At 58.2% G+C, this 57270-nt stretch carries 53 protein-coding genes and 1 other RNA gene (1 of these 54 only partly in view); 34 read left to right on the top strand and 20 right to left on the bottom strand.

What is annotated here, in order from left to right:
* The 3 genes in view from yajC to secF are tightly spaced (at most 24 nt apart) and all read left to right on the top strand, a layout consistent with a single transcriptional unit that may run on beyond the window.
* A protein-coding gene (gene yajC / locus HMPREF3138_RS04980) for a preprotein translocase subunit YajC (RefSeq protein ID WP_004940391.1) crosses the window boundary here: on the top strand, window positions 1-61 show its 3' end. Its footprint begins 272 nt before the window's first position; the window shows 61 of its 333 coding nt (coding positions 273-333); its start codon lies beyond the left edge, outside the window; the stop codon is at window positions 59-61.
* Window positions 62-85: 24 nt separating this feature from the next.
* Window positions 86-1933, top strand: coding sequence for a protein translocase subunit SecD (gene secD, locus HMPREF3138_RS04975; protein WP_071845295.1), 1848 nt, complete (start codon window positions 86-88; stop codon window positions 1931-1933).
* A gap of 10 nt (window positions 1934-1943) precedes the next feature.
* Window positions 1944-2912 carry a protein translocase subunit SecF gene (gene secF / locus HMPREF3138_RS04970; protein ID WP_033647318.1) on the top strand — a complete coding sequence of 323 codons (969 nt, stop codon included), beginning with the start codon at window positions 1944-1946 and terminating at the stop codon, window positions 2910-2912.
* Window positions 2913-2975: 63 nt separating this feature from the next.
* Here the strand turns inward: secF and HMPREF3138_RS04965 are convergent, their stop codons facing one another.
* Complete coding sequence (locus tag HMPREF3138_RS04965) at window positions 2976-3536, bottom strand: SadB/YajI family lipoprotein (RefSeq protein ID WP_038876151.1); 561 nt, start codon at window positions 3534-3536, stop codon at window positions 2976-2978.
* 175 nt (window positions 3537-3711) lie between these two features.
* Here HMPREF3138_RS04965 and nrdR point away from each other — a divergent pair, with 175 nt between their 5' ends.
* The 6 genes from nrdR (at window position 3712) to pgpA (ending at window position 7827) form a co-directional block, all read left to right on the top strand.
* Complete coding sequence (nrdR, locus tag HMPREF3138_RS04960) at window positions 3712-4161, top strand: transcriptional regulator NrdR (protein ID WP_004940387.1); 450 nt, start codon at window positions 3712-3714, stop codon at window positions 4159-4161.
* Between the two features lie 10 nt (window positions 4162-4171).
* Entirely contained in the window at window positions 4172-5281 is a 1110-nt protein-coding gene (gene ribD, locus HMPREF3138_RS04955) for a bifunctional diaminohydroxyphosphoribosylaminopyrimidine deaminase/5-amino-6-(5-phosphoribosylamino)uracil reductase RibD (protein ID WP_038876153.1), read from the top strand.
* A 107-nt stretch (window positions 5282-5388) separates the two neighbouring features.
* Window positions 5389-5859 (top strand): 6,7-dimethyl-8-ribityllumazine synthase, encoded by a 471-nt coding sequence (gene ribE / locus HMPREF3138_RS04950; RefSeq protein ID WP_004940385.1) that lies wholly within the window; start codon window positions 5389-5391, stop codon window positions 5857-5859.
* A gap of 20 nt (window positions 5860-5879) precedes the next feature.
* Window positions 5880-6296 carry a transcription antitermination factor NusB gene (nusB, locus tag HMPREF3138_RS04945; RefSeq protein WP_004940384.1) on the top strand — a complete coding sequence of 139 codons (417 nt, stop codon included), beginning with the start codon at window positions 5880-5882 and terminating at the stop codon, window positions 6294-6296.
* Window positions 6297-6347: 51 nt separating this feature from the next.
* Window positions 6348-7340 carry a thiamine-phosphate kinase gene (gene thiL, locus HMPREF3138_RS04940; RefSeq protein ID WP_038876155.1) on the top strand — a complete coding sequence of 331 codons (993 nt, stop codon included), beginning with the start codon at window positions 6348-6350 and terminating at the stop codon, window positions 7338-7340.
* Window positions 7333-7827 carry a phosphatidylglycerophosphatase A gene (gene pgpA / locus HMPREF3138_RS04935; protein ID WP_004940382.1) on the top strand — a complete coding sequence of 165 codons (495 nt, stop codon included), beginning with the start codon at window positions 7333-7335 and terminating at the stop codon, window positions 7825-7827. The genes thiL and pgpA overlap by 8 nt, the downstream gene beginning before the upstream one ends.
* A 32-nt stretch (window positions 7828-7859) precedes the next feature.
* Here the strand turns inward: pgpA and HMPREF3138_RS04930 are convergent, their stop codons facing one another.
* From HMPREF3138_RS04930 to xseB, 4 genes are all read right to left on the bottom strand, one after another.
* The gene (locus HMPREF3138_RS04930; protein WP_038876158.1) at window positions 7860-8834 is read right to left on the bottom strand and encodes an aldo/keto reductase; all 975 of its coding nucleotides are present in this window, start codon (window positions 8832-8834) and stop codon (window positions 7860-7862) included.
* 113 nt (window positions 8835-8947) lie between these two features.
* A complete protein-coding gene (dxs, locus tag HMPREF3138_RS04925; RefSeq protein ID WP_038876160.1) occupies window positions 8948-10813 on the bottom strand; it encodes a 1-deoxy-D-xylulose-5-phosphate synthase in 1866 nt (621 codons plus the stop codon).
* 34 nt (window positions 10814-10847) lie between these two features.
* Window positions 10848-11768: a (2E,6E)-farnesyl diphosphate synthase gene (gene ispA, locus HMPREF3138_RS04920; RefSeq protein WP_038876161.1), complete on the bottom strand. Its 921-nt coding sequence runs from the start codon at window positions 11766-11768 to the stop codon at window positions 10848-10850.
* 5 nt (window positions 11769-11773) lie between these two features.
* Window positions 11774-12037, bottom strand: a complete 264-nt coding sequence (gene xseB / locus HMPREF3138_RS04915) for an exodeoxyribonuclease VII small subunit (RefSeq protein WP_015376838.1) — start codon at window positions 12035-12037, stop codon at window positions 11774-11776.
* A gap of 160 nt (window positions 12038-12197) precedes the next feature.
* On the opposite strand from xseB, the gene thiI reads away from it, so the two are divergent.
* From thiI to HMPREF3138_RS04900, 3 genes are all read left to right on the top strand, one after another.
* Window positions 12198-13646, top strand: coding sequence for a tRNA uracil 4-sulfurtransferase ThiI (gene thiI, locus HMPREF3138_RS04910; RefSeq protein ID WP_038876163.1), 1449 nt, complete (start codon window positions 12198-12200; stop codon window positions 13644-13646).
* A 437-nt stretch (window positions 13647-14083) separates the two neighbouring features.
* The gene (locus tag HMPREF3138_RS04905; protein ID WP_083301461.1) at window positions 14084-15661 is read left to right on the top strand and encodes a filamentous hemagglutinin N-terminal domain-containing protein; all 1578 of its coding nucleotides are present in this window, start codon (window positions 14084-14086) and stop codon (window positions 15659-15661) included.
* Between the two features lie 122 nt (window positions 15662-15783).
* Window positions 15784-17322, top strand: a complete 1539-nt coding sequence (locus HMPREF3138_RS04900) for a ShlB/FhaC/HecB family hemolysin secretion/activation protein (RefSeq protein WP_160313043.1) — start codon at window positions 15784-15786, stop codon at window positions 17320-17322.
* A 46-nt stretch (window positions 17323-17368) separates the two neighbouring features.
* Here the strand turns inward: HMPREF3138_RS04900 and yajL are convergent, their stop codons facing one another.
* Window positions 17369-17971 (bottom strand): protein deglycase YajL, encoded by a 603-nt coding sequence (yajL, locus tag HMPREF3138_RS04895; protein WP_038876167.1) that lies wholly within the window; start codon window positions 17969-17971, stop codon window positions 17369-17371.
* Window positions 17934-18845: a 2-dehydropantoate 2-reductase gene (panE, locus tag HMPREF3138_RS04890; protein WP_038876169.1), complete on the bottom strand. Its 912-nt coding sequence runs from the start codon at window positions 18843-18845 to the stop codon at window positions 17934-17936. Before panE ends, yajL begins: the two co-directional genes overlap by 38 nt.
* Window positions 18846-19027: 182 nt before the next feature.
* Between panE and HMPREF3138_RS04885 the strand changes: the two genes are divergently transcribed.
* On the top strand, window positions 19028-19519 hold the full coding sequence (locus HMPREF3138_RS04885) for a YajQ family cyclic di-GMP-binding protein (RefSeq protein WP_025301759.1): 492 nt from the start codon (window positions 19028-19030) through the stop codon (window positions 19517-19519).
* Window positions 19520-19553: 34 nt separating this feature from the next.
* Here the strand turns inward: HMPREF3138_RS04885 and HMPREF3138_RS04880 are convergent, their stop codons facing one another.
* From HMPREF3138_RS04880 to HMPREF3138_RS04845, 8 genes are all read right to left on the bottom strand, one after another.
* Window positions 19554-20918, bottom strand: a complete 1365-nt coding sequence (locus HMPREF3138_RS04880; protein ID WP_038876173.1) for an MFS transporter — start codon at window positions 20916-20918, stop codon at window positions 19554-19556.
* Window positions 20919-21116: 198 nt separating this feature from the next.
* Window positions 21117-22007, bottom strand: a complete 891-nt coding sequence (cyoE, locus tag HMPREF3138_RS04875; RefSeq protein ID WP_038876175.1) for a heme o synthase — start codon at window positions 22005-22007, stop codon at window positions 21117-21119.
* Between the two features lie 17 nt (window positions 22008-22024).
* Window positions 22025-22363, bottom strand: coding sequence for a cytochrome o ubiquinol oxidase subunit IV (locus HMPREF3138_RS04870; RefSeq protein WP_019454195.1), 339 nt, complete (start codon window positions 22361-22363; stop codon window positions 22025-22027).
* Window positions 22363-22977, bottom strand: a complete 615-nt coding sequence (locus tag HMPREF3138_RS04865) for a cytochrome o ubiquinol oxidase subunit III (protein ID WP_004940367.1) — start codon at window positions 22975-22977, stop codon at window positions 22363-22365. Before HMPREF3138_RS04865 ends, HMPREF3138_RS04870 begins: the two co-directional genes overlap by 1 nt.
* Entirely contained in the window at window positions 22967-24958 is a 1992-nt protein-coding gene (cyoB, locus tag HMPREF3138_RS04860) for a cytochrome o ubiquinol oxidase subunit I (RefSeq protein WP_038876177.1), read from the bottom strand. The genes HMPREF3138_RS04865 and cyoB overlap by 11 nt, the downstream gene beginning before the upstream one ends.
* 3 nt (window positions 24959-24961) lie before the next feature.
* Window positions 24962-25912, bottom strand: coding sequence for a cytochrome o ubiquinol oxidase subunit II (gene cyoA, locus HMPREF3138_RS04855; protein ID WP_025301763.1), 951 nt, complete (start codon window positions 25910-25912; stop codon window positions 24962-24964).
* 439 nt (window positions 25913-26351) lie between these two features.
* Window positions 26352-27830, bottom strand: a complete 1479-nt coding sequence (gene ampG / locus HMPREF3138_RS04850; protein WP_038876179.1) for a muropeptide MFS transporter AmpG — start codon at window positions 27828-27830, stop codon at window positions 26352-26354.
* 51 nt (window positions 27831-27881) lie between these two features.
* Window positions 27882-28460 (bottom strand): lipoprotein, encoded by a 579-nt coding sequence (locus HMPREF3138_RS04845; protein ID WP_025160064.1) that lies wholly within the window; start codon window positions 28458-28460, stop codon window positions 27882-27884.
* A gap of 314 nt (window positions 28461-28774) precedes the next feature.
* Between HMPREF3138_RS04845 and bolA the strand changes: the two genes are divergently transcribed.
* The 9 genes from bolA (at window position 28775) to HMPREF3138_RS04800 (ending at window position 39427) form a co-directional block, all read left to right on the top strand.
* A complete protein-coding gene (bolA, locus tag HMPREF3138_RS04840; RefSeq protein ID WP_004940361.1) occupies window positions 28775-29089 on the top strand; it encodes a transcriptional regulator BolA in 315 nt (104 codons plus the stop codon).
* A gap of 367 nt (window positions 29090-29456) precedes the next feature.
* Window positions 29457-30761 carry a trigger factor gene (tig, locus tag HMPREF3138_RS04835; protein WP_004940358.1) on the top strand — a complete coding sequence of 435 codons (1305 nt, stop codon included), beginning with the start codon at window positions 29457-29459 and terminating at the stop codon, window positions 30759-30761.
* 438 nt (window positions 30762-31199) lie between these two features.
* Window positions 31200-31823: an ATP-dependent Clp endopeptidase proteolytic subunit ClpP gene (gene clpP / locus HMPREF3138_RS04830; RefSeq protein WP_016928858.1), complete on the top strand. Its 624-nt coding sequence runs from the start codon at window positions 31200-31202 to the stop codon at window positions 31821-31823.
* A 143-nt stretch (window positions 31824-31966) separates the two neighbouring features.
* Entirely contained in the window at window positions 31967-33238 is a 1272-nt protein-coding gene (gene clpX, locus HMPREF3138_RS04825; RefSeq protein ID WP_004940354.1) for an ATP-dependent protease ATP-binding subunit ClpX, read from the top strand.
* 194 nt (window positions 33239-33432) lie between these two features.
* On the top strand, window positions 33433-35787 hold the full coding sequence (lon, locus tag HMPREF3138_RS04820; protein WP_019454189.1) for an endopeptidase La: 2355 nt from the start codon (window positions 33433-33435) through the stop codon (window positions 35785-35787).
* A 216-nt stretch (window positions 35788-36003) separates the two neighbouring features.
* Entirely contained in the window at window positions 36004-36276 is a 273-nt protein-coding gene (gene hupB, locus HMPREF3138_RS04815; RefSeq protein ID WP_004940351.1) for a nucleoid-associated protein HU-beta, read from the top strand.
* A 177-nt stretch (window positions 36277-36453) separates the two neighbouring features.
* Window positions 36454-38337 (top strand): peptidylprolyl isomerase, encoded by a 1884-nt coding sequence (gene ppiD, locus HMPREF3138_RS04810; RefSeq protein WP_038876181.1) that lies wholly within the window; start codon window positions 36454-36456, stop codon window positions 38335-38337.
* 138 nt (window positions 38338-38475) lie between these two features.
* A complete protein-coding gene (locus HMPREF3138_RS04805; protein WP_038876183.1) occupies window positions 38476-38859 on the top strand; it encodes a ComEA family DNA-binding protein in 384 nt (127 codons plus the stop codon).
* A 154-nt stretch (window positions 38860-39013) separates the two neighbouring features.
* Window positions 39014-39427: an acyl-CoA thioesterase gene (locus tag HMPREF3138_RS04800; RefSeq protein ID WP_038876185.1), complete on the top strand. Its 414-nt coding sequence runs from the start codon at window positions 39014-39016 to the stop codon at window positions 39425-39427.
* Between the two features lie 35 nt (window positions 39428-39462).
* Here HMPREF3138_RS04800 and queC read toward each other — a convergent pair whose 3' ends face one another.
* Window positions 39463-40161, bottom strand: a complete 699-nt coding sequence (gene queC, locus HMPREF3138_RS04795) for a 7-cyano-7-deazaguanine synthase QueC (RefSeq protein ID WP_025301770.1) — start codon at window positions 40159-40161, stop codon at window positions 39463-39465.
* A gap of 115 nt (window positions 40162-40276) precedes the next feature.
* Complete coding sequence (locus tag HMPREF3138_RS04790) at window positions 40277-41992, bottom strand: SgrR family transcriptional regulator (RefSeq protein WP_038876187.1); 1716 nt, start codon at window positions 41990-41992, stop codon at window positions 40277-40279.
* A 104-nt stretch (window positions 41993-42096) separates the two neighbouring features.
* Here HMPREF3138_RS04790 and cof point away from each other — a divergent pair, with 104 nt between their 5' ends.
* On the top strand, window positions 42097-42921 hold the full coding sequence (cof, locus tag HMPREF3138_RS04785) for an HMP-PP phosphatase (RefSeq protein ID WP_038876189.1): 825 nt from the start codon (window positions 42097-42099) through the stop codon (window positions 42919-42921).
* A 60-nt stretch (window positions 42922-42981) separates the two neighbouring features.
* Here the strand turns inward: cof and HMPREF3138_RS04780 are convergent, their stop codons facing one another.
* The gene (locus tag HMPREF3138_RS04780; RefSeq protein WP_004940335.1) at window positions 42982-44022 is read right to left on the bottom strand and encodes a PLP-dependent cysteine synthase family protein; all 1041 of its coding nucleotides are present in this window, start codon (window positions 44020-44022) and stop codon (window positions 42982-42984) included.
* Window positions 44023-44144: 122 nt separating this feature from the next.
* Between HMPREF3138_RS04780 and HMPREF3138_RS04775 the strand changes: the two genes are divergently transcribed.
* The 5 genes from HMPREF3138_RS04775 to amtB all read left to right on the top strand — a co-directional run bounded on the left by HMPREF3138_RS04775 (window position 44145) and on the right by amtB (window position 50186).
* Window positions 44145-44606 (top strand): Lrp/AsnC family transcriptional regulator, encoded by a 462-nt coding sequence (locus tag HMPREF3138_RS04775; RefSeq protein ID WP_004940330.1) that lies wholly within the window; start codon window positions 44145-44147, stop codon window positions 44604-44606.
* Window positions 44607-44698: 92 nt separating this feature from the next.
* Window positions 44699-46474, top strand: coding sequence for a multidrug efflux ABC transporter permease/ATP-binding subunit SmdA (gene smdA, locus HMPREF3138_RS04770; protein ID WP_038876191.1), 1776 nt, complete (start codon window positions 44699-44701; stop codon window positions 46472-46474).
* The gene (smdB, locus tag HMPREF3138_RS04765; protein ID WP_038876193.1) at window positions 46467-48245 is read left to right on the top strand and encodes a multidrug efflux ABC transporter permease/ATP-binding subunit SmdB; all 1779 of its coding nucleotides are present in this window, start codon (window positions 46467-46469) and stop codon (window positions 48243-48245) included. Before smdA ends, smdB begins: the two co-directional genes overlap by 8 nt.
* 279 nt (window positions 48246-48524) lie before the next feature.
* On the top strand, window positions 48525-48863 hold the full coding sequence (gene glnK / locus HMPREF3138_RS04760; RefSeq protein WP_070558818.1) for a P-II family nitrogen regulator: 339 nt from the start codon (window positions 48525-48527) through the stop codon (window positions 48861-48863).
* A gap of 36 nt (window positions 48864-48899) precedes the next feature.
* Complete coding sequence (amtB, locus tag HMPREF3138_RS04755; RefSeq protein WP_038876195.1) at window positions 48900-50186, top strand: ammonium transporter AmtB; 1287 nt, start codon at window positions 48900-48902, stop codon at window positions 50184-50186.
* Between the two features lie 90 nt (window positions 50187-50276).
* Here the strand turns inward: amtB and tesB are convergent, their stop codons facing one another.
* Window positions 50277-51140 carry an acyl-CoA thioesterase II gene (tesB, locus tag HMPREF3138_RS04750; RefSeq protein ID WP_038876197.1) on the bottom strand — a complete coding sequence of 288 codons (864 nt, stop codon included), beginning with the start codon at window positions 51138-51140 and terminating at the stop codon, window positions 50277-50279.
* 231 nt (window positions 51141-51371) lie between these two features.
* On the opposite strand from tesB, the gene HMPREF3138_RS04745 reads away from it, so the two are divergent.
* Window positions 51372-51863 carry a YbaY family lipoprotein gene (locus HMPREF3138_RS04745; RefSeq protein WP_038876199.1) on the top strand — a complete coding sequence of 164 codons (492 nt, stop codon included), beginning with the start codon at window positions 51372-51374 and terminating at the stop codon, window positions 51861-51863.
* Window positions 51864-51927: 64 nt separating this feature from the next.
* Here the strand turns inward: HMPREF3138_RS04745 and HMPREF3138_RS04740 are convergent, their stop codons facing one another.
* Window positions 51928-52242 carry an MGMT family protein gene (locus tag HMPREF3138_RS04740; RefSeq protein ID WP_038876201.1) on the bottom strand — a complete coding sequence of 105 codons (315 nt, stop codon included), beginning with the start codon at window positions 52240-52242 and terminating at the stop codon, window positions 51928-51930.
* A gap of 156 nt (window positions 52243-52398) precedes the next feature.
* Here HMPREF3138_RS04740 and ffs point away from each other — a divergent pair.
* The 5 genes from ffs (at window position 52399) to HMPREF3138_RS04715 (ending at window position 57076) form a co-directional block, all read left to right on the top strand.
* An RNA gene (ffs, locus tag HMPREF3138_RS04735) (signal recognition particle sRNA small type) lies at window positions 52399-52495 on the top strand.
* Window positions 52496-52603: 108 nt separating this feature from the next.
* Complete coding sequence (locus HMPREF3138_RS04730; RefSeq protein WP_038876203.1) at window positions 52604-53692, top strand: site-specific integrase; 1089 nt, start codon at window positions 52604-52606, stop codon at window positions 53690-53692.
* Between the two features lie 183 nt (window positions 53693-53875).
* Entirely contained in the window at window positions 53876-54829 is a 954-nt protein-coding gene (locus tag HMPREF3138_RS25130) for a hypothetical protein (protein ID WP_071605391.1), read from the top strand.
* Window positions 54830-55295: 466 nt separating this feature from the next.
* Window positions 55296-55967, top strand: a complete 672-nt coding sequence (locus HMPREF3138_RS04720; RefSeq protein ID WP_038876207.1) for a hypothetical protein — start codon at window positions 55296-55298, stop codon at window positions 55965-55967.
* A complete protein-coding gene (locus HMPREF3138_RS04715; protein WP_017145378.1) occupies window positions 55964-57076 on the top strand; it encodes a helix-turn-helix domain-containing protein in 1113 nt (370 codons plus the stop codon). The genes HMPREF3138_RS04720 and HMPREF3138_RS04715 overlap by 4 nt, the downstream gene beginning before the upstream one ends.
* The last annotated feature ends 194 nt before the right edge of the window (window positions 57077-57270 follow it).

Genomic DNA, 57270 nt, shown 5'->3' with positions numbered 1-57270 from the left:
GATGATCAAGCGTGACTTCGTGGCGGCCGTTCTGCCGAAAGGTACCATGAAGGCCCTGTAATCTTTTTTCCCGAAGGGAATTGCCGTGCTAAACCGTTATCCTTTGTGGAAGTATCTGATGTTGATCGTCGTGATCCTCGTCGGTCTGCTTTATGCGCTTCCCAACATCTACGGTGAGGATCCGGCCGTACAAATCACTGGCGCGCGCGGCGTCGCCGCCAGTGAAACTACGCTGGACCAGGTCCGTACCGTATTAGAAAAAGACAACATCGCGAGCAAGTCGATTGCGCTGGAAAATGGCGCCATCCTGGCTCGCTTTAAAGATCCTGACGTTCAGCTGCGCGCCCGCGAAGCGCTGGTGACCGAGCTGGGTGACAAATTCGTCGTGGCGCTGAACCTGGCGCCGGCCACGCCGACCTGGCTGGCCATGCTGGGCGCAGAGCCGATGAAACTCGGCCTGGACCTGCGCGGCGGCGTGCACTTCCTGATGGAAGTGGACATGGACACCGCGCTGAGCAAGCTGCAGGAACAGACCATGGATACCCTGCGCAGCGAGCTGCGCGAGAAGGGCATTCCTTACGCGTCTATCCGCAAGCTGGACAACAACGGCGTGGAAGTTCGCTTCCGTGACGATGCGGCCCGCGATCAGGCCATCAGCTACATCGGCCCGCGTCAGCGCGATCTGGTGCTGTCCGCCAACGGCGCCAACACCATGAAAGCCAGCCTGACGGACGCCCGTCTGAGCGAAGCGCGCGAATACGCCGTCCAGCAGAACATCACTATCCTGCGTAACCGCGTCAACCAGCTCGGCGTCGCCGAACCGCTGGTGCAGCGCCAGGGCGCCGACCGCATCGTGGTCGAGCTACCGGGCATTCAGGACACCGCGCGTGCCAAAGAAATTCTGGGCGCCACCGCGACCCTGGAATTCCGTCTGGTGAACACCAATGCGGACGCCACTGCGGCGGCCAACGGCCGCGTGCCGGGTGACTCCGAGGTGAAATACACCCGTGACGGCCAGCCGATCGTGCTGTACAAGCGTGTGATCCTGACCGGTGACCACATCACCGACTCCACCTCGAGCACCGACGAATACAACCAGCCGCAGGTTAACATCTCGCTGGACAGCGCCGGCGGCACGTCCATGTCCAACTTCACCAAGGACAACATCGGCAAGCCGATGGCGACCCTGTTCGTGGAGTATAAGGACAGCGGCAAGAAAGACGCCAACGGCCGCGCGGTGCTGGTGAAACAGGAAGAAGTGATCAACGTGGCGAACATTCAGTCGCGTCTGGGCAACAGCTTCCGCATCACCGGTATCGGCAACCCGAACGAAGCGCGTCAGCTTTCGCTGCTGCTGCGTGCGGGCGCGCTGATCGCGCCGATTCAGATCGTCGAAGAGCGCACCATCGGTCCAACCCTGGGTCAGCAGAACATCACCCAAGGTCTGGAAGCCTGTCTGTGGGGCCTGGTGGCGTCCATCGTCTTCATGGTGGTCTGGTACCGTAAGTTCGGCGTGATCGCCACCACGGCGCTGGTTGCCAACCTGGTGCTGATCGTCGGCGTGATGTCCCTGTTGCCGGGGGCGACGCTGACCATGCCGGGCATTGCCGGGATCGTGTTGACGCTGGCGGTGGCGGTTGACGCCAACGTACTGATTAACGAACGTATCAAGGAAGAGCTGAAGAACGGCAGGTCCGTTCAGCAGGCGATCCATGAAGGCTATAAAGGCGCGTTCTCCAGTATCGTCGACGCCAACATCACCACGCTGATCACCGCGGTCATCCTGTACGCAGTCGGCACCGGTTCGATCAAAGGCTTTGCGATCACCACCGCTATCGGTGTGGCGACGTCCATGTTCACCGCGATTGTCGGTACCCGTGCCATCGTCAACCTGCTTTACGGCGGCAAACGCATTAACAAGCTGTCTATCTGAGGAGTGCGTTGTGGCACAGGATTATACTGTTGAGCAACTCAACTACGGCCGTAAAGTCTACGACTTTATGCGCTGGGACTATTTGGCCTTCGGCATCTCGTTGCTGCTGTTGGTCGCGTCGATCGCTACCATGTCGGTGCGCGGGTTTAACTGGGGTCTGGATTTCACCGGCGGTACGGTGATTGAAATCAACCTGGAGAAACCGGCTAACCTCGACCTGATGCGCGACACGCTGGAGAAGGCCGGGTTCCAGGATCCGATCATCCAGAACTTCGGCAGCAGCCGCGACGTGATGGTGCGCATGCCACCGGCGACCGGCACCGCAGGCCAGGAACTGGGCAACAAGGTGATCGGCGTGATCAACGACTCGGTGGATAAAAACGCCACCGTGAAACGCATCGAGTTCGTCGGCCCGAGCGTGGGCAGCGAGCTGGCGCAAACCGGCGGCATGGCGCTGCTGGTGGCGTTGATCTGTATCCTGATCTACGTCGGTTTCCGCTTCGAATGGCGCCTGGCGCTGGGGGCGGTTATCGCGCTGGCGCACGACGTGATCATCACGCTGGGCGTGCTGTCGCTGTTCCACATCGAGATTGACCTGACCATCGTCGCGTCCCTGATGTCGGTTATCGGTTACTCGCTGAACGACAGCATCGTGGTCTCTGACCGTATTCGTGAGAACTTCCGCAAGATCCGCCGCGGTACGCCTTACGAAATCATGAACGTGTCGTTGACCCAGACGCTGAGCCGTACGCTGATGACTTCCGGGACCACCCTGATGGTGGTGCTGATGCTGTACATCTTCGGTGGCGCGATGCTGCAAGGCTTCTCGCTGGCGATGCTGATCGGCGTGTCGATCGGTACCGTTTCCTCCATCTACGTCGCGTCTGCGCTGGCGTTGAAGCTGGGGATGAAACGCGAACACATGCTGCAGCAAAAAGTGGAAAAAGAGGGCGCAGATCAGCCTTCGATTCTGCCTTAATCGCCGCAGTATTCAGCGAAATGAGAAGGAGCGCCATGGCGCTCCTTTTTTTTGCTTCGGGTTTCAGTGCGGCTGTACCACCGCCGGTTGGGCGGTCGAAACCAGACTGTGCAGGCGGATATATCCCAGCTGTTCCGGCATCAGGCCGCTGAAGCGCAGCTCGAAGTCCTGGCCGGGTTTCGGCAGCAGCGAATCGGCGCTGGCGATCGGTTGCGACAGCGCTTCGGCGGTCAGCGGTCGGCCGGTGGCCTCATCCAGTTGACCCCATTCCACCACCGCGTTGAACGGCGGTAGCGTAGCCTGCGAGAGGATGCGCACATGCAGCTGCGCCTGCGTGCCGTTGGCTTCGCTCTTGATGTGGCTCAGCGAAACGCTCAGCTCGCCGAGGCTGCTCTGCAAACGGGCGGCGCTCCGGGCTGCCGGCAGCAGGTAGACGCCGTTGTCGGAGTGCTGATTGAGCAGATTCTGCCGCTCCAGCGCGGTGGTTTGATCGGTCAGCACGCTCACTTTCTGGTTCAGCGCGGCGACCTGATGGCGCAGCTGAGGCACGGCGGCGTTGTGCGCGCAGCCCGTCAGCAACACGGCGGCGGCGAGCAGGGCGATTTTGGGGTAACAGGTTGTCATGACGGCGATTTCCTATGCTGAATCTCCTGCTATCAGCTTAGTCCGCCCGGAGGGGAAAGTCATATTGGTGCCGCTTCCTGGCCGCGTGTCGCAACAAATGGCCGCCGCCCTTTGTTGTGGCTGCACTTCGGGGTAAACTGCATTTATCTATAAAAAACGTTTATCAGGACGTGTTATGCATTGCCCTTTCTGCGCCGCCGTTGATACCAAAGTCATTGATTCCCGCCTGGTGGGGGACGGTTCGCAAGTGCGCCGTCGCCGCCAGTGTCTGGTGTGCAATGAACGTTTCACCACCTTCGAGGTGGCCGAGCTGGTGATGCCGCGAGTGATTAAAAGCGATGAGGTGCGCGAGCCGTTCAACGAAGACAAACTGCGCCGCGGCATGCTGAAAGCGCTGGAAAAGCGCCCGGTTAGCTCGGACGACGTGGAAAACGCCCTTAATCACATCAAATCTCAACTGCGCGCCACCGGCGAACGCGAAGTGCCGACCAAACTGGTGGGCAATCTGGTGATGGACGCGCTGAAAAAGCTGGATAAGGTCGCCTACATTCGCTTCGCGTCGGTGTACCGCAGCTTCGAAGACGTGCGCGAGTTCGGCGAAGAGATTGCCCGCCTGCAAGACTAAAGGATCTTTCATGTATCACGACGAATTTTACATGGCGCGTGCCTTCGAACTGGCGCGGCTGGGGCGTTTTACCACCGCGCCCAATCCGAACGTCGGCTGCGTTATCGTGCGCGACGGCGAAATTGTCGGTGAAGGCTATCATCTGCGCGCCGGCGAGCCGCACGCGGAAGTGCACGCGCTGCGCATGGCGGGCGACAAGGCGCGCGGCGCCACCGCCTATGTCACGCTCGAGCCGTGCAGCCATCACGGCCGCACGCCGCCCTGTGCCGATGCGCTGGTGGCCGCCGGCGTGACGCGGGTGGTCGCGGCGATGCAAGATCCTAACCCGCAGGTGGCGGGGCGCGGGCTGTACAAGCTGCAGCAGGCCGGCGTCGAGGTGCGGCACGGCCTGATGCTGGCCGAGGCCGAAGCGGTCAATCTGGGCTTCCTCAAGCGCATGCGCACCGGCTTCCCTTACGTGCAGCTGAAGCTGGGCGCGTCGTTGGACGGCCGCACGGCGATGGCCTCCGGCGAGAGCCAGTGGATCACCTCACCCGAAGCGCGTCAGGACGTTCAGCGCCTGCGCGCGCAGAGCGCCGCCATCCTCAGCACCAGCGCCACCGTGCTGGCGGACGATCCGTCGCTGACGGTGCGTTGGGATGAATTGGACGCCGAGACGCAGCGCCTCTATCCGCGCGACAATCTACGCCAGCCGCTGCGCATCCTGCTCGACAGCCAAAACCGCATTACCCCGCAGCACCGCGTGGTGCAGCAGCCCGGCGCCACTTGGCTGGCGCGCCTGCAGGCGGATGCACAGACCTGGCCGCAAGACGTTGAGCAGTTTATCTGCCCGGCGCACGGCGGCGGCGTCGATCTGGTGGTGATGATGATGCTGTTGGCCAAGCGCCAGGTGAATTCAATCTGGGTGGAGGCGGGCGCATCGCTGGCCGGCGCGTTGCTGCAGGCCGGCCTGGTGGATGAGCTCATTTTGTACATCGCGCCGAAACTGTTGGGCGATAATGGCCGTGGCCTGTGCCACCTGCCGGGCCTGGAGCGATTGGCCGACGCGCCGGAATTCGTCTTTAGCGACGTGCGTCAGGTCGGCCCCGATCTGCGTTTGCGCCTGCGGGCGAAACACTGAATCTCGCGCCCGCGCGCCGGTTTTACAAAAGCGCCGCGCAGGCGATGAAAGAATATGATAGAATCCGCCCCCCTGCGGGGTATTGAACCCATTTTTAAGGAAAGCCCATGAAAGTTATCGAAGGTGTTGTTGCTACTCCAAATGCCCGTGTGGCGATCGCAATTGCACGTTTTAACAATTTCATCAACGACAGCCTGCTGGAAGGCGCCATCGACGCGCTGAAACGCATTGGTCAGGTTGCTGACGACAACATCACCGTTGTCTGGGTCCCGGGCGCTTACGAGCTGCCGCTGACGGCGAGCGTATTGGCCAAAACCGGCAAATACGACGCGGTTATCGCGCTGGGCACCGTTATCCGTGGGGGCACCGCGCACTTTGAATATGTGGCGGGCGAAGCCAGCTCCGGCATCGGCAACGTTGCAATGAATGCCGAAATCCCGGTTGCTTTTGGCGTGCTGACCACCGAAAGCATCGAGCAGGCGATCGAACGCGCCGGCACCAAAGCGGGTAACAAGGGCGCTGAAGCCGCGCTGACCGCACTTGAAATGATTAATGTTATCAAAGCTATTAAAGCCTGAATTTAGTTAAGGGGAATTCCGTGAAACCTGCTGCTCGTCGCCGCGCTCGTGAGTGCGCTGTTCAAGCGCTTTACTCTTGGCAGTTGTCTAAAAACGACCTTGCCGATGTTGAACACCAGTTCCTGACGGAGCAGGATGTCAAAGATGTTGACGTCGCCTATTTTCGCGAGTTGCTGTCCGGCGCGGCAGTGAATGCAGGTATGCTGGACGAACTGATGGCGCCTTACCTGTCGCGTCAGCTCGAAGAGCTGGGCCAGGTGGAGCGCGCGGTGCTGCGCGTCGCGCTGTTTGAACTGAAAATGCGCGAGGATGTCCCTTACAAGGTGGCAATCAACGAAGCGATCGAACTGGCGAAAACCTTCGGCGCGGAAGACAGCCACAAGTTTGTGAACGGGGTGCTGGATAAAGTGGCGCCAACCCTTCGCAAGAAAAAGTAAAACTTTAAGGCCGGCATTCCCGGCCTTAATTTCTTCTCGTGGAATATCGATATGGCATGCGGCGAATTTGACCTCATTGCCCGCTATTTTGACCGGTTTAAGCGCGTGCGCCGGGATGTACAGTTGGGCATTGGAGATGACTGCGCACTGCTGGCAGTGCCGGAAAAACAGCTGGTGGCTGTCAGTACCGATACGTTGGTCGCGGGCATTCACTTCCTGCCGGACATCGATCCGGCCGATCTCGGTTATAAGGCGCTGGCGGTCAATCTGAGCGATCTGGCGGCGATGGGCGCCGATCCGGCCTGGCTCTCGCTGGCACTGACCCTGCCGGAGGTGGACGAGCCCTGGCTGAAGGCCTTCAGCGATAGCCTGTTCGATCAGCTCAACTATTACGGCATGCAGCTGATCGGCGGCGATACCACGCGCGGCCCGCTGAGCATGACGTTGACCATTCAGGGGCTGATCCCGGCCGGCCGGGCGCTGACCCGCAGCGGTGCGCGCATCGGCGACTGGATCTATGTGACCGGCACGCTGGGCGACAGCGCCGCCGGTCTGGCGATCCTGCAGGATCGCCTGGCGGTGACGGATGCGGCGGCGCGTGATTATCTGGTCGCCCGCCATCTGCGGCCGCAGCCGCGGGTGCTGCAGGGGCAGGCGCTGCGAGATCTGGCCAGCTCGGCGATCGACATCTCTGACGGCCTGATTTCCGATCTGAAGCATATCCTGAAGGCCAGCGACTGTGGCGCGCGCATCGTGCTGGACGAGCTGCCGATGTCGCAGGCGCTGAGCAGCCACGCCGATGCCGAGCAGGCGCTGCGTTGGGCGCTGGCGGGCGGCGAAGATTATGAGCTGTGCTTCACCGTGCCGGAGATCAACCGCGGCGCGCTGGAAGTGGCGCTGAGCCACCTCGGGGCCGACTACACCTGCATCGGCCAAATTGGCCCGCTGTCTGAAGGCATCCGCTATTATCGCAACGACGAAGCGGTAGAGCTGGATTGGATTGGGTTCGATCATTTCAACGCGGAGCCGGGCACCCATGGATGAAGCCAAACGTCGGCTGCGGATGAGCAATCCGTGGCACCTGCTGGCCACCGGGTTTGGCAGCGGTTTGTCGCCGGTGATGCCGGGCACCATGGGATCGCTGGCGGCGATCCCGTTCTGGCTGCTGCTGATCCAGCTACCGTGGCAGCTTTACTCGCTGGCGGTGATGTTCAGCATCTGCATCGGCGTCTATATTTGCCACCGCACGGCAAAAGACATGAAGGTGCACGATCACGGCAGCATCGTCTGGGACGAGTTCGTCGGCATGTGGATCACGCTGATGGCGCTGCCGGTCAACGACTGGCGCTGGGTTGCCGCCGGTTTCGTCATCTTCCGCATTCTGGATATGTGGAAACCGTGGCCGATCCGCTGGTTCGACCGCAACGTGCATGGCGGCATGGGCATCATGGTCGACGATATCATCGCCGGGGTGCTGTCTGCCGGCATCATCTACCTGATTGGGCATCACTGGCCGATCGGGCTGTTCTGACAGACGGGCGCGCTGTTTCGCGCCCGTTTCTCTTATTCAAATCCCGTCACCCGATGCGGCACGTAAGCCGTCTCCAGCTCCGCCACCTCTTGCGGCGACAAACTCAAATCGACCGCGGCGATGGCGTCGTCCAGCTGTTCGCTGCGCGAAGCACCGACGATCGGCGCGCTGACCGCCGGCTTGTTCAGCAGCCAAGCCAGCGCGATCTGCGCGCGTGAAACGCCGCGTTCCTCGGCGAGGCTGGCGACGCGTTCGGCGATAATAGCGTCGATGCCTTCAGTTTCTTCGTACAGGCTCTTGCCGAACTGGTCGGAAACCAGCCGCGCGGTGGTTTCGCCCCAGGGGCGGGTCAGGCGGCCGCGCGCCAACGGGCTCCACGGCAGCACGGCGATACCTTCGGCGGCGCACAGCGGATGCATTTCGCGCTCTTCTTCGCGCTGAATCAGGTTGTATTGATCCTGCATGCTGACGAAGCGCGTCCAGCCGTGCAGATCGGCGGTATACAGCGCCTTGGCGAACTGCCAGGCGTACATCGAGGAGGCGCCGATGTAACGCGCCTTACCGGCTTTCACCACGTCGTGCAGCGCTTCCAGCGTCTCTTCCAGCGGCGTTTCGTAATCCCAGCGGTGGATCTGCAGCAAATCGACATAGTCGGTGCCCAGGCGCCGCAGGCTGTCGTCGATGGACTGCATGATGTTGGCGCGCGATAAACCGCGCTTCAGGTTACTCAGCGGGAAATACACCTTGGTGGCGACCACCACGTCTTCGCGGCGCGCATAGTCGTGCAGCGCCCGGCCGAGGATTTCCTCGCTGCTGCCGTCGGAATAGCTGTTGGCGGTGTCGAAAAAGTTGATGCCGGCTTCCAGCGCCTGTTTCAGCAGCGGGCGGCTGCTCTCTTCCGGCAGCGTCCAGGCGTGATTGCCGCGGTTCGGTTCGCCGTAGGTCATGCAACCCAGGCAGATGCGCGAGACGTTCAGATCGGTGTTGCCCAGTTTCAGGTACTTCATGCTTGCCTCCCATTCACAACTCAGACAGTAACTGTAGCGCGGATCTCGAGGAGAGGGGGCGGAAACAAAAACGCCCCCGAAGGCGGAGGCGTTTTGTCAGGCACGAGTGGCGATTACTGCGCCAGCCAGGTTTCGATTTGGCGCTGAATGCCGGCGGCATCCAACCCCAGATCGGCACGCAGTTCTTCCTGGGTGCCCTGCGAGACGAAGCTGTCCGGCAGGCCGAGGTTCAGCACCGGCACCGGACGGCGTTTGGCCATCAGCAGTTCGTTGACGCCGCTGCCGGCGCCGCCCATGATCGCGTTCTCTTCCAGCGTGACCAGCGTTTCATGGCTGGTGGCCAGTTCGAGCACCAGCTGCTCGTCCAGCGGTTTGACGAAGCGCATGTCGACCAGCGTGGCGTTGAGCGCTTCCGCCGCTTGCGCGGCCTCCGGCAGCAGGGTGCCGAAGTTGAGAATGGCGATCTTTTCCCCCTGGCGGCGCACCACCCCTTTGCCGATCGGCAGCAGGCTGAGCGGCTCCAGCGCCGCGCCGGTGCCGGTGCCGCGCGGATAGCGCACGGCGCTCGGGCCGGCATTGTAGTGATAGCCGGTGTACAGCATCTGGCGGCATTCGTTCTCGTCGCTCGGCGTCATGATCACCATGGTCGGGATGCAGCGCATGAACGACAGATCGAACGCCCCCTGGTGGGTCTGGCCGTCGGCGCCGACAATGCCGCCGCGATCGATGGCGAACATCACCGGCAGGTTCTGGATCGCCACGTCATGGATCAGCTGATCGTAGGCGCGCTGCAGGAAGGTGGAATAGATCGCCACCACCGGCTTGTAGCCGCCGATCGCCAGCCCGGCGGCGAAGGTGACCGCGTGCTGCTCGGCGATCGCCACGTCGAAATATTGCTGCGGGTAGTCGCGGGAGAACTGCACCATGCCGGAGCCTTCGCGCATTGCCGGCGTGATTGCCATCAGCGAGCTGTCTTTGGCGGCGGTTTCACACAGCCAGTCGCCGAAGATTTTCGAATAGGTCGGCAGGCCGCCGGCGCTTTTCGGCAGCGTACCGCTGGCAGGATCGAACTTCGGCACCGCGTGGAAGCTGATCGGATCCTTCTCCGCCGGCGCGTAACCGCGGCCTTTTTTGGTCATGATGTGCAACAGCTGCGGGCCTTTCAGATCGCGCATGTTTTTCAACGTGGCGACCAGCCCCTGTACGTCGTGCCCGTCTACCGGGCCGATATAGTTGAAGCCCAACTCTTCGAACAGCGTGCCCGGCACCACCATGCCTTTCAGGTGCTCTTCGGTGCGTTTCACCAGCTCCTTGATCGGCGGCACGCCGGCCAGCACTTTCTTGCCGCCTTCGCGCAGGGTGGAGTAAAGCTTGCCGGACAGCAGCTGCGCCAGATGGTTGTTCAGCGCGCCGACGTTTTCCGAGATCGACATCTCGTTGTCGTTCAGCACCACCAGCATGTCCGGATTGATATCGCCGGCGTGGTTCATCGCTTCGAACGCCATGCCGGCGGTGATGGCGCCGTCGCCGATCACGCACACCGTGCGGCGGCCCTTGCCTTCACGCTCCGCCGCCACCGCCATGCCGAGGCCGGCGCTGATCGAGGTCGACGAATGGCCGACCGACAGCACGTCGTATTCGCTTTCGGCGCGCCACGGGAAGGGGTGCAGGCCGTTCTTTTGACGGATAGTGGCAATCCGGTCGCGGCGGCCGGTCAGAATTTTGTGCGGGTAGGCCTGATGGCCGACGTCCCACACCAGATGATCGAACGGCGTGTTGTAGACGAAATGCAACGCCACCGTCAGTTCGACGGTACCCAGCCCGGAGGCAAAGTGGCCGCTGGAGCGACTGACGCTGTTCAGCAGATATTGCCGCAGCTCATCGCACAGCTTCGGCAAGCTCTCTTTGGGCAGTGAGCGGAGTTCCTCGGGGTTTTCCGCTAGCGCCAGGGTTGGGTATTTGGCTATATCAAGACTCATTCGATACTCATATCAGAGGAGTTAACGTCACACGTTAATTGTCGCGTTCAATAATGAAGCTGGCTAACGCTCGCAATGGCGCTGTGTTATAAGATTGCGCTGCCAAAGTGTCTAATGCAGCTAATGCTTCCTGATAGAGATCCCACGCTTTTGCTTTCGCGCTGTCAAGCCCGAGCAACGCCGGGTAGGTACTCTTTCCGTGTTGTTGGTCCGCTCCCTGGCGCTTGCCGATCTTTTCAGTCTCGCCGACAACGTCCAAAATGTCATCCTGCACCTGGAACGCCAGGCCGACCGCAGCGGCGTAACGATCCAGCTGCGGCAGCGCTGCTCGCCCGGCTTCGCCGGCGCTCAGCGCGCCCAGACGCACCGCGGCGCGGATCAGCGCGCCGGTTTTGTGGCGGTGGATCTGTTCCAGCGCCTGCAGATCGACGCGCTTGCCTTCGGCTTCCAGATCCAGCGATTGGCCGCCGCACATGCCGGCTACGCCGCTGGCTGCTGCCAGTTCGGAGACCATCGCCAGCCGATCGCGCAGCGCCACGTCAGGCATTTCGGCATCGGCCAGGATCGAAAACGCCAGCGTTTGCAGCGCATCGCCGGCCAGGATCGCGTTGGCTTCGCCGAATTTAATGTGACAGGTCGGCTGGCCACGGCGCAGATCGTCGTCGTCCATCGCCGGCAGATCGTCATGGATCAGCGAGTAGGCGTGGATGCATTCCACCGCCGCCGCCGGCGCGTCCAGGTTGCTCAGCGATACGCCGAACATCTGGCCGGTGGTGTACACCAGGAACGGACGCAGACGCTTGCCGCCCAGCAAGGCGCCGTGACGCATCGCCGCCACCATGTTGCCGTCGTTGAACGGCAGCGGGGCGATGAAGTCCAGCAGCGCGCGATCGGCGCGCTGGCGGAAAATCTGCAGTTGATCGGCAAAAGCGGCCGATGGGGCGATCTCAGACATGTCGGTTACTCGGCATCCGGTGTGAAAGGCGCCAGCGCCGCATCGTCGGCGCTGTCGTTAAGAAGTATCTGCACACGCTGTTCCGCCTGTTGCAGTTTCTGCTGGCCTTGGCGCGCCAGCTGCACGCCGCGTTCGAATTCGTTCAGCGCGTCTTCCAGCGGCAGTTCGCCTGACTCCAGACGCGTCACGATGCTTTCCAGCTCGCCGAGGGCGCTTTCAAAGCTGGCAGTTTGCTCTGTACTGGCTGATTGTGCTGGTTTTTTCGGCATAATTTTCTTTTTACGTCATCATGTGAACCGTGGCGCCAGAGCCTATCCTAGCGGATCTTGATTAGCAAATCATGGCGCTCATGTGTGGTTTTGTGCGCAGAGCACGGCGATATGGTGATATACTCCGCGCCGTAATTCTTATCTGACAACAAAGACCGCCATGAAGTTTATCATTAAATTGTTCCCGGAAATCACCATCAAGAGCCAATCTGTGCGCTTGCGCTTTATCAAGATTCTCTCGACCAATATTCGCAACGTCCTGAAGCAGTATGATGAAACGCTGGCGGTCGTCCGTCACTGGGATCATATCGAAGTTCGCGCCAAAGATGAAAACCAGCGGCCGATCATCGCCGACGCGCTGACGCGCATTCCCGGCATCCACCATATTCTGGAAGTGGAAGATCGCGCTTATACCGATATCCACCACATCTTCGAGCAGACGCTGGAAGCCTACCGCGCCCAGCTGGAAGGCAAAACCTTCTGCGTGCGCGTCAAGCGTCGCGGCAAGCAGGCGTTCAATTCGCAGGACGTGGAGCGTTACGTCGGCGGCGGCCTGAACCAGCATATCGAGAGCGCGCGCGTTAACCTGACCCGCCCGCAGGTCACGGTAAACCTGGAGATTGAAGACGACAAGCTGATGCTGGTCAAACGCCGTCTTGAAGGCATCGGCGGTTATCCGGTCGGCACCCAGGAAGACGTGATGTCGCTGATTTCCGGCGGTTTCGACTCGGGCGTGTCCAGCTATATGCTGATGCGTCGCGGTTGCCGCGTGCACTTCTGCTTCTTCAACCTGGGCGGCGCCGCGCACGAGATTGGCGTGAAGCAGGTGGCGCACTATCTGTGGAACCGTTTCGCCAGTTCGCACAAGGTGCGCTTCGTCGCCATCGACTTCGAGCCGGTGGTGGGGGAGATCCTGGAGAAAGTCGACGACGGCCAGATGGGCGTGGTGCTCAAGCGCATGATGGTGCGCGCCGCTTCGCAAGTGGCCGAACGCTACGGCGTGCAGGCGCTGGTGACCGGTGAAGCGCTGGGGCAGGTGTCCAGCCAGACGCTGACCAACCTGCGCCTGATCGATAACGCGTCCGACACCCTGATCCTGCGTCCGCTGATTTCGCACGATAAAGAGCACATCATCAAGCTGGCGCGTGAAATCGGCACCGAAGACTTCGCCAAAACCATGCCGGAATATTGCGGCGTGATTTCGAAGAGCCCGACGGTGAAAGCCGTCAAGGCCAAGATCGAAGAGGAAGAGAGCCACTTCGATTTCAGCATTCTCGATCGGGTGGTGAGAGAGGCCAAGAACGTCGATATCCGCTCTATCGCCGAGCAGGCGCAGGAGCAGGTGACCGAAGTGGAAACCGTCGCGGCCTTCGGCGCCGACGAGGTGATCCTGGATATCCGTTCCAACGACGAGCAGGAAGAGAAGCCGCTGCAGCTGGAACAGGTTGAAGTGAAAGCGTTGCCGTTCTACAAGCTGAGCACCCAGTTCGGCGATCTGGATCAGAGCAAAACCTATCTGCTGTACTGCGAGCGCGGCGTAATGAGCCGCCTGCAGGCGCTGTACCTGCTGGAGCAGGGCTTCAGCAACGTGAAGGTTTATCGCCCATAATTTCTCCGCCGGCGTCGCCAGACGCCGGCCTTTTTCGTACAATTCTTTATTCCCCGATTTAATAACCCTGTTCATTGCATTGTTTTATTAATGATAAAGCCAACTTGAGTTTTGTTTCTATTTAAATATCCTTAATCAATATATTAAATATCTATTGATTTTTTTATTTATTTTTATGGTTATTATTGCTGTCGAAATGCTGACAGACCTGTCGGTTTTTATCTGCCAACTCCCTATTGAAATTATGTTTCGGCATTTGATTGCGCATGTTTTTCTCTTACTGTGCAAATTTTATTTTTGCTGAGCATTGGCCATTAATATTTTATGGTTATCAGGGTAACGCACATTGCATAAGGATATATCCCTATGGCCATTAATGTTTTCGACATTAGTCTGAACATCAGTTAATGGTTGACTGGGATTAAGGAGAGCGATTAATGAAAATGAATAAGACGACATTGCTGTTGTCGGCAGCGGCGTTTCTGGTGCCCAGCGCGCCGCTGTTGGCGCAAATAGTACCTCAGACGGGTGGGGCATCAGTTGAGCATATCAATCAGGTGCCGGTGGTGAACATCAATCGTGCAGGTGCGGACGGTGTCTCTCATAACGTTTACACGCAGTTTGACATTGGCGTTCAGGGCGCTATTTTAAATAACAGCCTTTCGGGCGCTAATACGTCATTGGCCGGTGCTGTTGTGGGAAACGCTCAGTTAGAGGGGCGTGCAGCTAAGGTAATTCTGAATGAAGTGAACTCGGCGAATAAAAGTATTTTGAAGGGGATGGTAGAAGTCGCCGGGCAACGCGCCGATGTCGTTATTGCCAATAAATCCGGCATTACCTGTAACGGCTGTGGTTTTATCAACGCCCGTAATGGCGTATTAACTACCGCCGATTTGCAGTTCAAGGACGGCGCTTTTAACAGCTACCGGGTTAATCAAGGAAATATTCGCGTTGAGGGGGACGGGCTGAAGAAAGGCGATGTCGATTATACGGCGATCATTGCGCGTACGGCTGAAATCAGCGCTGCGGTTCATGCGGACGCGCTGTTAGTCTCGGCGGGGAAAAAAACGGTTTCAGCGGATTTATCCCGCCTCAATAGCGTTGAGGCTTCTAAAGATAAGCCTGAAGTGTTGATCGATGTCGCCGAGTTGGGCGGCATGTACGCCAACAAGATTAAGCTGGTTGCCAATGAAAACGGCGTCGGGGTCAATAGCGGCAATGCCAATGGGGCGGGCTCCAACGCCGGCTCCTCGTTGAACAATGTCAGTATCGTCAGTATCCAAACCGACTCGGGAAGTTATGAACGTGTGCAAATAGGCAACGGCGCTCAAAACGTATCCCGTGCTTCCGTTGGTATCGCCAACCGCGGGCAGATTCAGGCGAAAAATGGCGGCGCCGACATCAGTACCGACTCGCTGGTCAATCAAGGGAACATCGCTTCACAGGGGCAATTGAACATCAGCGCCACCCGGCGGCAAAATGAAAAGAGTGTGAGCGCGCGTTCGGCATCCATCACGGCCACACAGTTGGACAATACCGGCCGCATTGAAGGCGGGGCAATGCAGGTCAATGCGACCCTGCTGAACAATCGCGGCAGCGTCAAAACGCAAAACGGCGCGCTGACACTGCAAGCGACCCGCGTCGACAATACCGGCGGCATCCAATCCGCTCAGGCTTTGCAACTCAACGCCACCAGCTTGTTTAACGCTGACAATGGCGTGATCGAAGCCCAAAACGGCGCGGCGATCCAGGGGACGTCCATTACCAACCGCGGACATATCGTTTCCCGCACCTCCTCCGTCAGCTTGTCGGATACCAGCTTCAGCAACTACGGCAGGATTGAAGCGTTTGGCAATATCAGCCATCGCGGCGTCTCTTTCAACAACTCCGGCACGATGCGCTCCACGTCCGGCCTGGTCACCAACAACGGTCGGGACATCAACAAACCCGTGAATAACTGGGGTTGGGGATACGGCGGTTTCGGCTGGCCTTACGGTTGGTCTTATTGGATGTGATAGGCGTTTCCCCCACCCTTGGGTGGGGGAATGAGTGAGAGAGCATGAAAAGGGAATTTTTTATTCTTTGTCTAGCCGTGTTGTTCAACGGTTTCAGCCGTGCGGATTCTGTACCGGCTCCGGTGAAACAACTCGTCAGCCAGGAAAATCTCATCGGCGATATGCAGCGCAAACTGTTACCGTCTACCCCCTCTCTCTTGTCACCGCTGCCGGAACAAAACGCGCCAACGGATATTTTTGTCAACGAGTCCCCCTGTTGGGTGATCGGCTCTGTCGAAATGGCGATGGCGCCAGCAAGCCTTACTTCTTTCGAACGGTTGGCGCACGCTGCCCGCGGGCGCTGTATGGGGGAGCAAGGGTTGGCGAAGTTGCACAAGAAGCTGCAAAATGAGCTGATTGCACAAGGCTATATCACTTCGCGGGTGCAGTTTGACGTGCAAGCGGTACCGGCAGGAATACTGAAGGTGCGCGTGCATTATGGCCGTATCGGTCAGTTGAGAATGCAGGCGGGCAGCAGCACCTATTTTCGCCCCGATACGCTTTTTCCCATTGCTGCCGGTGATGTGCTGAATTTGCGCCGTATCGAGCAAGGGCTGGAGAACATGGGGGGGATACCGGGCGTTATCAGCGATATTCGCATTGTTCCCGCCGAGCGACCTGGCGAAAGCGATATCGAGATTTTTCGGCGACAAGATAAATATTGGCGTTTTACCGCCTGGGCGGATGACGCCGGCGTCAGCTCCGCGGGGCGTTATCAGGCAGGCGGCGCGTTATATCTCGATAATCTGACTTCACTGGGCGATATTTTCTATCTGTCGATGGCGCGCAGCATTCTGGCGCCGCCGGGCAAAGGCAATGAAAGCCGCGCCCTGTACTATAGCTTGCCTTGGGGGTACTGGCGCTTCAGCGCGTTGGGCGGCGACAGCCGCTATCACCAGACTTTCGCCGGTAACTTCACCGATTATCGCTATAACGGTCGTGCACAGTATTGGGGCCTGCAGGCTGGCTATACGTTAACTCGTGGGATGAATAAGAAAACGGCGTTGAACGCCCAGTTGTTGCAACGTCATTACCGCTATTACCTCAATGACACGGAGATTGCCTTGCAGAGCGCGCGGTTAACCAGCCTGAAGCTGGGTGTCAGCCACCTGTATTATGGCGCTCATTCGCAGATCGCGTTGACTGCCGACGCCCTTGCCGGTGTCGGGAAGGGGAGTTCACATGCCGAACAACAGCTGCGAGCGGGCGGCAGTCTGCTGAAACCCTTCAATGCATTTGGCCATCGCCTGCGTTATCTCGGGGAGTTATCGGGGCAATGGGCGAGCGCCGCACAGCCGATCCAGGATAAGTCGTTTATCGGCGATCGTTCTACGGTGCGTGGGTTTAGCGGCGACAGCAAATTGATCGGCAGCAGCGGAGGGTATCTGCGCAATACGCTGACGTTGGAACGTGACATGCTGCAACCTTATATTGGGTTCGACTATGGGCAGTTGGCCAAACAGCAGGGGGACGGCGGCCGGCTGGCGGGGAGCGTCATTGGCCTGCAGGTGAATCAGGGGCGTTTTGCTGCGGACGTTTTCGCCGGCACGCCGATGGTCAAACCCGGATCGCTGGCGAATGAGCGCCTGGTTTTGGGCTTCTCCAGCCAGCTCAGTTTTTGACGCGTTGCGGGGCGCGGATCAGCGCCCCGCATTTCAACACGTTAACTCAGTTTTCTTCACTGTCGCGATAGTCGTACATCCCCGGGATCAGCACCAGCTGTGCGGCGATCTCCGCCGCCTTGGTCTTGCCGAGCAGCAGGTCTATCAGCTTCAGCGCGAACTCCATCGCGGTGCCCGGCCCCTGGCTGGTGAGCAGGTTGACGCGGGCGTCGTACACCACGCGGCGCTCCATCCATTTATCCGCCGGGATCTGGTCTTTCAGGCCAGGGAAGCCGGTCATGTTGCCGACCGGGAACAGATCGTGGTGCTGCAGCACCAGCGCCGGTGCCGCGCAGATGGCGGCGACGATGTTGCCCTGCAGATGCATCTGCCGCACCTTTTCCACCAGCAGCGGGCTGTCGCGGAAGCATTCTGCGCCTTTCAGGCCGCCGGGCAGCACGATGGCGTCGAACGGCTCATCGACGATCGCCACCAGCGGCGCGTCGGCCAGCAACTTGACGCCGCGCGAACAGACGATAGTCAGCTCGCCGTCGCCGGCAACGCTGGCGGTAGTGACTTTTACGCCCGCCCGCACCAGCAGATCGATGGTGGTGACGGCTTCGGTTTCTTCGCTACCAGGTGCCAGGCAGACCAGCGCCGATACGCTCATATTCATTTTCCTTTCGTTTAATCAGTTCAAACAGCCGCGCATTCTCCGGCAGCGTGAGGCCGTGGCTGCGCGCGCGGCGCAGCAGGTAACCGGTGATGTAGTCGATCTCGGTGTGCCGCTGGTTGCGGATGTCCTGCAGCATCGACGAAACGTTGTCGGCGGTGCTGTGGATCACGTCCATCACATATTGCATCAGGCCTTCGCAGGAGGTGTGGTAGCCCTCCATCGCCATCACGCTGGCGACTTCACGGCACAGCGTTTCGATCTGCTCGGGGTAGCGCTGCAGATCGCCGTTACGGCAGCCGTACAGCGCCGTCAACGGGTTGATCACGCAGTTGACCGCCAGCTTGCGCCAGTTGGCCGAGGCGATGTTGTTGTGCCAGGCAACGTCGGGCAGCGCCTGATGCAGCACTTCCGCCAGGTGGCTGAGGTGCTGGGCGGCCGGCGAGGTCGGGCCGATGTGGGTGATGCCGGTGGCGACGTGGATAATGGTGCTGCCTTCGTGGCGCGCGGCGTGGGTGGTGGTGCCCTGCAGGAGCGGCTGGCCGTTCGGCGGCAGCTCCTCCTGGGTACCCATGCCGTTGTGCAGCAGCAAAATGGCGCACTGTGGGGTCAGCTTCGGCAGCAGCGCGCTGACCGCGCTGGACACCTGCCAGGCTTTCAGCGTCACCAGCAGCAGCTCGCTTTGCGCGAGGTGCTCCGGATCGTTGGTGGGCAAGTTGCGATTAAACGAGACGCCTTCCGGCTCTATCACGTTCACCGCGCAAAAAGGCTGCGGCACTCTTAGCCATCCCTGTACATCGTGGCCCTGCTGATACAGCCGGGAGAGCCACAGTTGTCCGAGCGCGCCGCAACCAAGAATGGTTATTTTCATTCAGTCTCCTTGGAAACACGGGAATACCGCTCAATTACCGTGAATTAACTATAGGCTTTATGGCAGCCCGAAGCGCTATCCCTGCGTGCGTTCGGCAGATTTTGTCTGAGGCGGCAAAGCGGTTATCATGCTCGGCATCAAAATCGCCTAAGCTATTAGGCACTCATTCAGGAGGAAGAAGTATGCCATCTTTCGACATCGTTTCCGAAATTGATATGCAGGAAGTACGTAACGCCGTTGAGAACGCCACCCGCGATCTCGGCACCCGCTGGGATTTTCGCAACGTGCCGGCCAGCTTTGAGCTAAACGAGAAAGACCAAAGCATCAAGGTTGCCACCGAGTCTGATTTCCAGGTACAGCAGCTGCTCGACATTCTGCGCGAAAAGCTGAGCAAGCGCAGCATCGACGGCGCCGCGCTGGAGATCCCGGAGGAGTTTACCCACAGCGGTAAAACCTACAGCGTGGAAGCCAAACTGAAGCAGGGGATTGAAACCTCTGTGGCGAAGAAAATCGTCAAGCTGATCAAAGACAGCAAGCTGAAGGTGCAGGCGCAGATCCAGGGCGAAGAGGTGCGGGTGACCGGCAAGTCACGCGACGATTTGCAGAGCGTGATGGCGCTGGTGCGCGGCGGCGATCTGGGGCAGCCGTTCCAGTTCAAGAACTTCCGCGATTAATCTCTACGGGGCCGGCATTGCCGGCCCTGATTCTTTACAGCGAATTGACCAGCGCTTCCAGCTGACCGCGATTGGTCTGCTTGGTATCCACCTTGACGTAGGCGCTGCGCTCTTCCGGTACCACGATCGCCTCGGCCACGCCGGGCTGCGCCTTCAGGCGGCTTTCCAGCGCCGAATCCTTCACCGCCAGTTCCGACAGCGTAATGCGCAGGCTGCTGACATACGGCGGCTCTTTCATGGTGCTGCTGACCAGGAACCAAACCGCGGCCAACACGGCGCCGGCGATAAACACCAGGCCCGCCCCCTGCAAACCGTACAGCCAGCCGCCGAGGCTGCCGCCGATCGCCACGCCGATAAACTGGCTGGTGGAGTAGACCCCCATCGCGGTGCCCTTGTAGCCGGCCGGCGATTCTTTGCTGATCAGCGAAGGCAGAATGGCTTCCATCACGTTGAAGGCCATAAAGAACAGCTGCACGCCGGCGATGATGCCCCACAGGTGCGCGCCGGAGAGCCACAGCAGCACTTCGGCGCAGAACAGCACCGCCACGCAGCCCATAAAGACCTGCTTCATGCGGCGATATTTTTCGGCATAGATGATGAAAGGCACCACGGCGGCAAACGATACCAGCATGGTGACCAGGTAGACGATCCAATGCTCGCTGGCCGCCAGCCCGGCTTTTTCCATCGCCAGCGGCAGCGCCACGAAGCTCGACATCAGCAGGATATGCAGGCACATGATGCCGAAGTTGAGCTTCAGCAGGCGCGAGTTGTTCAGCACTTTGCGGAAGCTGCCGCGCACGATGCTGGATTCACGGTTCAGCAGGTGAGTGTCGGCGGAAGGCACTACCGCCAGGGTGATGACAATGCCGGCCAGCGCCAGTACGGCGATCATCCAGAACAGCGCATGCAGGCCGAAGGCATGGGTAATGATGGGGCCCAATACCATGGCGATGGCAAAGGTGATGCCGAAGCTGACGCCGATAAACGCCATCGCCTTGGTGCGGTTCTGCTCGCGGGTCAGATCGGAGAGCAGCGCCATCACAGCGGCGGCGATCGCGCCGGAGCCTTGCAGCGCGCGGCCGAGGATCACGCCCCAGATCGAATCGGTCGCGGCGGCGATCACGCTGCCGAGGGCAAAGATCAGCAGGCCGCCGACGATCAGCGGCTTGCGGCCGATGCGATCGGACACCAGGCCGAACGGGATTTGAAACACCGCCTGCGCCAGGCCGTAGATGCCGATGGCGATGCCGATCAGCGCTTCGCTGGCGCCGTTGAGCGCCATGCCGTAGGTGGTCAGCACCGGCAGTACCATAAACATGCCGAGCATGCGCAGGGAGAAGACGGTGCCCAATCCCCAGGTGGCGCGGCGCTCCTGCGGGGTCATTGAATTATCGTTCACATCAAACCTCGGTAAAAACCATGCCATCAGACGTTGAAACAGCGCCTGATGGCATGACTTCTGTAAAGCTGCGTCATTTTAGTGTGCAGGGCAGGGGGGGTAAATCGAATGTTGTTTAACAGATATTACAGTTCGGCCGCTTTTCGGCGTGACAAATAAAATGGGCCGCAAAAGCGGCCCATTGACAGATGATTTGGCTTACCAAACGTAGGTCACCAGCGCTTCAGGCGCCGCAGTTGCGCTGAAGTCGATCGACATCATCACACTCAGCGAGGTGATGGCGACGATGGAGAACACGAACAGTTTACGCGCCCAGACGCTGTCGTTTTCGGTCTTGTAACCGCGCAGCGCCATGCCGAGCCACCATACGCTCACCGCCGCAGCGACGATCAGGTATTTGTAGCCGGCATAACCTACCAGGGTCAGCATCAGCGTGGCGATCATAAATGCCAGGATGTAGACCGTGATGTGGTTCTTGGCGACGGAAATGCCTTTCACCACCGGCAGGACCGGAATGTTGGCCGCTTGGTAATCTTTAAAGCGGAAGATAGCGATCGCATAAGAATGCGGCATCTGCCACAGGCTAAAGATAGCCAGCAGGATCAACGCGCCGGCGTCGAACTCGTTGGTCACCGCGCAGTAACCGATAACCGGCGGCGCGGCGCCCGACAGGCTGCCGATCAGCGTGCCATAGACCGAGTGGCGTTTCATGTACAGGCTGTAAACGCCGACATAAACCACGAAGCCCATCACCGCCAGCCACATGGCCAGCGGGTTGGCCGCGATATACAGCAACGCAAAGCCCGCAATACCCAAAGCGGTCGCATAAACCAGGGTGACACTCGGCGCGATCAGGCCTTTTACCAGCACCCGATTCTTCGTTCTCTCCATTTTCTTGTCAATGTCGCGGTCGATGTAGTTGTTAAACACACAGCCCGACGCGACCACCAACGAGACACCCACCAGGGTGGCGAGAAACAGGGGATAGTTGATGCTCCCTTTGGAAGCGAGCAGGAATCCCCCAACGACAGAAATTAAATTGCCGAAAATAATTCCTGGTTTAGTGACTTGCAGGTATTGCTTAATCATCACGTGCAGCTCAGCTCTTAATCGACCATCATATTGATGTTGAGGTTGTACATAATCCAGAGTGAACCTACAACAACGATACCGATGATCATAGCGGTGAACAGCAATGCCACCAGGTTCCAGCGCTCTTCCGATGAGGTGTTCATGTGCAGGAAGTAAACCAGGTGAACAATCACCTGGATAACCGCCATACCGACAACAACCGCCAGGATGGTGGAATGAGAGGCGGTGCCGTTCATTACCATCGCAAATGGAATTACCGTCAGGATGATCGACAGGATAAAGCCGACCAGGTATGACTTCACGCTGCCGTGGCTTGCGCCGCCGTGAGAGGTTTCATGGGATGAATGGCTCATTACATAACCCCCAGCAGGTAGACAACGGTAAATACGCAGATCCAGACCACGTCCAGGAAGTGCCAGAACAGGCTCAGGCACATCAGGCGGGTTTTGTTGGTCGCGGTCAGGCCGAACTTGCTCACCTGAATCATCAGTACGATGATCCAAATCAGGCCGGAAGTTACGTGCAGACCGTGGGTGCCGACCAGCGCGAAGAAGCTGGACAGGAACGCGCTGCGATCCGGACCGAAGCCTTCGGCGATCAGGTGATGGAATTCATAGATTTCCATCGCCACGAAGCCCAGACCAAACAGGAAGGTCAGGAACAGCCAGGTGTTTACACCGCCAACTTTACCCTTGTTCATGGCGATCATCGCCATGCCGTAGGTGATGGAGCTGAACAACAGCAGGAAAGTTTCGACCAGGACAAACTTCAGGTCGAAGATGTCTTTGCCTGAGGGACCGCCCGCGGTCCCGTTCACCAGGACTGCATAAGTCGCGAACAAGCTCGCAAACAAAATACAGTCGCTCATCAGGTAGATCCAGAATCCGAAGACTTTGGTCTCACCCGCATCGTGGTGCCCATGCTCTGCATGGGCTGCGTTATGATTGGTCAGAGTTTCAGTTGACATGGTTCACGCCTGCTTTACGGATTTGTTCGTAGTGTTGGTTCTCAATGCGCTCGATTTCATCAACCTGCACATAGTAGTCAACATCGTGATCGAAGCTCTTGCCGATCCAGACAACGATCATACCGATGAAGCCGGCCAGAGCCATCCACCAGATTTCCCAAATCATTGCGAAACCGAAGACCAGGCTGAAGAAGGCGATGATAACGCCGGCGCCGGTGTTCTTAGGCATATGAATCGGTTCGTATTTAGCCGGTTTCTTATACGCTTCGCCTTTTTCTTTCATGTCCCAGAACTCGTCACGGTCATGAATTTTAGGTACTACGGCAAAGTTATAGAACGGCGGTGGAGACGAGGTTGACCACTCCAGAGTACGAGCACCCCATGGGTCACCGGTCAGATCGCGGTTCTGTTCGCGGTCACGGATACTGACGAAAATCTGGGTCAGCTGGCACAGGATGCCGCAGGCGATCAGCGCCGCACCGCCGGCTGCAACCAGCAGCAGAGGGTGGAACTCAGGGTTGATGTTCTGGCTGATACGACGGGTCATGCCCATAAAGCCCAATGCATACAGCGGCATGAAGGCGGTGAAGAAGCCGATAATCCAGAACCAGAACGCGCGGATGCCCCATTTTTCGTTCAGCGTGAAGCCGAAGGATTTCGGGAACCAGTAGGTCAGGCCCGCGAAGCAACCGAACACCACGCCGCCGATGATGACGTTGTGGAAGTGAGCGATCAGGAACAGGCTGTTGTGCAGCACGAAGTTCGCGCCCGGCACCGCCAGCAGAACGCCGGTCATACCACCCACGGAGAAGGTGATGATGAAGCCAACGGTCCACAGCATCGCGGAGTTGAGCTTGATACGGCCCTGATACATGGTGAACAGCCAGTTGAAGATTTTCACCCCGGTCGGGATGGAAATGATCATGGTGGCGATACCGAAGAAGGCGTTAACGTTCGCGCCGGACCCCATGGTGAAGAAGTGGTGCAGCCAGACGATGAACGACAGAACGGTGATCGCAATGGTTGCCCATACCAGTGAGGTATAGCCGAACAGGCGTTTTCTGGAGAAGGTCGCGGTGACTTCGGAGAACACGCCGAACACCGGCAGAACCAGAATATACACCTCTGGGTGACCCCAGGCCCAAATCAGGTTGATGTACATCATCATGTTGCCGCCCATATCATTGGTGAAGAAATGGGTGCCCAGATAGCGATCCAGGGTCAGCAGCGCGATGGTGACGGTCAGAATTGGGAAAGAAACGATGATCAGGACGTTAGTACACAGGGCCGCCCAGGTGAACACCGGCATCTTCATCATAGGCATGCCAGGGGCACGCATCTTCAGAATGGTGGCGAAGAAGTTCACGCCGGTCAGCAGGGTACCCAGACCGGAAATCTGCAGACTCCAGATCCAGTAATCGACCCCGACGCCAGGACTGTACTCTTTACCCGACAGCGGCGGATACGCCAGCCAACCGGTCTGAGCGAACTCACCGACCCCCAGGGAGATGTTGATCAGCACAACGCCCACCACGAAGAACCAGAAGCTCAGGGAGTTCAGGAACGGGAAGGCGACGTCGCGCGCACCGATTTGCAGCGGCACCACGACGTTCATCAGGCCGACCACGAAAGGCATCGCCATGAAGAAGATCATGATAACGCCGTGCGCGGTGAAGATCTGGTCGTAGTGATGCGGCGGCAGGAACCCGGCTTCGCCGGCGGACGCCAACGCCTGCTGGCTACGCATCATGATGGCGTCGGCGAAGCCGCGCAGCAGCATGACCATCGCCACGATGATGTACATGATACCAATTTTTTTATGGTCGACCGAAGTCAGCCATTCGCTCCACAGCCACTTCCATTTGCCGAAATATGTCAGCAGCGCCAGCACTGCCAGGCCCCCGACAATAATTGCGGCTACGGTGACCATGATGATCGGTTCGTGGTACGGAACCGCATCAAGTGTTAATTTTCCCAACATCAGTTATTCCTCGGCTCCGGCGTGAGCAGCATGTTCACCCATGTCCATACCTTGGCTCATGTCCATGCCTTCGTGCGCGCCAGCGCCCTTGTGCATATCCATGTCACCCATGAATTTGGCAATTGTTTCTTTGAACAAATTCGGTTTGACAGCGGCAAAGTACTCAACCGGGTTGTTTTCACTCGGCTCTGCCAGTTTGTTAAAGTCGTCGGTGGTGTTCAGGTTTTTAGACGATGCCTTCACCTTGGCCACCCACTGATCGAAGTCGCCTTCGGTCGGGGTAACGATCGCGGTGAATTTCATACCGGAGAAGCCTGCGCCGCTGTAGCTGCTGGAGATGCCCTTGTAGGCACCGGCTTCGTTGCCGATCAGGTGCAGTTTGGTCTGCATGCCGGCCATCGCATAAATCTGTCCACCCAACTGCGGGATAAAGAACGAGTTCATTACCGAGTTAGAGGTGATCTTGAATTCGACTGGAACATCTTTCGGGAAAGCCAGCTCATTAACGGTCGCAATGCCTTGTTCCGGGTAGATGAACAGCCATTTCCAGTCGAGCGACACCACTTCGATCGTCATCGGCTTCTTGTCGGTGACAATCGGCTTGAACGGGTCGAGTTCGTGGGTAGTCTTCCAGGTAATGGTGCCAAGGATGGCGATGATAATGATAGGAATGGTCCAGACGACCGCTTCGATCTTGTTGGAGTGGGCCCAGTTCGGACTGTACTTGGCGTCTTTGTTGGAAGCGCGATACTTCCAGGCAAAGGCGAACGCCATGAAGATAACTGGCACCACCACGATCAACATCAACGCGATTGCAGTGATAATCAGTGTCCGTTGCTCAACACCAATTGCTCCTTTGGGATTCATCAAAACCATATCGCAACCACTGAGCAATACAGTGGCTGCGATTAATGACAGCATCCCAATACTTTTATTGTATTTCTTAAGTCTCATCTAACGACCTCAATAACAAAGGCTCAATTGTCGTTTCATGTGTGCGGGCATTTTACGGGAAGGTTGCAGTACTGTAAACATGCTTAAGGGAGTGTCAGCGGCTTGTTGACACTTTCTGTTAAGGGGGTCACAGATGTAACCCTGCGTGACAATTTACCAATGACAACAACGCGTTGGCACGCTGAATCGTGACGAGCAGTCCGTATGTTAAGGAAAACTAAAGGTATGATGAATTTGGCGAAGAAATGCGCGGCGGGGAAATACGCAGAAAAGGTTTATTTAATGTAAAATAATTGTGTCTTAAAAGTGAATTTAATTTTATTTCCGAGTGCGGCAGTCGGATAAAAAAATAATTTCCGCGTCGATTATCTTTTTTTACCAAATAAATATACCTGCGGATCGCTTTTTTTTCGGCCAGCGAAATCGCCGGCCGGTCAGATTATGCCAAACGGGTGCGGCGCAGGGCCAGGTAATCCAGCGCGCTGCCCATCGCGACGCCGAGCAGGCTCAGCGCGGCGCCGACCTGCAGCAGCCGATCGGCCAACTGCGGTGCCTGCGTCCAGTCCAGCGCATTGGCGATCAGTAACAGCAACCACAGGCCCAACAGCGAACAGCCCAGCGTCAGCAGGCGCAGCGCCCAGCGGTAAGATCCGGAAAACTCGGTACGCGGCAGAAAGTCGCCATGTTGCTGGGTGTGTTCCAGCGTCTGGCGGCAGATGCCGAGCAGCAGCAATCCGGGCAGGGCGGCGGCGATAGAGAACAGGTAGAACAACGGCCAGCCGTGGGCTTCGACGAACCAGCCGGCGATCGGGCCGACATAGACGCGCCCCACGGCGGACAGCGCCGACAGCAGCGCGAACTGGGTGGCGGAGAACGAACGGTTGCACAACGTCATCAGCAGCGCCACGAAGGCCGCGGTGCCCATGCCGCCGCACAGGTTTTCGAGGAAGATGGCGCTGCCCATGGTGAGCAGGCTCTTGTCGGTCACCGCCAGGATCCAATACCCGAGGTTGGAGACCGCCTGAAGGACGCCGAACAGCATCAGCGCGCGGAACAGGGTGAGACGCTGCATCAGCACGCCGCCGAACAGGGCACCGACGATGGTGGCGAACAGGCCGAGCGTTTTGTTGACCAGCCCGACTTCACCGGCGTCGAACCCCACGCCGCGGATCAGGAACGTGGTGCTCAGGCTGCCGGCGAAGGCGTCGCCCATTTTGTACATCACGATCAGCAGCAGGATCAGCCAGGCGTTGTTGCGGCCGAAGAAATCACGCAGCGGCGCGACGACCGCCTGTTCCATGGTGCGCGGCGCCGGGATGCTTTCATCCGGCTCCGGCGCCATCAGCGTGGCGGCCACGCCGATCAGCATCAACCCGGCCATCAGCCAGTAGATGGCCTGCCAGCCGAAATAGCGATCCGCCAGCCACAGCGCCAGGCCGCCGGAAACCAGCATCGCCAGCCGGTAGCCCAGCACCGAGATCGCCGCACCCGCCCCGCGCTCTTCGGCTTTCAGCAGGTCGGTTTTATAAGCGTCGAACACGATATCTTGCGAGGCGGAGCAGAACGCCACCAGCACCGCCAACGCCGCCAGCCACCACAGGTGCTGCGCGGGCTGCATGAAGCCCATCGCCACGATCGCCGCCACCAGCAGCAGCTGGCTGATCAGCAGCCAACCGCGCCGCCGCCCGAGAAACGGCGGGGTATAGCGGTCCATGAACGGCGACCAGAGGAATTTGAAGACGTAGGCCTGGCCCACCAGCGAGAAAATGCCGATGGTCTTCAGATCGATGTTTTCGACGGTCATCCAGGCTTGCAGCGTGCCGGAGGTCAATGCCAGCGGCAGACCCGACGCGAAGCCCAGCAGCAGCAGAATGGCGGAGTTACGCTGGGTGAAGATGTTCAGATAGTGTTTCGACATGAGGTCCCTGTCTGCGCCGCCCGATCCGCCGGGCGGCGTAAGGCGCGTCGATTAGCGCGCGTTTTGCTTGATAAAGTCGTTGACGCTGGTGTCCTGCGCCATGTCGGCGATCACGTCGCCCAGCACGGAGTTGACGGCGTCGGTGATCTTCTCGTTGGTGGCCGTGAAGGCGCCCTGCACGTTATACGTCGAGCGGTAATTTTTCACCTGCTTGTTGCCGTTCTTCGCCTGGGCGATGATCGAGATGTCGGCTTTGGTGGTGATGTTGTAGCGCAGGTTACCTTCGGAAACGTCCGCGTACAGGTTATTGACGACGATCTGCAGCGCCACCGGGCCGTCGGCGCCGATCATGTAGCCGCGAGCGCCCATCTGTTTCTCCAGCACTTCCTGCAGCAGGAAACGCAGATCGCGCGATGGCGTCAGCGTGACCAGTTGGCCGTCGCGATTCACCTTGGCCAGCGCCTGATCGGTGCGCTGATCCGCGCCGTTGATGCTGATGGTGATGCCCTGCAGGGTAGGATCCTGCTGCGGCAGAACGATTTTCGGGGTGACGTTCAGGGTGTTGCTGCTGGTCGCGCAGCCGGCCAGCAGCAGGGCGGCCAGCAAAGGAAGACAAAGTTTCTTTAACATGTTTTCTGTCTCATTCTCGATGGATTTAGCAATAATCAGAGCGGGATAGCCGACAACAAATTGCCGACATCATAGCATCGCCGCCGTGCGGTGGAAGCGCGGAAGGCGCCTGAGTGACAAATTTTTACCTGCCGTTGATAAAAACACGCTTTTTTGGCCCGCTCAATCGGATAATCCCCCAAGCGGCGGGGATGACGCTCATCATCTGACCGCAGAAAAGAGAAATTTGTCCCAGCGATGGTCTAAACGGGGGAAAACCGGCTAATATTGAACTAGATGGGCACGGTCCTCTGCCGGTGTTGTAAGGAGATCCTATGATTCGCGAGCAAATAGAAGCAAAGTTAAGGGCGGCGTTTGAGCCCGCGTATCTGGAAGTCGTTGATGAAAGCTATCGTCATAACGTTCCGGCGGGTTCAGAAAGTCATTTCAAAGTGGTATTGGTCAGCGATCGCTTCGTCGGCGAACGGTTTTTGACGCGTCACCGCTCTATCTACGGCGTACTGTCGGAAGAACTGGCTGATGGCGTACACGCGCTGGCGCTGCACACCTATACGCTCAAAGAGTGGGAAGGTTTGCAGGATACCGTGCCGGCCTCGCCGCCGTGCCGCGGCGCCGGGACGCTGGCCTGAGGGGGAAATTTTCAGGTATCAGTGGAACTTTGCCCTCGAATTAGGGTATTACTACTGACGAATTTTGAAACGGCCTGCGGGCCGTTTCTGTTTTTGACGACGACACGGCCGACGCGCAATATGGCCAACGTTCGGTCTGTTTTGGCGGCCTTTTGGCGATTGAATCGGCAAAAGTGTGAGTTTTAGCGCGCCTGCGCCGCCTAGCTTTCCTCGACTCGCCATGCATGCGCCGCTATAATGTCGCGTCTTATTTTTCCGGAATGGTTTCGGGACGCTTCTGTCATCAGGGAACTCGGTTCTTATTTGTAGCCGTCCTGGTTCTTGGAACGGAGTTGACCGAGCACTGTGATTTTTTTGAGGTAACAAGATGCAAGTTTCAGTAGAAACCACTCAAGGCCTTGGGCGCCGTCTCTCTATTACTGTACCGGCTGATACTATCAAGCAGGCGGTGAAGAAAGAGCTGATCAACGCAGCGAAAAGCGTGCGTATCGACGGCTTCCGCAAAGGCAAAGTGCCGATGAACATCGTGGAACAGCGTTACGGCGCCTCTGTTCGTCAGGACGTGCTGGGCGAAGCGATGCAGCGCAGCTTCGTTGACGCGATCATCAAAGAAAAGATTAATCCGGCCGGCGCACCAAACTACGTGCCGGGCGAGTACAAAGAAGGTGAAGACTTCACTTTCGCCGTTGAATTCGAAGTGTATCCAGAAGTTGAGCTGAAAGGCCTGGAAAACATCGAAGTTGAAAAACCTGTGGTTGAAGTGAACGACGAAGACGTCGACGCGATGCTGGACACCCTGCGCAAGCAGCAGGCGACCTGGAAAGAAACCGATCGCGCAGCGGAAGCTGAAGATCGCGTGACCGTTGACTTCACCGGTTCTATCGACGGTGAAGAGTTCGAAGGCGGCAAAGCGTCCGACTTCGTACTGGCAATGGGCCAGGGCCGCATGATCCCAGGCTTCGAAGAAGGCCTGGTCGGTCACAAAGCGGGCGAAGAGTTCTCCATCGACGTGAACTTCCCGGAAGATTACCACGCGGAAAACCTGAAGGGTAAAGCGGCCAAATTCGCTATCGTGCTGAAGAAAGTTGAAGAGCGCGAGCTGCCGGAACTGACCGAAGAGTTCATCAAGCGTTTCGGCGTGGCGGACGGTTCCGTTGCCGGTCTGCGCACCGAAGTTCGCAAGAACATGGAGCGCGAGCTGAAAGGCGCCGTGCGTAACCGCATCAAGTCTCAGGCGATCGACGGTCTGGTGAGCGCGAACGAAATCGACGTGCCTGCTGCCCTGATCGACGGCGAAATCGACGTACTGCGTCGTCAGGCTGCACAGCGTTTCGGCGGCAACGAGAAGCAAGCGCTGGAACTGCCACGCGAGCTGTTCGAAGAGCAAGCGAAACGCCGCGTAGTGGTTGGCCTGCTGCTGGGCGAAGTGATCAGCACCAACGATTTGAAAGCTGACGAAGACCGCGTGAAGACGCTGATCGAAGAAATGGCTTCTGCCTACGAAGATCCGAGCGAAGTCATCGAGTTCTACAGCAAAAACAAAGAGCTGATGAACAACATGCGCAACGTGGCTCTGGAAGAGCAAGCGGTTGAAGCCCTGCTGGCAAAAGCGAAAGTGACTGAAAAAGCCACTACCTTCAGCGAGCTGATGAACCAGACTCAACAGGCGTAATGCCGGCGTGCCGGGCGCGATGAACGGCGCCCCCGGTTTCGCCTGGCGAACCGGCGCACGATGAAAAAGCCCGCAACCTGAGGTTGCGGGCTTTTCTTTTTGCCACGTTGCTGATTAATCTCAGGTTAAGCGGGGCAATATGCACTATATTTACCCTGTTGCCTGGGGAACTGGCTGGCATGATAACGGTCAGAATAACGGCATCGTTTTCGGCGCGCGGAGAAAATCGGCCTCTGGGCTTGAAATCGCGCCGGGATCCCCCAATCTGTTAAGAATAATTCTGGGGCTGTTTGCCAAAGTGCGCGGGATGAAATAACCGTCGGGTACGTGTGGCGCGGGTCGAATGCTTGAGCATAGTCATCATGGCCGTTCTCAAGTAGAATCGGCGTATTAGGGTGACACCCTGGCCGCCAAGGCAATTTCTATTAGGAGACGGTAATGTCATACAGTGGCGAACGAGATCAATTTGCACCGAACATGGCGCTGGTGCCGATGGTGGTAGAGCAGACTTCACGCGGGGAGCGTTCTTACGACATCTATTCCCGCCTGCTGAAAGAGCGCATCATTTTCCTGACCGGCCAGGTGGAAGATCACATGGCCAACCTGATCGTGGCGCAAATGCTGTTCCTCGAAGCGGAAAGCCCGGAAAAAGACATTTTCCTCTACATCAACTCGCCGGGCGGGGTGATCACCGCGGGCATGTCGATTTACGACACCATGAAGTTCATCAAGCCGGACGTCAGCACCATCTGTATGGGCCAGGCGTGCTCGATGGGCTCCTTCCTGCTGACCGCGGGTGCCAAAGGCAAACGTTTCTGCCTGCCGAACTCGCGCGTGATGATTCACCAGCCGCTGGGCGGCTACCAGGGCCAGGCGACGGACATCGAAATCCACGCGCGTGAAATCCTTAAGGTGAAAGCGCGCATGAACGAACTGATGGCCGAGCATACCGGCCAGCCGCTGGAGCAGATCGAACGCGACACCGAGCGCGATCGCTTTATGACCGCGGAAGAAGCCGTGGAATACGGCCTGGTTGACGGCATTCTGACACACCGCAGCTAGAACCACGCGGCGCCGATGGACTATAGTAATCAGAGTGGGCAGGGGCTCGCTCTGTTGTGGCTCCTCGGCGTTCCCGATATGAGTTTGGGCGCACTGCCGCCGTGATTTTCCTGCGGGACAAGACTAAAAAAGAGGTTTGACTGATGACAGATAAGCGCAAAGACGGTTCAGGAAAGCTGCTGTACTGCTCTTTTTGCGGCAAAAGCCAGCATGAAGTGCGTAAGCTGATTGCCGGGCCGTCAGTGTATATCTGCGATGAATGTGTCGATCTGTGTAACGACATTATTCGCGAAGAGATTAAAGAAGTTGCCCCGCATCGTGAGCGCAGTGCACTGCCGACGCCGCACGAAATTCGCCACCACCTGGATGACTACGTCATCGGCCAGGAGCAGGCGAAGAAAGTGCTGGCGGTTGCGGTGTACAACCACTACAAACGCCTGCGCAACGGCGATACCAGCAACGGTATCGAGCTGGGCAAGAGCAACATCTTGCTGATCGGCCCGACCGGCAGCGGTAAAACTCTGCTGGCGGAAACGCTGGCGCGCTTCCTGGACGTGCCGTTCACCATGGCCGACGCCACCACGCTGACCGAAGCCGGTTACGTGGGTGAGGACGTGGAAAATATTATCCAGAAGCTGTTGCAAAAATGTGACTATGACGTGCAGAAAGCGCAGCGCGGCATCGTTTATATCGATGAAATCGATAAGATTTCCCGCAAGTCCGACAACCCGTCGATCACGCGTGACGTCTCGGGTGAAGGCGTGCAGCAGGCGCTGCTGAAGCTGATTGAAGGCACCATCGCCGCGGTTCCGCCGCAGGGTGGGCGCAAACATCCGCAACAGGAGTTCCTGCAGGTTGATACCTCCAAGATCCTGTTTATCTGCGGTGGTGCTTTCGCCGGCCTGGATAAGGTGATCGGTCAGCGCGTCAACACCGGCTCCGGCATCGGCTTCGGCGCGACCGTCAAGGGCGAGTCCGAGAAGGCCACCGAGGGCGAACTGCTGCTGCAGGCCGAACCGGAAGATTTGATCAAGTTCGGTCTGATCCCAGAGTTCATCGGCCGTCTGCCGGTGGTGGCGACCCTGAGCGAGCTGAGCGAAGATGCGCTGATTCAGATCCTGAAAGAGCCGAAGAACGCCCTGACCAAGCAGTATCAGGCGTTGTTCAACCTGGAAGGCGTAGAGCTGGAGTTCCGCGACGAAGCGCTGAACGCCATCGCCAAGAAAGCCATGGCGCGCAAAACCGGCGCCCGCGGCCTGCGTTCCATCGTGGAAGGCGCGCTGCTCGACACCATGTACGATCTGCCGTCGATGGACAGCGTAGACAAAGTGGTGATCGACGAGTCGGTCATCGCCGGCCAATCCAAGCCGCTGCTGATTTACGGCAAGCCGGAAGCCCAGGCATCTGGCGAATAATTAGCCAGTTAAACCAGAGCGTTATCAGCAAAATGGGGGATTTCATCCCCCATTTCTTTTTCCTGCATTCTTGCCGTTGAATGTAAGAGATTCATCCCCATATACTCATTAACCAGATTTTATGAAACGTTAGATGCTTGCGTCTCATGAGATTCCCCCTCAACCTGGCGGAAATTAAACTAAGAGAGAGCTCTATGAACCCTGAGCGTTCCGAACGCATTGAAATCCCCGTCCTGCCATTGCGCGACGTGGTGGTTTATCCGCACATGGTGATCCCGTTATTTGTTGGCCGGGAAAAATCGATTCGGTGCCTCGAAGCCGCAATGGATCACGATAAGAAGATCATGCTGGTGGCACAGAAAGAGGCCTCAACGGATGAACCAGGCATTAACGACTTGTTCTCGGTTGGCACCGTAGCGTCGATCCTGCAGATGTTGAAGCTGCCGGACGGCACGGTAAAAGTGCTGGTCGAGGGGCTGCAGCGCGCACGCATCACTACGCTGTCCGACAGCGGTGAGCATTTTGCCGCGCAGGCGGAATACCTTGAGTCGCCAGCGATCGACGAGCGCGAGCAGGAAGTGCTGGTGCGCACCGCGATCAATCAGTTTGAAGGCTATATCAAGCTGAACAAAAAAATCCCGCCGGAGGTGCTGACTTCACTGAACAGCATCGACGACGCCGCGCGTCTGGCGGACACCATCGCTGCCCACATGCCGCTGAAACTCAGCGACAAGCAGTCGGTGCTCGAGATGTCCGACATCACCGAGCGTCTGGAATACCTGATGGCGATGATGGAGTCGGAGATCGACCTGCTGCAGGTCGAGAAACGCATCCGCAACCGCGTCAAGAAGCAGATGGAGAAGAGCCAGCGCGAGTACTATCTGAATGAGCAGATGAAGGCGATTCAGAAAGAGCTGGGCGAGATGGACGACGCGCCGGACGAGCACGAAGCGCTGAAGCGCAAGATCGATGCGGCGAAGATGCCGAAAGAGGCGCGCGAGAAAACCGAAGCGGAACTGCAGAAGCTGAAGATGATGTCGCCGATGTCAGCGGAAGCGACCGTGGTGCGCGGCTACATCGACTGGATGCTGCAGGTACCGTGGAATGCGCGCAGCAAGGTGAAAAAAGACCTGGTCAAGGCGCAGGAAGTGCTCGATACCGATCACTACGGCCTGGAGCGCGTCAAGGATCGCATCCTCGAGTACCTCGCGGTACAGAGCCGCGTCAGCAAAATCAAGGGGCCGATCCTGTGTCTGGTGGGGCCGCCGGGCGTGGGTAAAACCTCGCTGGGGCAGTCGATCGCCAAAGCGACCGGCCGCCAGTACGTGCGCATGGCGCTGGGCGGCGTGCGTGACGAAGCGGAAATCCGCGGTCACCGCCGTACCTACATCGGTTCGATGCCGGGCAAACTGATCCAGAAGATGGCCAAGGTTGGGGTGAAGAACCCGCTGTTCCTGCTGGATGAGATCGACAAGATGTCTTCCGACATGCGCGGCGATCCGGCCTCCGCTCTGCTGGAGGTGCTGGATCCGGAACAGAACGTGGCGTTCAACGACCACTACCTGGAAGTGGATTACGATCTGTCCGACGTGATGTTCGTCGCCACCTCGAACTCGATGAACATCCCTGCGCCGCTGCTGGACCGTATGGAAGTGATCCGCCTGTCGGGTTACACCGAGGACGAGAAGCTCAACATTGCCAAGCAGCACCTGCTGCCGAAGCAGCTTGAGCGCAACGCGCTGAAAAAAGGCGAGTTGACGGTCGACGACAGCGCCATCATCGGTATCATTCGCTTCTACACCCGCGAAGCCGGGGTGCGTAGCCTGGAGCGTGAAATCTCCAAGCTGTGCCGTAAAGCGGTGAAAACGCTGCTGATGGACAAGAAGCGCAAGCATATCGAGATCAACGGCGACAACCTGAAAGATTACCTGGGCGTGCAGCGCGTTGATTACGGCCGTGCGGATACCGAAAACCGCGTGGGCGAAGTCACCGGGCTGGCGTGGACGGAAGTGGGCGGCGATCTGCTGACCATCGAAACCGCCTGCGTGCCGGGCAAAGGCAAGCTGACCTACACCGGATCCCTGGGTGAAGTGATGCAGGAATCGATTCAGGCGGCGCTGACCGTGGTGCGCGCGCGCGCGGAGAAATTGGGCATCAACGCCGATTTCTACGAGAAACGCGACATCCACGTGCACGTGCCGGAAGGGGCGACGCCGAAAGACGGCCCGAGCGCCGGTATCGCAATGTGCACCGCGCTGGTCTCCTGCCTGACCGGCAACCCGGTACGCGCCGATGTGGCGATGACCGGCGAGATCACGCTGCGCGGCCAGGTATTGCCGATCGGCGGCCTGAAAGAGAAGCTGTTGGCGGCGCATCGCGGCGGCATCAAAACCGTGCTGATCCCTTACGAGAACAAGCGCGATCTGGAAGAGATTCCGGACAATGTTATCGCCGATCTGGAGATTCATCCGGTGCAGCGAATCGATGAAGTTTTGAACATTGCGTTGCAAAACCCGGCCTTCGGCGCACTGCCGGTAGCGGCAAAATAGTGACGAATCGCAAAAACCATTGATAAAACTTATACTGGCAAGCCATTTCGGACTTGCCAGTATTTTTTTGTACCGCTAAGTTAGATCTCTGTCGGCCCGCGTTTTGCCACCCAGTCGGTGGCTTGCCAAGGTTCGATGGGATTGATATAACAGCTGCGCTGTCGCAACCGTAGGGATTTTTCGGTGCGACGATAGAATTCTAGAGGGGATGATAGAGTGAATAAGTCACAACTGATCGACAAGATTGCCGCAGGTGCTGATATTTCCAAAGCGGCAGCGGGACGTGCTTTAGACGCAGTAATCGCTTCCGTTACCGACTCTCTGAAAGCAGGGGATGACGTGGCTCTGGTAGGTTTCGGTTCCTTCACCGTGCGTGAACGTTCGGCTCGTACCGGCCGCAACCCGCAGACCGGTAAAGAGATCAAAATCGCGGCAGCCAAAGTACCGGCCTTCCGTGCAGGGAAAGCGCTGAAAGACGCTGTAAACTGATTTAGCGTCTAACCGTTTAGCGTACAGGGTTTTGTAATAAACAATCACCTGACGCAGCGGTGCTGGTAAGGTAAGATACAAGGCGCATCGGACTGATGCGCTTTTTTTATTTTTGTCGCAGGGAACGCGCCTGCACAAGGGTTGTTAATCCACATCACAGCGGAGTGTTGTCACACTATGATGGACAATTTACGCGCGGCTGCTAATCACGTCGTGCTCAAAATCATCCTGGCCCTGATCATCCTGTCATTCGTTCTGACCGGGGTGGGTAACTACCTGATCGGCGGCTCCGGCGATTATGCTGCGAAAGTAAATGGTCAGACGATCGAACGCGCTCAGCTGGAACAGGCTTTCCAAAGCGAGCGTAGCCGCATGCAGCAGCAGCTGGGTGACCAGTTCTCCGCGCTGGCCGGCAACGAAGGCTACATGCAGCAGATGCGCCGTCAGGTGTTGTCCCAGTTGATCGACAACATGCTGCTCGACCAGTACGCCAAGAAGCTGGGCCTGGCGGTCAGCGACGATCAGATCAAGGACGCTATCCGCAAGGCGCCTTACTTCCAGACCAACGGCCAGTTCGATAACGCCAAATACCTCGACCTGATCGGCCGCATGGGCTACACCGCAGACAACTTCGCGCAGTCGATGCGCCAGCAGCTGGTCAATCAGCAGCTGATTCAGGCCTTCGGCGAGTCCGGCTTCGTGCTGCCGTCCGAATCGCAAGCCATGGCGGCGCTGGTGCTGCAGGAGCGCGATGTGCGCCTGGCGACCATCGATCTGAAGGCGCTGCAGGCGAAACAGAGCGCCGGCGACGACGAACTGAAGGCGTATTACGATCAGAACAAAAACAGCTTCATCGCACCGGAGCAGATGAAGGTGAGCTATATCCCGCTGGACGCCGCGTCCATGCAGGACAAGGTGAAAGTGAGCGAAGAAGACATCAGCGCTTACTACGACCAGCACAAGAGCAGCTACGGCCAGCCGGAGCGTAAAAACTACAGCGTGATCCAGCTGAAAACCGAGGCGGAAGCCAACGCCGCGCTGGACGAGCTGAAGAAGGGCGCCGATTTTGCCACCCTGGCGAAAGAGAAATCCACCGATATCATCTCACGCCGTACCGGCGGCGAGCTGGGTTGGCTGGAGCCGGAAACCACCGCCGACGAGCTGAAGCAGGCTAACCTGACCGAGAAAGGGCAGCTGTCCGGCGTGGTGAAATCTTCCGTCGGCTTCCTGATCGTGCGTTTGAACGATATCGAACCTGAGAAAGTGAAGCCGCTGAGCGAAGTGCATGACGCCATCGCCAAGCAAGTGCAGCAGGAGAAAGCGGTAGACGCGTATTACGCGCTGCAGCAGAAGGTGAGCGAAGCGGCGACCAGCGACAACGAATCTTTGGCCTCGGCTGAAGAAGCGGCCGGCGTGAAAGCGGCGCAAAGCGACTGGTTCACCCGTGACAACATTCCTGCCGCGCTGAACTTCAAGCCGGTCGTGCAGGCGATCTTCGACGGCTCGCTGATCGGCGAGAACGGCGCGCCGGGCAGCAACTCCGACGTGATCACCGTAGATGGCGACCGCGCCTTCGTGGTGCGCGTGAGCGGCCATAAGCCGGAAGGTATCGAACCGTTCGACCAGGTGAAAGACCGCGTGGCCGAGCTGGTGAAGCGCAACAAAGCGGTGCAGGAAGCGAAACTGCAGGGCGAGAAGCTGCTGGTTGAGCTGAAGCAGGGCAAGGGCGACGAGGCGATGAAAGCCGCCGGCCTGAGCTTTGGTGCCGTGCAGAAGATGGCGCGCGCGCCGGAAGACAGCCAGCTGGTGGAGAGCGTGTTCGCGCTGCCGCACCCGCAGGACGGAAAACCGGTGTACGGCATGTCGCAGGATCGCCAGGACAACGTGGTGCTGATCGCGCTTGATGCGGTGAAGCCAGGCACACTGCCGGAAGACGAAATGAAAACCTTCGTCGGCAAGATGGAAGAGGGCGCGACCGGCGTTTCCTTCGATTCGCTGCTGGCGAGCCTGCGTAAAGAAGCCAAGATCAAAATGGGCGCCGCTGAGCAACAGCCTCAGTAATCGCCGCATTTTTCTGCAACGCAGTGCAACAAACAAAGGCCGCTTTCGCGGCCTTTTCCACATCTGATATCCGCCGATTGCTGAATATTCGCCGCCGCGGCAAGGTAGCCTTGCTGTCACACACAAGGAGGATACAGCATGAAACATACTGAGAAAAAATCAGCGTTATCAGGTTACCCGCATCACATCAAAGCTGCGCTGACCGCGCTGCTGTTGTGCCTGGCGGGGCCGGCTGCCGCGGTGGATAAAGCCGAGGCGCCGGCACCCATGCTCTCAGCACCGGCGAGCAATGGCGGGCAATCGGTGATGACCAAGACAGCCGAGGAGGCGGCGGTCAGCATCAATCAGGCTACCGCCGAACAGTTGGCCGCCGCCTTGAGCGGCGTCGGTTTGAAGAAGGCGGAAGGCATCGTGCGCTACCGTGAGCAGAATGGGCCGTTCACCCAGGTTGAACAGTTGCAGGAGGTGCCGGGCATCGGGCCGGCGCTGTTTGAGAAGAACCGCACCCGGCTGAAAATGTGATCCCGGTCGCGGCTGCGTGGCAAAATGCCGCTGAGGCCGTCACTCCTCTGCTACATTTTACAGGTCTTACCAGTTTGGCGCGTTGACCAAACGGGCGAGGGAGCCGCCGCGGCTCCCTCTTTCTGTAATCACCAGGCAGGAGCGATCGTTCCCTATGCAAACCTTTATCAAAGTTCGCGGTTATCACCTTGATGTTTACCAGCACGTTAACAATGCCCGCTATCTGGAGTTTCTGGAAGAGGCGCGCTGGGAATGGCTGGAGAACGAGGCCGGGTTCCGCTGGATGACGGAAAACAACATCGCTTTCATCGTGGTGAACATCAATATCAATTACCGCAGCCCGGCGGTATTGGGGGATAAGCTGCGTATCGACAGCCAGATGGTGCAGCTCAACGGCAAGAGCGGGGTGCTGAGCCAAAAGGTGACGCAGGATCCGGCGGGGACGCCGGTGGCCGACGCGCTGCTGACTTTCGTGTGTGTCGATCTGAAAACGCAGCGTGCGCTGCCGATCGAAGGAGAATTGCGCGAGCACCTGGAGGCGCTCACGCCGAAGGATAATCTGCAGTAAGCTTACGGGCGGCAGAGGCTGCCGCCATCACTGCCTCAGGCCAGAGCGGCCTTCTGTTTCAACGCCGCCATCACTTCCGCCTGGTTGGCCCGGTACTGCATCAGGCCATTGGCGCGCAGGTTGCAGGCGGCACATTCGCCGCAGCCGTCACCTTTGATGCCGTTGTAGCAGGTCAGCGTATCCTGGCGTACGCGATCCAGCTGGTGGTAATAATCCGCCAGCGCCCAGGTCTCGGCCTTGTTCAGCCACATCAGCGGCGTTTCAAAGCGGATATCGCGGGCGATGCCCAGCGTCACCGCCTTGTTCAACGCTTTAACGAACTCGTCGCGGCAATCCGGATAGCCGGAGAAATCGGTTTCACACACGCCGGTGATCACCGCTTCCGCTTCCACCTGGTAGGCGTAGATCGCCGCCAGCGTCAGGAACAGGATGTTGCGGCCCGGCACGAAGGTGCTCGGCAGCGCATTTTTCTGATTGGGATCGTAGGCGGGAACCGGAATATTGTCGCGCGTCAGGCTGCTGACGGCCAGCTCATTGAGCAGCGTTACGTCCAGCACCTTGTGTGCCTTGGCGCCGAGGGCTACCGACAGCTCTTGAGCCACTTCAATCTCGGCGCGATGGCGCTGGCCGTAATCGAACGTGACGCAGTGAACTTCATCATACTGTTGCAATGCCTGGATCAAGCAGGTCGTGGAGTCTTGTCCACCGCTGAAAACGACAACCGCGCGCTTCATAAAATCACCTTTTTGGGCTTTGGCCTCTCCCGATACACATTCGGGCGGCAGGATAAAAATTGCGTTGCGGCGACAATAGTAGCAGAAAGGGCCGCCAAGCGCAGGGCGGTTCGGCTCAGGCCGGTGCGTCGTCCACCGGCGGCGGCAGCCACGCCTGGCAAAAATCGAACCAGCCGTGGGCGGTTAGCGTGACGCCATGCATACGCGGCGGCGCGCTGATCTGATACTGGTAGTGAAACAGCGGCGTGATGATGGCGGCGGCCATCAGCCGTTGATAATAAGCCTGCAGCTGTGCGAAGCGCGGTTGCTGCGCCTGCAGCTGCTGGATCTGCCGCAGCGTGTCCTGCTGCTGCTGCCAGCGGCTTTCCGTCAGGATGCCGCGCCACAGCGTATCCTGCCGCAGCCAGCTCTCCAGCGTCGCCTCCGGCGCTTCACCGATCAGGTTGTCCGCCAGCAGCAGGTCGGCCTGGGCGATCTGCGCCTCGCTTTGCCAGCGCTTACCGGCGTAGTAACGCACCTCCAGCTCGCAGCCGTGCTGCGCCAGCAGCCGCCGCAGCGCGACCGTCACCGTTTCCAGCTCGACCGGCGGCCGATACAGCAGCGTCAGCCGGGCGGGCAGAGGGACATCTTCCTCAATCCGTTGGCTGGGAATACGCCAGCCGGGCAGCATTTCATGGCTGGGGGTGATCACGCTGTTGGGAATAGGCAGCCGGCTCAGCAGGCCGGACTGCTGAATCAGCATCAGCAGCTTTTGCCCCTGGGCTTCGCTCAGTACGCCGTGGCGCAGGTTCAGCGCCAGATAACACCAGCCCAGGCTCATGCTGCGCTGCACCGGCCTGGCCTGCGCCAAATCGTCTTGCTGACCGATGGTGATGCGCACCGGATGCTGGCAACTGGTGTCGGCGCCGGCGGTGGGCAGGTCGGGGGTGATCCAGTACTCGATGGTGTCCAGATACGGATGCTGCAGATGGTAACCGGCGTGCTGTTCCAGCCGCACCAGCTGCGGCTCATTCAACGCCAGCTTGAACGGGCCGGCGCCGATGGTCGGCAGCTCCGGGTGGGTCATCAGGCAAGGCAGCTCCGCCAGCCGGTGAGCCAGCCAATAGTCCGCCAGGCGCAGATCGAACTGGATGCACAGCGGATGTGGCAGGCTGATGTGCGCGACGTTGGCCAGGCTGGGTTGGCTGCGCGGGTGGCGCTGCAGCTTTTCCAGCGTTTGCAGCAGCTGTTGGCCGGTCAGTGGTTCACCGTTGTGCCAGCGTAGCTGGCTGCGCAGAAAGAAGCGCCAGCGCAGGCCGTGCTCGCCAATCTGCCAGTGGTGCGCCAGATCGGGCTGCGGTTCCGGGTTACCGGTCATCAGGCGCGTCAGCCCGGCGTGCAGGGTCGATACCAGATGTTGCTCGGCGCGGCCGGTCAGCGTGAGTGGGTCGAGCGCTTCCAGCGTGCGGTAATAGGGAATGCGCAGCGTCGGGCTGCCGGCCTGCCATTGCCCGCCGAGGTGCGGGCTGAGCAGATCCTGCAGGTGCAGCGGATCGAGCTGCGCCATCTCCAGCGCCCCCTGATGGTTGCCCTGTTGCAGCAGCTGTTGCAGCAGCTGCGCGCGCAGTTCATCCGGGGTTTTCAGGCAATGCAGGCGGGCGCGTTTGCCGCGGCCGGGCTGCGAATGCCAGCTCAGCCAACCCTGATCCTGCAGCTGTTGCACCAGCGTGCGGGCGTGCCGTTCGCTGCAGTAGAACATCGCCGCCAGCTCGCCGATGGTCACGGCGACCGGCGCGTTGCCGAGCTGCTGGTACAGGCGTTGATATTGGCTGAGACGGTGAACCAGGCGCATGGGCAGAAATCCGGAACAGTTTTCTCAAATTGTTCACTATTACTTCCGCAAATACCATCCCATACTGCACTGATTGTAATCGCGTTCACATTCAAGAGGTCTTTATGTATCGCCTGGCAGCTTTCGATATGGACGGCACGCTGTTGATGCCGGATCACCGGGTTGGCCCGGAAACGCTGGCGGTGCTGAACCAGCTGGTGGAGCGGGAAATGGTGGTGACGTTCGCCACCGGGCGGCACTACCTCGACGCGCAGCCGATCATGGCGCAGCTGGGGCTGCAGGGTTACCTGATCACCGGCAACGGCACGCGAGTGTATGACAACCGCGGCCAACAGCTGCACGCCACCGATTTGCCAGCGGCGGTCGCCGAAGAGGTGCTGCATCATCATTGGCGCACCCGCGCCAGCATGCACGTGTTCCGCGATGAAGGTTGGCTGACCGAGTTTCCCGTGCCGGAAGAGATGCTGCAAGCGCACCACCTGAGCGGCTTTCGTTTTCAGCTGGCCGACGTGCGCCGCCTGCCGGCGTTCGGCAACAGCAAGGTGTGCTTTGTCGCGCCGCATGAGGAGCTGCTGGCGTTGCAGGTGCAGCTGCGGGCACAGCTGGGCGACGAGGCAGACCTGTGCTTTTCCGCTTACGACTGTCTGGAAGTGCTGCCGCTCGGTTGCAACAAAGGCACGGCGCTGGACCGGCTGAGCCGCCATCTGGGGCTGACGATGGCCGACTGCATGGCGTTCGGCGACGCGATGAACGACAAAGAGATGCTGGGGGCGGTGGGGCACGGCGTGGTGATGGGCAACGCCCTGCCGCAGCTGAAATCCCTGCTGCCGCAGCTACCGGTTATCGGCCATTGCCAGCAACAGGCGGTGGCCCACTATTTACAACATTGGCTGCGTTCACCTTGCCTCACCTATTCCCCCGAAGAATGAGGTTCTCCTTACAGCCGGCCGGGTATGACTACCCGGCTTTTTTTTATCCGGAGCCTGGCGTTACAAATCCGCCAGCTGCGCCAGATACGGCTGCAGATCGCCGATGTTGTTGCTGACCCATTCCGGGTTGTAATAGGTATCCAGATAACGCTCGCCGCTGTCGCACAGCAGGGTGACGATCGCCCCTTGCTCGCCGTTTTCCCGCATCTGTTTCGCCAGCTGCAGCGCACCCCAGACGTTGGTGCCGGTGGAAGCGCCAACCTTGCGGCCTAACACGCCTTCCAGCCAGTGAATGGTAGCGACGCTGGCGGCATCCGGCACCCGCAGCATGTTGTCGACCACCGACGGGATGAACGACGGCTCGGCGCGCGGGCGGCCGATGCCTTCGATACGGCTGCCGCAGCTGCCGATCAGGGTGCGATCGCCGTGGTGGAAGCAGTCATAGAACACCGAATTTTCCGGATCGACCACCGTCAATTGGGTGTCGTGCCCCTGATAGCGGATGTAGCGCCCCAGCGTGGCGGAGGTGCCGCCGGTGCCGGCGCTCATCACGATGTGTTTCGGCACCGGGAAGGGTTCGCGCGCCATCTGGCGGAAAATGCTGTCGGCGATGTTGTTGTTGCCGCGCCAGTCGGTGGCGCGTTCGGCGTAGGTGAACTGATCCATATAGTGGCCGTTCAGCTCTTTCGCCAGCTGTTCGGAGGCGGCGTAGATCTGGGCGGCGTGATCGACGAAGTGACAGCGGCCGCCGTAAAAGGCGATCTGCTCCACCTTGCGGCGCGCGGTGCAGGATGGCATCACCGCGATGAACGGCAGGCCGATCAGACGAGCGAAGTAGGCTTCGGACACCGCGGTGCTGCCGGAAGAGGCCTCGATGATGGTGGTGTTCTCGGTGATCCAGCCGTTGCACAGCCCATAAAGGAACAGCGAGCGCGCCAGGCGGTGTTTCAGGCTGCCGGTCGGGTGGGTGCTCTCATCCTTCAGATACAGGCAGATGCCGGGAAACGCCGGCAGGTTCAGGCGAATCAGGTGCGTATCGGCGGAGCGCTGAAAATCCGCTTCTATTTCACCGATAGCATATTTTACCCAAGAGTTTGTCATGATTTGGCCTCAAAATAGGGGGCTGGTTTATGGCGTAGCATAGCCTGTCGGCAGGAAAAAAGGATTGCCATTTTTCCTGTTTAATCGCCTAATGAGAGAAAATTTTTCTCCTGGTGGCCGCTATGTTAGATAAAACAGACCGTAAGCTGCTGTGCATGCTGCAGCAAGATTGCACCCAGTCGCTGCAGGCGCTGGCCGATGCGGTCAATTTGACCTCGACGCCGTGCTGGAAACGGCTGAAGCGCCTGGAAGACGAGGGCTATATCCGCGGCCGGGTGGCGCTGCTGGATAACGAAAAGCTCGGCCTGGGGCTGACGGCGTTCGTGCTGATCAAGACCCAGCAGCACAGCAGCGAGTGGTATCAGGCGTTTGTGCAACTGACCAGCCAGATGCCCGAGGTGCTGGCGTTCTACCGCATGGCGGGGGAGTACGACTATCTGATGCAGGTCGAAGTGGCGGACATGAAAAGCTACGACGGCTTTTATAAGCGCCTGGTGAACGGCGTACCGGGCCTCATCGATGTCACCTCGAGCTTTGCCATGGAAAAAATCAAATACACCACCGCGCTGCCGGTGCCGGAGTGAAAAGTTCACCGGACGGGCGGCTCAACGGTGGTATCCTGCTCTGCTGAAGCAGAAAAAGAGACAAATCCCATAAAACCCTGGAATCAAACTGCGTGAGATTATTTGCTCAAATCGGCTGGTACTTCCGCCGGGAGTGGCGCCGCTACCTCGGGGCGGTGGTGCTGCTGATCGTCATCGCCATCCTGCAACTGCTGCCGCCTAAGCTGGTCGGCATCATCGTGGACGGCGTCACCGAAAAACAAATGTCTACCGGCGTGCTGATGGCCTGGCTCGGGCTGATGATCGGCACCGCGATCGTCGTTTACCTGCTGCGCTATGTGTGGCGGGTGTTGCTGTTCGGCGCCTCCTACCAGCTGGCGGTCGAGCTGCGCGAAAACTTTTACCGCCAGCTCAGCCGGCAAAACCCGGCGTTCTACCTGCGCCACCGCACCGGCGATCTGATGGCGCGCGCCACCAACGACGTGGACCGCGTGGTGTTCGCCGCCGGCGAAGGCGTGCTGACGCTGGTGGATTCGCTGGTGATGGGGTTGGTGGTGCTGGTGGTGATGAGCACCCAAATCAGCTGGCAGCTGACGGTGTTGGCGTTGATCCCGATGCCGCTGATGGCGATCGCCATCAAATATTACGGTGACCAGCTGCACCAGCGCTTTAAATCGGCACAGGCGGCGTTTTCCAGCCTGAACGATCAGGCGCAGGAAAGCATGACCAGCATCCGCATGATCAAGGCCTTTGGGCTGGAAGATCACCAATCCAACCGCTTCGCCGAGGTGGCGGCGCAGACCGGCGCCAAGAACATGCACGTGGCGCGGGTGGATGCGCGCTTCGATCCGACCATTTATATCGCCATCGGCGCCTCTAACCTGCTGGCCATCGGCGGCGGCAGCTGGATGGTGGTGAACGGATCGCTGACGCTCGGGCAGCTGACCAGCTTTGTGATGTATCTCGGCCTGATGATCTGGCCGATGTTGGCGCTGGCCTGGATGTTCAACATCGTCGAACGCGGCAGCGCGGCCTATAGCCGCATCCGCAGCCTGCTCGACGAGGCGCCGGCGGTGCAGGACGGCCCGCAGGCGTTGCCGGCCGGCCGCGGCGTGCTGGACGTGGATATCCGCGCGTTCCACTACCCGGAAAACCCGCATCCGGCTCTGCATGACGTGGCGCTGACGCTGAAGCCGGGGCAGATGCTGGGGCTGTGCGGGCCGACCGGCGCCGGCAAGTCGACGCTGTTGTCGCTGATCCAGCGCCAGTTCGACGTCGACCAAGGGCAGATCCGCTATCACGGCCTGCCGTTGCCGCAGGTCAAACTCGACGACTGGCGTTCGCGGCTGTCGGTGGTGAGCCAGACGCCGTTCCTGTTCTCCGATACCGTGGCGAACAACATCGCGCTGGGCCATCCGGGGGCGACGCAGGCGCAGATTGAACAGGCGGCGCGGTTGGCCAGCGTCCATGAGGACATTCTGCGGCTGCCGCAGGGCTATGACACCGAAGTGGGCGAACGCGGCGTGATGCTGTCGGGCGGGCAGAAACAGCGTATCTCCATTGCGCGTGCGCTGCTGCTGGATGCGGAGATCCTGATCCTCGACGACGCGCTGTCGGCGGTGGACGGCCGTACCGAACACCAGATCCTGCACAACCTGCGCAGCTGGGGGCAAGATCGCACGGTGATCATCAGCGCGCACCGGCTGTCGGCCTTGACCGAGGCCAGCGAGATCCTGGTGATGCAGCACGGCGGCGTTGCGCAGCGCGGCGATCCGGCGGCGCTGGCGGCGCAGCCGGGCTGGTATCGCGATATGTACCGTTATCAGCAGCTGGAAGCGGCGCTGGACGAAGCGCCGGAAAACGGCGAGGAGGCGTTGGCCGATGAATAAAGTGCAAAAGCTGTGGCCGACGCTGAAGCGGCTGCTGGCCTATGGCTCGCCGTACCGCAAACCGCTGGGGCTGGCGGTGCTGATGCTGTGGATCGCGGCGGCGGCGGAAGTCGCCGGGCCGATCCTGGTGAGCTATTTTATCGATAACTACGTTGCCAAAGGGCAACTGCCGCTGACGATCGTCGGCGGGCTGGCGGCGGCTTATATTCTGCTGGAGCTGCTGGCGGCGGCGCTGCACTACTTCCAGGCGCTGCTGTTCAACCAGGCGGCGGTGGGGGTGGTCCAGCGGCTGCGCACCGACGTGATGGACGCCGCGCTGCGCCAGCCGCTCAGCGCCTTCGACACGCAGCCGGTCGGGCAATTGATCTCGCGCGTCACCAACGACACTGAGGTGATCAAGGATCTGTACGTGATGGTGGTCTCCACGGTGCTGAAAAACGCCGCGCTGATCGGCGCCATGCTGGTGGCGATGTTCAGCCTCGACTGGCGCATGGCGCTGGTGGCGGTCTGCATCTTCCCGGCGGTGTTTGTGGTGATGGGCATCTATCAATACTACAGCACGCCGATCGTGCGCCGGGTGCGCAGCTATCTGGCGGACATCAACGACGGTTTCAACGAAGTGATCAACGGCATGGGCGTGATTCAGCAGTTCCGCCAGCAGGTGCGCTTCGGCGAACGCATGAGCGCCGCCAGCCAGTCGCACTATCTGGCGCGCATGCAGACCCTGCGGCTCGACGGTTTCCTGCTGCGGCCGCTGCTCAGCCTGTTTTCGGCGCTGGTGCTGTGCGGGCTGCTGATGCTGTTCGGCTTCAGCGGCGAGGGGGTGATTGGCGTCGGCGTGCTCTACGCCTTCATCAACTACCTGGGGCGCCTGAACGAACCGCTGATCGAGCTCACGTCGCAGCAGTCGATCCTGCAGCAGGCGGTGGTGGCCGGTGAACGCATTTTCGAGCTGATGGATCGCAGCCAGCAGAGTTACGGTGCCGACGATCGTCCGCTGGCCGGTGGCCGCATCGACATCACCGATCTGAGCTTCGCTTACCGCGCGGACAAAAAGGTGCTGCAGCACATTTCGCTGGCGGTGCCTTCGCGCGGTTTTGTGGCGCTGGTCGGGCATACCGGCAGCGGCAAGAGCACCTTGGCCAACCTGCTGATGGGCTATTACCCGGTCAGCGAGGGGGAAGTGCGTCTCGATGGCCGCCCGATATCCAGCCTGTCGCACCGCACGCTGCGCCAGGGCGTGGCGATGGTGCAGCAGGATCCGGTGGTGATCGCCGATTCGGTGCTGGCCAACGTTACGTTGGGGCGCAACATCGAGGAAGACGCCGTGTGGCAGGCGCTGGAAACGGTGCAGCTGGCGGATCTGGTGCGCGGCTTCCCGCAGGGTATTCACACCCGGCTGGGGGAGCAGGGCAATAACCTGTCCGTCGGGCAGAAACAGCTGCTGGCGATGGCGCGGGTCTTGGTGCAGGCGCCGCAGATCCTGATCCTCGACGAGGCGACCGCCAATATCGATTCGGGCACCGAACAGGCGATCCAGCGCGCGCTACGTGCGATCCGCGAGCACACCACGCTGGTGGTGATCGCCCACCGGCTGTCGACTATTGTCGATGCCGACTCCATCCTGGTGCTGCATCGCGGCCAGGCGGTAGAGCAGGGCAACCATCAGCAGCTGCTGGCGCAGCAGGGGCGCTACTACCAGATGTACCAGCTGCAGCTGGCGGGCGAGCAGCTGGCGGAAGCGGTGCGCGAAGAGAGCCAACCCGCCTGAGCATGGGCCGCGATCGCGGCCCTTCTTTTTTTCCCCACGCACCACAAGCAGGCAACCCGCCTGCGCCATGCCCCCTTTCTGCACTTTTTCGACGCGATGCGCACCAAATCAGTGCGCGATATTTAATCAATTCAGGGTATCGGTATGGCGCCGCGGCCTGATGGTGCCCGCGTTCCCGCTAATCCGCTGAATCGTCATGCAAAATCAAATCTGGCACAGGCCTTGCTACATATGACGCGTACCAGGGGTGAGTTTGGGCTTAATTCGTGGAGGGGCAATATGAAGCTGGTGACCGTGGTAATCAAACCGTACAAGCTGGAGGACGTGCGCGAGGCTCTGTCCTCCGTGGGCATTCAGGGGTTGACCGTAACCGAAGTGAAGGGCTTTGGCCGCCAGAAGGGGCACGCCGAGCTGTATCGCGGCGCCGAATATAACGTCAACTTCCTGCCCAAGGTCAAAATCGACATCGCCATCGCTGACGATCAGTTGGATGAAGTGGTTGATGTGATTAGCAAAGCCGCCTACACCGGCAAAATCGGCGACGGCAAAATTTTCGTTGCCGAGTTGCAACGCGTGATCCGCATTCGCACCGGCGAAACCGACGAATCGGCACTGTAACCGCGAACTCAGTTAAGTGATGGGGATGGATTGATAATGAAAAGACTGTTATCCATGTTGGGCCTGAGTTCGGTAACCCTGGTTCCTTCTTTGGCCCTGGCCGCCCCGGCGGTCGCTGATAAGGCCGACAACGCCTTTATGATGATCTGCACCGCGTTGGTGCTGTTCATGACGCTGCCGGGCATCGCGCTGTTTTATGGCGGCCTGCTGCGCGGCAAAAACGTGCTGTCGATGCTGACGCAGGTCACCGTCACCTTCGCGCTGGTCTGCGTGCTGTGGGTGCTGTATGGCTACAGCCTGGCGTTCAGCGAGGGCAATGCGGTGTTCGGCGGGTTCGAAACGGCGATGCTGAAAGGCATCGGCATCGACAGCGTCACCGGCAGCATCAGCCAGATGATCCACGTCGCCTTCCAGGCGTCCTTTGCCTGCATTACCGTGGCGCTGGTGGTGGGCGGCTTCGCCGAACGCATTCGCTTCTCGGCGGTGCTGATCTTCGCGATAGTGTGGTTTACGCTGTCCTATCTGCCGATCGCGCACATGGTGTGGGGCGGCGGCTACCTGGCCACCGACGGCGCATTGGACTTCGCCGGCGGCACCGTGGTGCACATCAACGCCGCCAGCGCCGGGTTGGTCGGTGCCTACCTGATCGGCAAGCGTGCCGGCTTCGGTAAAGAGGCCTTCAAACCGCACAACCTGCCGATGGTGTTTACCGGGGCGTCCATCCTGTATATCGGCTGGTTCGGCTTTAACGCCGGCTCCGCCAGCGCGGCCAACGGCATTGCGGCCCTGGCATTCCTCAACACCGTGGTCGCCACCGCGGGCGCCATTCTCTCCTGGACCTTCGCCGAATGGGTGCTGCGCGGCAAGCCTTCGCTGCTGGGCGCCTGCTCCGGCATGATCGCCGGGTTGGTTGCGGTGACGCCGGCGGCGGGCACCGTGGGCGTGGGCGGGGCGTTGATCATCGGCCTGGTGGGCGGCGTCGCCGGCCTGTGGGGCGTCGTGACGCTGAAGAAATGGCTGAAGGTGGACGACACCTGTGACGTGTTCGGCGTGCACGGGGTGTGCGGCATCGTCGGCTGCCTGCTGACCGGCGTGTTCACCGCCTCTTCGCTGGGCGGCACCGGCTACGCCGAAGGGGTGACGATGGGCCATCAGGTCTGGATCCAGCTGGTGAGCGTGCTGATCACCCTGGTGTGGTCGAGCGTCGCCGCCTTTATCGCCTTCAAGATCGCGGGCGCCATGGTGGGCCTGAGAGTACCGGAAGAGCAGGAACGCGAGGGGCTGGACGTCAACAGCCACGGCGAGAGCGCCTACAACCAATAAGACTCGAAGCAGGGCAGTGCGCTAAAGACTAAAATAATGATGAAGCCGAAAGGGGCGATGGAAACATCGCCCCTTTCTTTATGCTGCGGATCAGGCGTCGCGCTGGCGAATCACCCCTTCCTGCACGGTGGTGGCGACCAGGACGCCGTCGCGGGTGTAGATCTGACCGCGTACAAAGCCCCGTGCGCCGGAAGCGGAGGTGCTCTCCACCGCGTACAGCAGCCAGTCATCCATGCGGAACGGGCGATGGAACCACATGGAGTGGTCAATGGTGGCTACCTGCATGCCCGGCTCGAGGAAGCCGACGCCGTGCGGCTGCAGCGCGGTCGGCAGGAAGTTAAAGTCCGACGCGTAGCCCAGCAGGTATTGGTGGATGCGTTGATCGTTCGGCATATTGCCGTTGGCGCGGAACCAGACGTAGCGATGCGGTTCTTCCACGCTGCCTTTCAGCGGGTTGTGGAATTTCACCGGGCGCATTTCGATCGGCTTCTGGCCGATAAATTTTTCGCGCACTTTTTCCGGCAGCATATGCGCCAGCTTTTGGGCGATCTCTGATTCGGACAGCAGCCCTTCCGGAGGCGGCACGTCCGGCATCAGGTTCTGGTGCTCAAAACCTGCCTCCGGGCTCTGGAAGGAGGCGGTCATATAGAAGATAGGTTTGCCGTGCTGGATGGCGCTGACGCGGCGTGCGCTGAAACTGTTGCCGTCGCGCAGGGTTTCCACGTCGTAAACGATAGGCTTGCTGCTGTCGCCCGGGCGCAGGAAGTAGCTGTGGAACGAATGCACGCTGCGTTCGTCCGGCACCGTCTGCTTGGCGGCGTACAGCGCCTGGCCGACTACCTGCCCGCCGAACACCTGACGCAGCCCCAAGTCTTCACTCTGGCCGCGGAACAGCCCTTCTTCGATTTTCTCCAGATCCAGCAGATCGAGGAGGTTTTGCAATGCCTGGCTCATAAAGTTGTTACCTTTCTAATAATCATTTTGCGCAGTGTGCGGAATATCACGGCGCGGCGTCAACATCTTGCGTTATGGGGCCGATGAGAATGCTCTTAATAGTGGGCGCTTTGGACAGGCTAAGTGATTAATAGGTGGAGCAAAGTGGATTTGTCAGTGTTTTGTGCTAAGTTTAATAGGTACGGCGGTGAAAGCCACCAACATGTTGATAATAAAAAAGGAGACCGATCCATGAAACTCTGGCAAATCGTAGGCGGTGCCGCGGCACTGACGATCACGCTGGCAGGATGCGCGCAAAAGAGTGCTTATGTGCCTACACAGGCGGCCGGTAACCCGGCAGCTGCGCAAACGCAGATTCAGGGCCCGGCGGTGACAGGTTCGGTTAATATACGTCAGCGCATTGCGCTGCCGCCGGACGCAGTACTGACGGTCACCCTCTCTGACGCCTCGCTGGCGGATGCGCCGTCTAAAGTGATTGCACAGCGCGCGGTACGCACTGAAGGGCAACAGGCGCCGTTCAGCTTTACGCTGCCGTATAACCCGTCCGACATCCAACCGAATGCGCGTATCATTCTGAGCGCGGCGGTGACGGTCAAAGGGCGACTGATGTTTATTACCGACACCATCCAGGAAGTGGTCAACCGCAACGGCACCCGTGCCGATCTGCTGCTGGTTCCGGTTCAGGGTGTGCCGATTCAGGCTGCGCCAACCGCCATGCAGTAATCTTACTGCGGTACAGCAAGATGAAATCAACAGCCTTTGCGCTTCGGCCAAAGGCTGTTTTGTTTTACCAGCGCCAGCCGTAGCGATCGAAATCGACCGTGCTGTGCGGGCCGAAAATAATCCCCTCCGCCAGCAATGCCTGCCGCTGCCGTTGAAAATCCTCTCCCTGCTGCGATATCTGCCCGTGGCGGTTGATCACCCGGTGCCAGGGCAGCGTGCTGCCTTCCGGCAAACGCCGCAGCACGCCGCCGACCTGACGCGCGGCGCGCGGTGAACCGGCCAGCCGGGCAACTTCGCCGTAGGTGGTGACTTTGCCGTAAGGAATGGCGGCCACGATGTGGAATACCCGCCGGCTGAAAGAGGCGTCTTCTGGTTGCATGTTGCTGTTCCTGCGCGAGTCAAAACCCAGGCGGAGAGTGTGCCACAGCGCAGGTGGGTAAGAAAACAGCGGTTGGTCCCGGTTGGCTTGCTATTTGATAGGGCATCGCCGATAATGCCCACCGCTTCGGAGTACAGAAGCCGTCAATGGGGGCCCTGTTGGTTCTCCCGCAACACTAACTTGTGAACTCGGTCAGGTCCGGAAGGAAGCAGCCGCAGCAGGTGACGTGTGTGCCGGGATGTAGCTGGCAGGGTCCCCACCCATTTGTGCTAAGTGCATGATATCCATCATGTAACCCTCTGTTTTCGTGCATTGAAACGGCGGTGATACAACTTTCGTGTATCACTTAGGACGCTAATCAATGTCGCATCTGATGCTTTCCCGTCACGGGATCTGGTACTACCGTAGGGTCTACCTTACACCTCGGAAACGCCGTGAAATTCGTATTTCTCTTCGCACACGTTCCAAGCGTGAAGCTTTGCTCCGTGTGGAGAAATATCTCACCTCACAACCTTTCCACTGCGTTCCGCAGTCCATCCCGGCACACACTGCAACCCCGTCTGCTTCCTTCCAACAACCACAACAGAAAAAGCCTTTCAAGAGCCTGAAGAGCGAGCTTGATAAGTACACCAGGGCTAAAACAGGAGAGGTTGGTGAACGGGAAATACTGACGATCAATAGGTGCGTAAATGCATATCTGAATTCTACAAAAGAGCCTTTCAGCAAACGAAGCGCGGCGGCGTTTGTTGATGGCCTTGAAGGTTCAGCATCCACCAGAAACCGTTACATCAAAAAGAACTCGGCGTTTTTCAAATGGCTTTCAACTCGCACGGATGATGAGATTCGAAACCCATTTGAGGGGATGGGTGTTAAGGAAATAACCGCACCAATGGATCGCCGTCCAGCATACACGCTCAACGATCTGAAACGATTGCACATTGCTTTACATGGCGTGAAGGATTGGAAGCGGTGGATCATTCTGATTGGTCGCTATTCGGGGATGAGGCAGAATGAGATCTGCCAGCTTTACCACAATGACATGATGAAAGTTGACGGAGTTTGGTGCTTCCGTGTTGATAACTTGAATCCGAATCAGACGCTTAAAACGGACAGTTCGCGCCGATTCGTTCCGATCAATTCGCAACTGCTGACACTTGGTCTACTTGATTTTATCAAAGAAAGAAAAGGACATCTGTTCCCTGAGCTAACATTGCATCTTGGGAGCTATGGTCACTATTTCAGCCGTTGGTTTACGAGGTTCAGAGGCAAGCATAGCTTGCCTGAATATCATTCACTGCGCCACTATGCCGCCACAACATTTAAACAGAATGGCTTCCCTGAACAGTTCGCCTCACAGGTGCTCGGACACTCGAACGCAACGATCACGTACAACCGATACGGGAAGGGGATTGCTGTTAGGACGCTCGTCGAGTTAATTGAGGTACTCTAAAAGTTATCTGGATAAGCAAATTCACGATGGTTCCAAAGGGGATAAATACGCTTCGAAAATCTTGAGTGCAAATCATAACCCCTTTAAATATAGAGGTTTTGTGATCCGTGTTGTTTTAGCGAGGTTTCCAAAAGTGATAGTCTGGAGATCATGCTAATGCACTATTGATGGGGTAGGATAATTATGCCAACTCGTAGAATCGCTTATGCATACTACGATCCTGATTGGATTAAAGGCGAGCATACGCTTCTCGCCCTCAAAAGGAATACTGTCGAGCCGCTTGCTTATTCACTGTCTATGAAAGGATATATTTTTTGTCCTTCTTGCTATGAACATATAACTCGAGTGCCTGCCGATCCTGACAAGGGCATGACTACGAATGAAGTTCCGGCCTATTACAAACACCTTAAAGATGATAATGCGCCTTTCTGTAGTTTGAGATGTGGCCCCATTCAGTACAAAAAATATGCATCTCAAGAGGATGCAAAAAAAGCCGTTGAAGATGAAGAGATTATAGTCATAAGCGGTTTTCTCGAGTCTCGTCCTGATAACAATCCAAGGATCGATTCTGAGGGCAGCGAGGTACCTGTCGATTCTCATTTTGAGAGAAAAAATGGCAAAGAGGTTTCATTGCCTATTTCCCGCCATCATGGTGAGTCTTTCAAGGTTCCGAGCCATGTAACTAGTGTCCAGTCTTTATGCGTTAATTTCGATCATAATTATTACCGTGAGATTTACCTTGTTGGCGCAGATGGTAAAGCAAAGCGCTACAGATTTTGTGACTCACTAAAAGAAATCAATGACATAACTGAGGGTTCTTCTGATCCAGCATTCTTTTTTGGTACGTTTTGGAAAATTGAGACGTTTACAGGCCATAGTAATGTCTGGTTAAAGATCAACCAAGGAACATCATTTAGGGATTTCAGAGTACGTATCACTAATGATACCGCTGAAGGGAGAGGATTTTTTAATGATAAAAATCGTGGGAGGATAACTGTTTTTTATAGTCGAGTAGATGAGGTCGGCATGGGTTATATGACACCCCAGTTAGGGTGGGGGGAGGTGGCACTTTTGCCTGCAAAATATGATGATTTTTTAATCAGTGATTATGCGTCATCTCGTAAGGACAATCATTAATTTTCGATTGGTTGTGAGGAAATCGACAAGATTATAAGCCCTGCTGAAGCAGGGGTTTTTTTATGTGTAAAGCTGACCGATAAGGCGGCTTTGTTCGACCATACGTCAGGTATCTACAGAGCCAGGATTGTCTTGTGTCGCAGACTGTATCTCACTTTGTGTAGCAGATAAAGTCAGTTAACTAGCAAAAAACTCGCATGGGCGAAACCAGCTACTCTGCTGAAAATTGAAACAAATATTGATTTTGAAAGGTCGTCATTTGAGGGTGTAGATAAAAATCAGCTATGCGCGAGAACTGGAGTTTCACTGCCGGTTGGCTTAACAAACATCGCAGCATGTCAATGAGCTGGGAGAAAGCCAGTAAGAAAATAGATATGAAGCCGTAATGACTTTTCGATAATCACTTCTTGATTTTGTCATAATATTTATGTTGAAATCATGAAGTGAAACTACCAGAGAGACTTTCATGACCATGCCTTACTGTATCCTGCATACCGAAGCTGATTCAGATGTTGTACTTAATGGACTGGGCTTTTCAGAAAACGATATTCATGCTGCTCTGACATCTGCTTTGTACGAGCGCCGCAAATCCAGCAAGCTTCACCCAGCTGTCGATGCAGGGTTCCGTTTCTGGAGTGAAATGGTTGCCGCGACACGCCGTGTACTAATTGGTAAGGGTAACGGCTGGTCCCCTGAAGTGGTCAAGCGAATGGAAATGGTCGCTAACTCAGCGAGAGGGGTTAATCTGATTATCACCTCTGGTGATAGACACACCGGGCGTCCTGATGGATTGCCGAAAACCAAAAATGCCAAAGGTGAGGCAACGCGCTCGATTGTTCACAACAATCCTGGCACAGTTGATATGTTCCAGACGGATGCTTTGTATTCAGTCAAATCTGAAATCACTCCGATAGATAGCACTCGCACTTATATCGTCCTGTACTATTATGATGCGGCTAACAAAGAGGTTCGCTGCGAGGTGTCTTATCCGGTAGGAATGGTGAATCAGGACGGATTTGCCCGCGTAAGCGCATGGAGTGAGCGTATTATTTTGAGTCCTCTGCCATTTGAAGGTGCGGATATTTTCCCTGATGAGGATTTCAATGATGACATATCAATTACTGTTGAAAGCAAATGAGTAACCCTGTTGATGACGGTAAACGTCTTTTTAATCCATCCCGGCTCAAGCTGGCACGGATCAGACGCAAACTGACCCTAAAAGAACTGGCAGAAAAGATGGGACTTTCCAGCCGTATTGTAATTGAGTACGAAAAAGCCTATTGCCTATATGAACCCACGCCAGAGACGGTCCAGGCGTACGCCAGGGCTCTGAAATACCCAGAGTCCTTTTTTTTCGGGGATGATGTTGAAGCAATCGATCCACTGACGGTTTCATTCCGTTCTTTGCGCACGACAAAAGCCGCCGACCAGCATGCGGCAATTGGGGCTGGTGCGCTGGGAGTTATGCTGAGCGAGTATTTCAGCACCCGTTTCACCCTGCCGCAGCCTGAATTGCCGAATCTTCGCGGAAGTGAGCCTGAGATCGCTGCTCAGGCGGTGCGTGAAGCTTGGGGTATTGGCAAGAAGAGCATCACCAACGTTGTTCATCTTTTGGAGAAGCACGGCGTTAAGGTGTTCTGGCTCTCGGAGGAAACGGCGAGTATCGATGCATTTTCGTTCTGGAAAGATGATGTCCCTTACATCTTCCTGAACACTCGTAAATCAGGTGAACGCAGTCGTTTCGATGCGGCACATGAACTCGCTCACCTAGTGCTCCACCGTCATGGTGACGTCAAGGGGCAAGATGCAGAGCGTGAAGCGGATGCTTTTGCGTCAGCATTTCTGATGCCCCTGGAAAACGTGATGGCTGTTAAGATGACGTTGCCGACGTTCGACAAAATCGTGCAATTGAAATCGCTCTGGAAAGTCTCGGCGATGGCTCTGATTGTCAGAATGCGAAATCTGAACATGCTTACAGAATGGCAGTACAACAGTCTGATGCGCGATGCGACGGCAAAGGGGTATCGAACCGGTGAGCCGGGAGGAATTGAGCGTGAAAGATCGCTCATTATTGAAAAAATGATGACCGCTCTGGCTGGTAACGGCATTAATCTGACTCAATTGAGTGATGAGCTTAACGTGCCTCTTGATGAACTGAGTAGCCTGCTTTACGGTGTGGCGGCAATTAGTGGTGGTAATAGCGGAACATCAAGCTCACTGTCAAAGGCCTCTCTCCGTCTGGTGTGAAAAGCTATAAGCCGTTAGAGACCGTCTTTAGCGGCTTATTATTGATCGCCAGTGGGCTTCCCGCAGTCATCCTTCTGAGCAATAACCTTCATTTTCAATGTTCGACGCACTCTTATCCGTAATTTACTCACTTTCGACCGTGTTGAAACTTTTGCTATACGGTGTAGTGGTCAACTAAAACTGGCCACCGCTTT

It is taken from the genome of Serratia sp. HMSC15F11 (assembly GCF_001808215.1).
In the GTDB taxonomy this organism is placed as follows: Bacteria; Pseudomonadota; Gammaproteobacteria; order Enterobacterales; family Enterobacteriaceae; genus Serratia; species Serratia nevei.
The sequence above is the reverse complement of the archived record's forward strand: the minus strand, read 5'-3'. Positions and strand labels throughout refer to the sequence as shown.

Bases quoted from the DNA above. Each gene is read 5' to 3' on its own strand.
- ribD (WP_038876153.1), top strand. From the start codon at position 4,172: ATGTATCACGACGAATTTTACATGGCGCGTGCCTTCGAACTGGCGCGG.
- HMPREF3138_RS04730 (WP_038876203.1), top strand. From the start codon at position 52,604: ATGTCGCATCTGATGCTTTCCCGTCACGGGATCTGGTACTACCGTAGG.
- HMPREF3138_RS04720 (WP_038876207.1), top strand. From the start codon at position 55,296: ATGACCATGCCTTACTGTATCCTGCATACCGAAGCTGATTCAGATGTT.
- HMPREF3138_RS04845 (WP_025160064.1), bottom strand. From the start codon at position 28,460: ATGTTAAAGAAACTTTGTCTTCCTTTGCTGGCCGCCCTGCTGCTGGCC.
- yajL (WP_038876167.1), bottom strand. From the start codon at position 17,971: ATGAGCGTATCGGCGCTGGTCTGCCTGGCACCTGGTAGCGAAGAAACC.
- HMPREF3138_RS04870 (WP_019454195.1), bottom strand. From the start codon at position 22,363: ATGAGCCATTCATCCCATGAAACCTCTCACGGCGGCGCAAGCCACGGC.
- HMPREF3138_RS04740 (WP_038876201.1), bottom strand. From the start codon at position 52,242: ATGCAACCAGAAGACGCCTCTTTCAGCCGGCGGGTATTCCACATCGTG.
- HMPREF3138_RS04885 (WP_025301759.1), top strand. From the start codon at position 19,028: ATGCCATCTTTCGACATCGTTTCCGAAATTGATATGCAGGAAGTACGT.
- HMPREF3138_RS04775 (WP_004940330.1), top strand. From the start codon at position 44,145: ATGTTAGATAAAACAGACCGTAAGCTGCTGTGCATGCTGCAGCAAGAT.
- amtB (WP_038876195.1), top strand. From the start codon at position 48,900: ATGAAAAGACTGTTATCCATGTTGGGCCTGAGTTCGGTAACCCTGGTT.
- glnK (WP_070558818.1), top strand. From the start codon at position 48,525: ATGAAGCTGGTGACCGTGGTAATCAAACCGTACAAGCTGGAGGACGTG.
- xseB (WP_015376838.1), bottom strand. From the start codon at position 12,037: ATGCCGAAAAAACCAGCACAATCAGCCAGTACAGAGCAAACTGCCAGC.
- HMPREF3138_RS04930 (WP_038876158.1), bottom strand. From the start codon at position 8,834: ATGAAGTACCTGAAACTGGGCAACACCGATCTGAACGTCTCGCGCATC.
- HMPREF3138_RS04715 (WP_017145378.1), top strand. From the start codon at position 55,964: ATGAGTAACCCTGTTGATGACGGTAAACGTCTTTTTAATCCATCCCGG.
- ampG (WP_038876179.1), bottom strand. From the start codon at position 27,830: ATGTCGAAACACTATCTGAACATCTTCACCCAGCGTAACTCCGCCATT.
- HMPREF3138_RS04780 (WP_004940335.1), bottom strand. From the start codon at position 44,022: ATGACAAACTCTTGGGTAAAATATGCTATCGGTGAAATAGAAGCGGAT.
- clpP (WP_016928858.1), top strand. From the start codon at position 31,200: ATGTCATACAGTGGCGAACGAGATCAATTTGCACCGAACATGGCGCTG.
- clpX (WP_004940354.1), top strand. From the start codon at position 31,967: ATGACAGATAAGCGCAAAGACGGTTCAGGAAAGCTGCTGTACTGCTCT.
- nrdR (WP_004940387.1), top strand. From the start codon at position 3,712: ATGCATTGCCCTTTCTGCGCCGCCGTTGATACCAAAGTCATTGATTCC.
- HMPREF3138_RS04905 (WP_083301461.1), top strand. From the start codon at position 14,084: ATGAAAATGAATAAGACGACATTGCTGTTGTCGGCAGCGGCGTTTCTG.
- dxs (WP_038876160.1), bottom strand. From the start codon at position 10,813: ATGAGTCTTGATATAGCCAAATACCCAACCCTGGCGCTAGCGGAAAAC.
- thiL (WP_038876155.1), top strand. From the start codon at position 6,348: ATGGCATGCGGCGAATTTGACCTCATTGCCCGCTATTTTGACCGGTTT.
- lon (WP_019454189.1), top strand. From the start codon at position 33,433: ATGAACCCTGAGCGTTCCGAACGCATTGAAATCCCCGTCCTGCCATTG.
- HMPREF3138_RS25130 (WP_071605391.1), top strand. From the start codon at position 53,876: ATGCCAACTCGTAGAATCGCTTATGCATACTACGATCCTGATTGGATT.
- smdB (WP_038876193.1), top strand. From the start codon at position 46,467: ATGAATAAAGTGCAAAAGCTGTGGCCGACGCTGAAGCGGCTGCTGGCC.
- ribE (WP_004940385.1), top strand. From the start codon at position 5,389: ATGAAAGTTATCGAAGGTGTTGTTGCTACTCCAAATGCCCGTGTGGCG.
- thiI (WP_038876163.1), top strand. From the start codon at position 12,198: ATGAAGTTTATCATTAAATTGTTCCCGGAAATCACCATCAAGAGCCAA.
- HMPREF3138_RS04800 (WP_038876185.1), top strand. From the start codon at position 39,014: ATGCAAACCTTTATCAAAGTTCGCGGTTATCACCTTGATGTTTACCAG.
- pgpA (WP_004940382.1), top strand. From the start codon at position 7,333: ATGGATGAAGCCAAACGTCGGCTGCGGATGAGCAATCCGTGGCACCTG.
- tig (WP_004940358.1), top strand. From the start codon at position 29,457: ATGCAAGTTTCAGTAGAAACCACTCAAGGCCTTGGGCGCCGTCTCTCT.
- HMPREF3138_RS04790 (WP_038876187.1), bottom strand. From the start codon at position 41,992: ATGCGCCTGGTTCACCGTCTCAGCCAATATCAACGCCTGTACCAGCAG.
- HMPREF3138_RS04965 (WP_038876151.1), bottom strand. From the start codon at position 3,536: ATGACAACCTGTTACCCCAAAATCGCCCTGCTCGCCGCCGCCGTGTTG.
- HMPREF3138_RS04745 (WP_038876199.1), top strand. From the start codon at position 51,372: ATGAAACTCTGGCAAATCGTAGGCGGTGCCGCGGCACTGACGATCACG.
- bolA (WP_004940361.1), top strand. From the start codon at position 28,775: ATGATTCGCGAGCAAATAGAAGCAAAGTTAAGGGCGGCGTTTGAGCCC.
- cyoA (WP_025301763.1), bottom strand. From the start codon at position 25,912: ATGAGACTTAAGAAATACAATAAAAGTATTGGGATGCTGTCATTAATC.
- cyoB (WP_038876177.1), bottom strand. From the start codon at position 24,958: ATGTTGGGAAAATTAACACTTGATGCGGTTCCGTACCACGAACCGATC.
- cyoE (WP_038876175.1), bottom strand. From the start codon at position 22,007: ATGATTAAGCAATACCTGCAAGTCACTAAACCAGGAATTATTTTCGGC.
- tesB (WP_038876197.1), bottom strand. From the start codon at position 51,140: ATGAGCCAGGCATTGCAAAACCTCCTCGATCTGCTGGATCTGGAGAAA.
- ispA (WP_038876161.1), bottom strand. From the start codon at position 11,768: ATGTCTGAGATCGCCCCATCGGCCGCTTTTGCCGATCAACTGCAGATT.
- ppiD (WP_038876181.1), top strand. From the start codon at position 36,454: ATGATGGACAATTTACGCGCGGCTGCTAATCACGTCGTGCTCAAAATC.
- panE (WP_038876169.1), bottom strand. From the start codon at position 18,845: ATGAAAATAACCATTCTTGGTTGCGGCGCGCTCGGACAACTGTGGCTC.
- queC (WP_025301770.1), bottom strand. From the start codon at position 40,161: ATGAAGCGCGCGGTTGTCGTTTTCAGCGGTGGACAAGACTCCACGACC.
- HMPREF3138_RS04805 (WP_038876183.1), top strand. From the start codon at position 38,476: ATGAAACATACTGAGAAAAAATCAGCGTTATCAGGTTACCCGCATCAC.
- cof (WP_038876189.1), top strand. From the start codon at position 42,097: ATGTATCGCCTGGCAGCTTTCGATATGGACGGCACGCTGTTGATGCCG.
- HMPREF3138_RS04865 (WP_004940367.1), bottom strand. From the start codon at position 22,977: ATGTCAACTGAAACTCTGACCAATCATAACGCAGCCCATGCAGAGCAT.